The sequence below is a fragment of the Thalassotalea euphylliae genome (assembly GCF_042682785.1).
GTDB classification, from domain to species: Bacteria; Pseudomonadota; Gammaproteobacteria; order Enterobacterales; family Alteromonadaceae; genus Thalassotalea_F; species Thalassotalea_F euphylliae.
Genome location: NZ_JBHUIB010000012.1, coordinates 56,164 through 113,834, shown reverse-complemented (window position 1 = coordinate 113,834; position 57,671 = coordinate 56,164). Strand labels below are relative to the sequence as shown.

Here is a 57,671-nt window from a genome sequence, read left to right as displayed (position 1 = left end):
AGGAAACGTATCAACCGCTTCAGTGTGTTGAATACCGGCATTGTTGACTAGAATGTCGATACTACCTAGGCTGTCTTTGGCACGTTGACAGAAGGTTTTTATCGCCTCGGGGTTTCGCAAATCGGCGTTATCAAACAAAGCAGAAATACCGTATGACTGCTCAAATTTCTGCGCCAGCGCTTGGCCTTCTTCATCACTAAGCAAGCCGTGTAAGACCAAGTTCATGCCACTTTCTGCTAGCACGTGAGCTGTCGCTAAACCAATGCCACTGGTTGACCCAGTAATTAACGCGACCTTATTTTTTAACATAATGATTCCCCAATTTACGTGAATCATCAGTCTAAAAAATAATGGTGTAGTTTTAACTTGTACCTTAGTACCAGTTTATTGTTTCGGGCTAAAACTCGTGGTCATCAGTTGTTGATCATCAAAAACAAGCTGGTCGTAAACAGCAAATACTTGCTGGTCGTAACCGAGTTGCGTCACAAAGGCATTACTCGGCAAAGTTAAAGCAGTTGATTCCGACATATCCTGCAGATTGACTGATGAAATTGTTCTCGCTTGTTGCGTGCGATTAGCAAAATAGAGGCGTTGCCCGTTAACCATGGCTTGATGCGCTAGAATAGGCAATGCACTTCTCGGTAAACCGAATACTGAACTGACTTCTCCGGCTTGTGACTGCTTCATTAAATGGGCCGTAGCCATGTTGCCAAAGTAATGGTTCCCGGCGTCATCTTCTTGATAGAGCACACCAGCATTCAACGCTACGGTGGTCGCGGATTTATCCTCAAGTGATAGGAAATAGATGGCGTAACTGTCTTTCGTTGGCGAGCTGTAATAAATGCCGGACTTATCTTTTTTCCAGCTAAGCAGATGCGCTTTTTCAGGCAATTCAGCCGCTTGTATAATTTCTCTTTTTTCGATATCAAAAATACGAATGGCCGTTTTATTTAACGCAGAGAAGGCAAACGCAAGCAGCGATTCATCAGTTGAAACGATGGGGCGTTCTATCACATTGGCACTAACGTCTGTCAGCTTTTCCACTTTGCCTTGTGTCGCCTTCCAAAGCTCGTAGAAACCTGAACGGTTAGAGGCAAAAACTAGCGCTTTTTGCTGCGGCAGATATACAGCGTTCATATCAATAAGGTCGCTGTTCAGGTGTTTGGGTTCAATTGGCAAGCCCTCAATGCCAATATCAATGTTTCGCTTATTGCTTTGATAGACAAGTCGGTCTGTTGCTACATGATATTCCAGCGCTGAGACAACGTCTCCAGGAGTAGCGGCCACCGCATGCATTAATGACGATGTTGATAAATCTAATAGCCAAATACCCGATTTTCCTTGTCGTCGTGCCGACACCCACAACTGCCCTGTTGCTCCATTCGCAATAGAGAATACTTGGTCAAATTCGACATTCACGGGCTTAATACGTTGCTCAAAGATATCAAAGCGCTTCAACTGGGTATGCCCGTTTTCAGCAATGACTAAATAAAACACGTGATTCGTTTCTGCATCGAATACGGGTTGTCGAACATCTTTTAGGTCAGGCATATCGAGAAAACGCTGCTCTGCAATGTTAAAAATGGCAAAGCTTCGTTGCCTTCTGCCACCTTTATCCAACAACAGGAGCGTTGCATCGCTATTCAGTGCTAGCTTTCGTAAGAACGGGATAGAAAGCCCAAATGCTGTAGAGCTGCCATTTGCCTGCTCAAAACGTTGAATGTCACAGCTATTGGTTTCGCACATGCCATAAATAAAGTCGTTATTGTTTAGTAACACAGGCGAGACGATTCGGTTGTCAGATGTAAGCACAACCTGTTGCTGCTGAGTGGCGAGAGTTTTGATAACAACAACGTATTGGTCATCTTGCTGAGCAGCGAAAATAAGTTGTTCGCCATTAGCGGAAAAGCTCGCTTGCCCAACACGTTGATAATTATGGCTAAGTAGCGTTGTTTCAGCGCTCACATTTTGCTGAGTGTGTTGCCCCTCGAATTCTTTGTTCAACAGCATCCACGCAAATGCAAAAACAACTAACGTTAGGCCAAACAACATCACGTTAGTATTTATTTTGCGTTTTACTTCAGGAGCAGATTGCTGGTCGCTTGGTTCTATTTTTTGGATGTTTTCCGGCAAGGAAACAGGGTGAATAAAGCAATACCCTTTGCGAGTTACTGTACTGATATATTGAGGTGATTTGGCGCTATCGTTGAATATTTTGCGCAGTTCAAAAATAGCTCGGGTGATAACTTCTTGCCCTAGAGTTTGTCCGGGCCAAAGGGCATCCAAAAATTCTTGCTTACTGACCACCTTGTCGGGATGTTCACACAGGTAGCAAAGCACTTCCATGATCTTAGGTTCAATGGAAAATTCTTTATCTTTCAACGTGATTCTGTTGTGTGATGGTTCAACAATATAGTCACCAACCAAGAACTTACTCTTTCCCTGCATGTGTTCTAACCGCTTGTTTTTATTTGTTAAATAATTCCATCAGATTTCCATTATCCTTGCATCATTGCAGATATTCAATGTTCGCTTTAGAAAAGTGCCTAACTTTCATCAAAAGAGTACCAACCATGAAGAAACTGGGACTAGGCCTTTTTACACTGAGTACAATGACAGCAGCATTGGCTGCCGATATCGACATTACGATAGCAGGCAGCGGAACAGTAAACGCCAAAGAAGCTGAGATCACTTGCCAAGAAAACTGCAGCATTGCCAATGAACTTGCGGTTAATACGTTAATACCAACCAGTACCTCAAATAGCGAATTTGAGGGTTGGAGTGGCCAACGATGTGACGCTGGTAATGGTATGTTGTTCAATACTGAGTTTAATACCTTTAGCGGTGTAACAAATGGCGCTAAAACACTAGCCAAAGCTGATATTGATTCTGATGGTCATCATGACTTGGCGTACATCAGCCTGTTTGATGGGCAAATAGGCACACTCACTAATAATGGTAATGGCAGTTTTGACAAAACCATTTTAGACACCAATTTGAACTACCCGGCAGCACTGGCGTTTTATGATTGGAACAATAATGGCCATCAAGATCTGTTGGTGACTGAATATGGTGCCAATGTGATCAAGTTGTACAGCAACAGTGGAAGTGGCCAATTTACTTTTACGAAAGATATTGTTGTATCCGGCACACGCGCTTATGGCTTGGCGGTTGCAGACATTAACCAAGATAATTCGCCTGACTTAGCTATTTCTTCATTCACAGCAAATACAGGTGGCAACTTGGCTGACCTTGTTAGCAGTATTAGAAATGAGAAAACAGGCTGGTTCGTCAACAATGGGCAAGACGAGTTTTCAGCCAGTGTTGAAGTATCTAGCCTTGCTGCCATAACGCTGGATGCATATGTTGATGAGGCGACGAATAGTGTCGAATTGGCCACTGCAGAAATTACTACCGGTGACGTGTCGCTTTATGCACTAAGCAGAGAATCCATGGAGGTAACCAAAACTGCAGTCGCTAGCGGTTCGAACGCTTACGGTGTTGCCCTCAGTGATATAGACGACAATGGTACTATTGATGTGCTCTCTAGCCACTACCGCCCCTCTGTTTTAAAACTTGCAACTCGCACTGAGAGTGGCTTTGGCGAGGCTGAAGTATTTAGCGGCTTCGGTGACGGCGTTACAGCAACGGCTATGTTAGATATGAATAATGATGGATATCAAGACATAGCAACCGGTATTTTTAATACCAATGTGTTCACCTTTGCGACGAGTAAGGGGTACAACGAATGCATCATTACTGGCGATGCTAAAACCTCGGTTACCGCAAATTTCACATCAAGCCAAACAAGCGGTGGAAATACCAGTGGTCAGTCTGCATCTAGCAGTTCGTCAGGAGGCGGTTCTGGTGGTGGCAGCATGCCATTTGCTCTATTGGCTGCCCTATCTCTTGTTATGTTAGTGCGCAAGCTAAAATAGCGGTAGGTTCTTGTTAAGATGGGCTCTGCTAAAAACTATTATCTCCCCGTTTTAGCAGAGCTTCTGATGATTATAAGTGATACTAGGTCAATTTAAATTGGGCTAACTGCTTAGCTAAGTCATCAGCCAATTCAGACAAACTGCTTGCCGCCTGCGCCGCTTGATGCGCTGAATGTAGAATAGTATCCGCACCTTTTGAGATGTTCTCGGTATTTTCATCTATATGGCCAAGCATACTGTTTTGCTGAGTAACTGCTGCTGAGATTTGGTCGGTACCTTCAACAATGTTATTCACAGATTGTGTAATTTCGTGGAACGAGGCTGACACTAGCTCGGTTTGTTTAACACCTTTATCTGCCTGCTCTACGCCCTGCGTCATCGCCTGAACAGATTCTTGTGTACCTTGTTGCAACTTCTCAATAATGGCTTGAATTTCTCCGGTAGCATCTTGTGTTTTACCAGCTAGGTTGCGTACTTCATCTGCAACCACGGCAAAACCTCTGCCCTGCTCACCAGCCCGCGCCGCTTCGATTGCCGCATTCAGTGCAAGAAGGTTCGTTTGATCGGCAATTTCACGTATAACGCTAACAAACTGTGCAATTTCTGTGGTGTTGCCGGCCAGGGTATCAATGACCTGAGCCGTTGAATTTACTTCTTTCGAGATATCTGTAATGACGGCCGCTGTATCCGAGATAATTTGCTGACCGCCGTTAACATGTTCGCTAGCTTCGTGAGTCACTTCACGGGCATTGTCTGTATTTGTGGCAATCAATTGTACTGACTGAGAAAGCTCGGTAATTGCCGCAATAACCCCATGCGTGTTCTCTTGCTGGTCAGCAACCTGATGTTCCATGTTATCGGTCATTTGGCGAATATTAGTGGTGTCGTGATCAAGCTTTTCAATATCTGTTTGTACAAGCTGTAGCAACGCTTTTACTTTACCCTGCATTTGAACAAAGCTATTGGTGATATCACCAAATTCATCCTTGCTATCTGTCGATAATGCTTGAGAAAAATCACCATCGCCCATTGTTGTTGCAGCGCGCTGCAATTCAGCAGCATTTGATTTAATTGACCAATAAATCACAAACAACAGTGCTGCAATCAGCAGAACACCAAAGGTAAGTAATACGCCTAAAATCCAAAGTGAACTGACTTGACTAGACTTAGCTGCTTGCAGTCTTTCCGTTAGCATTTTATTAATGGTCGCTTCTACATCTACAATTGCAGACAATGCAGGCTCGACAGCACGTTTACTATCGTTCACTGACCATTGAATGCTGTCAGGGTTAATAACGTCACTTGTTAACGAACGTTGGAAGCTATCAATATTGGTAATAACACTGTCGAGTTGATTAGCAAGTTTCTGCGCAGTAGCTTTATCTACACGCTCTAATTGCATTTCAGACTTATCAAATTGATTTTGAATTTCATCAATACGGTTGTTTAACGATACAAGTAAGGTATAAGAGGCTGCATTAAAGCCGTCGCTGTTAATGATGTTGGTGGCAAGGTAACCTGTTCGAGCGACGTACTCCTGCAATGCTGGTAAACGCAAACGGCCTAATTCTGATAAATAGAAAATACTCGCATCACCCTCTCGGCTCAATCCTGTAATTGCCGCGATATTTTCACGCAACGACAAGGTTAATTCATAAATATCGGCAACGTTAGTCAATGAAATATCAGTTGAACTGAGCTGGTGCTCGCTTAATAGTTGTTGAAGTTGGCCAACCTTTGCTTTCACCGGCGATAAAAGCGCTTGTTGTTTAATGGCTTTAGCTAACGCAGTTGCGGTACTGCGCGCCTGTCCAATGTTGTCGGCTGAATAAATCGATTGCTCAATAGCAATTAATTGCTCTATTAACTGGTGCCCAACAAGTTCTTGGCTTAGTAATTCAATCTTGCTTCGTTGCCCTTCCACAATCCACAAAAACGCGGCAATCAAGGGGATAAAGAATACAATGGCAAGCAAAGTAAACTTGGTTTTAAACCGAAACTGATTTGTCGCAGCGCTCAGCGCACTAATTAATGAATTCATAGACTTCCCAACAAGTTAGCTAACAACAGTAATGTGACCTTACCCGTTGTAATATACTTTCACGCACATTGGAATGATTTTATATCGAATATAACTTTCGGGTACTTTGGAAAAGGCTTAAAGTGGCGTAAAATATGCCAAGGTAAATGGTGCAGTTTGCTGTCGCACACTCTCTCCCCCTATTAATAAGGACCCTTAATGCCCGTTTTACCTGCTCGCTTTAATACCCCTCAACATCTGTTACTTGCCATGGCGTTTATTATGCCACTGGTCTTCTCAATCTGGATGGTATTGCTCAATAACTTTGTCGTCGAGAAAGCCGCCTTTACCGGTAAAGAGATCGGTATATTACAAAGTTTACGTGAAGTACCCGGCTTTTTAGCCTTTACCGCAGTGTACGTTCTACTGTTCATAAAAGAACAAAAGTTTGCGCTATTATCACTTGCCATTACCGCCATCGGCGTAGCTATTACCGGCTTTTTCCCCAGCGCTTTTGGCTTGTACATTACTACCGTCATTATGAGTATAGGTTTTCATTATTTCGAGACAGTGAATCAATCACTGACACTTCAATGGATTAAAAAAGACGAAACCGCGCACTTTATGGGCAAAATGCTGTCAGCCAAGTCGATCGCATCGCTACTGGCTTTTTCTAGTGTGTGGTTGTTAATGGACCAGTTTGCGTGGTCTTATCAAGCAACATATGCCTTGTTTGGCGGCTTGGCCTTAATACTGGTTGTTTTACTTGCGTTAACCTTTAAGCAATTTCCATCGCCAACCGAACAGCACAAGAAGCTCATACTTAGAAAGAAGTATTGGTTATTTTATTTACTCACGTTTTTCTCAGGCGCGCGCCGACAAATATTTGTTGTGTTTGCAGGCTTCTTGATGGTTGAAAAGTTTGGTTATAGCGTGGCAGAAATTAGCGCGCTATTCCTTATCAACTATGTGTTTAATTGGCTATTTGCCCCAACCATCGGCAAGTTCATAGGCAGAGTTGGTGAGCGTAAAACGTTGATATTTGAATATACCGGCTTGGTGCTATTGTTTATCGCCTACGGACTGGTTGAAACGGGCTACATTGCCGCCATTTTATATGTGGTTGACCACCTACTTTTCGCACTGGCTATTGCCATTAAGACCTACTTCCAGAAAATTGCAGAGCCGGAGGATATTGCCGCGAGTGCAGGAGTTAGTTTCTCGATAAACCATATTGCCGCTGTGGTAATTCCAGCATTGCTTGGTGTTGTTTGGTTAACAAATCCTAGCTGGGTGTTTTTCGTTGGCGCCGCTTTCGCGGCATGTTCATTAGTACTGTCGTTTTTAGTGCCAAGTTCGCCTCAACAGGGTGTTGAATGGCGCTTTAAGTCTCTGGCGAGCGAACCGTCTCATTAAGAATTAGCTTGATCGTCTGCTCCATCCATTGGTGGGCAGGCGAATTCGCCACCCGTTCATGACTGATTAAAAACAGTGCCACTTGTTGTTCTTCCGGCAAACTGAACTGATAAATAGGGACTAGTTTGGCTCGCTGCTCAGACGCAACGGTCAATGCGTCAAAACCAACATATAAAGAATCAGTGTTGGCAACCACACCCAGCAATGAGTTTAGTTGGTAGCTTTGAAAAATAACCTTTTTGCGGCTGTCACCGCTAAATAATCGTTCATTCAACGGGTGCTTAATGTGCATATCAACACTGGCATCAACCTTCAGTTCAACAAAGTTGAATGACAAACAGTCATCCAGTGTCACATGAGACCGCAGTGTCAGTGGGTGACCAATTCGACCATATATTGCTGGTGAAAACTCTCCTAAACTATGTACTGCATACTGGCCTCCCTCAGGCGCTATAATATGCAATGCAAAATCAACGGTGCCATCTTCAAGCCATTTCGTTGGTACAATCGGTAAAGGATGTTCTTCAATGGCAATATTAGGCGCATGCTGTTGCAAATACGTAATTAACGGCACACTTGCTAACTGACTGATAATTGGCGGCATTGATATCGAAAACGTCCTCTCTGCAGTTTCCGGATGAAAATCAGGGGGCTCAATAATGCTAGACAAATTCGCTAACACTTTCGGCAACATTAGCTCTAGTTCAAGCGCTCTGGCGGTAGGTGTTATTCCCCTGCTTGTTCGATGAAACAGCGGATCATCAAATAAGTCGCGTAATCGCTGTAGCGTTCGGCTCATTGCTGATTGCGATAAGTAGAGCATTTCAGCTGCTTTGCTTACGTTACGCTCTCTCAACAACACACTTAAAGACACCAACAAATTCAAATCAATGCGCGACAAGCGCTGCTCGATATCGGCCACTTTTTCTTCCTTACGGTTTTACACATTGCCATGCTCTCAGTATAGGGTGATATGCACACAATGCATAAGTTCAATGCGAAAGAGTCATTGGCCTGCATAAAAAACGGCGACTACTATACGAATACAACGATTTATTAACGTACTTCTTAGGAGTAATGAATATGAAAAAATCTGTATTTGTCGCTTTACCACTAGCGTTGATAGTAAGTGCATGTTCGACTACCTATGCCCCAAAAACAGACTACAGCAACAGTTACAACTTCGCCGAAGTCGACAGTTTTGCCGTGATTGGCGACGAGCATATTAAAAACCCGTTATTAAGTGATATTGACCGCAGCCGTTTGAATAACGCTATTGAAGACTCGCTTGAACAAGCGGGTATTGAAGAAGCCTCTGAAAACGAAGCCGATGTGCTGGTTAGCTACTTTGTCGTGACCAAAGATAAGACCAAGGTCTACAGTACGCATACGGGTGGTTACTATGGTCGTTACGGCTATAGTGCTGCAGACAGTCAGCAAATTCACACCCGAAATTATGTTGAGGGAACACTCATTGTGGATGTTATCGACCGAGAATCTATGCAATCGGTGTGGCGCAGCACGCTGCAAAAACCAATCAAGCATTACGATAATACAGCCGAACGTGAAGCAGCCATTAACCAAGCCATTTCAAGCATGATGTCGACCATGCCTGCAGCATAATTAAAGAGAAATGATGATGAAAAAACTAATAACACTAGGCTTAATGTTGCTGTCTGCTAGTGTGACAGCTAACGCTACCGCCAATATAGAGTTAAACCAGCAACAGCGCTACGACGTAGAGCAATTGTTGGCCGACTCTGGAGCAAAGTCTTTATACTTGACACGAGAATGTGGTGTCGCTATCGATGCAAACAAATTCAAAGAGCTTGCCGATATCAAGGCGATGTCTGAGGGTTACCCTAGTGCGCAAGGGGTGAACTGGAAAAAGATAAAACGCAATGCACATGCAGGCTATAAAGCTATGCAATTAGATGCCCCAAAAGGCGAGCTATGCACCACCCTAACTCGAGGAAATGAAAACAAATACCAATGGGTAAAAGATATTGCCCCTGAAACACATCAAGCCGCTGAATAGCGGCTTGATGCTCATCGATTGATATCAGAGTCGTTCTAGTCAAACAGGTAGGTTATGCCTATCCCTGGGCCAGACACTTCCATGTCATAGATAAAACCATTATCAGCATAATCAATCGTCATGTATCGGTAGAAGTATTTCATTGACCATTGCCTAGACAATTGATGATGCAGAGTAATATTCACCATTTGATTTTCACTAGGCTCGTCGTCAAAGCCACCGACTTCTGCTCTACCCTGCAAGCGTAACCCATTGTTAAAGTTATACTGCATGTGGACGCCGACAAACATATCCACAAAGTCGTCACCGACAGTTGTTTGAGTAATGGTACCGCCTAAATCCGACACAAGCGCTAAGTCTGCCTCTAGATCTAAGTAACGCGCACCTACATAGCCAAACCCGATGACATTTTGCGTTTCAAATAATCGGTAACCAACGCCAGCATCCCAAAGCGAACCTTTGATTTCAAGCTCACCATCAACATCCACATTACCTGTAGGACCTGATGCCACACTTTGATCGTCGGTTACTTTCAGGTAAGTAAACTCTGTAAACAACAACCAGTCGCCATTGTGCGCTGACAAATTAAACATGGTACCGACTTCAAGATGATCCGCTAAATCTTGGAAGGAAATATCAACATCCGTAACAGACTCGAAACGCTCACCGCTGTCAGTTTCAATAAAAGCCCCTGTAGAACCTTTGTTCGCAGCAGCCCATATATAAGGCGTAAGCTCGACGGTCCAAGGGGAGTTTGCATTGGCGGCACAAGCCGAAAACAAACAAACGGCTGCAAGCGTAGTGGTCATAAACTTCATACGTCATTCCTTCGTAAAATCAGTGCAGTAACGTCTATATTACTGAAGTTGATTAAATTTTGACTAATTTCTTGCCTTTACCCAAGGTTTTTTCGTAATTTGGATAATAAGCATACAACAAGCATAGTAAGTTATTGCAATTACGACATAATTTTATAAATACATAATCTTATTTTTCATACAACGAGCATAAATTTTGAGATATGTGTCACACTCATAACTCAGATGCGTATATGTAATTGGATGTAATATAAAGCTGTTATTACACTAGATGTACAAGGTCTGACCAGTGGTTAGGCAATACAAAGTAATGTGAGTCCCAAGTGGGATGTGGAGCGTGAAATGAGTACACATTTAGTCGACAAACCACCACGTAGCATTGCCACCAAAATAGCTAAAGCCATTGGTGTCATTGCAGCCATCGTGATTATTTCAAAAGCGTTTTCATTTTTGGGCGCTATTCACGGAAAAACACTTCCAGAATCTTATTTTTCTAACGGTTACCCAACCATTATCGGATTACTCAACTCAGAAGTGTTTATGGGGTTAATTTTCCTCGTCACCTTATCTATTTTTGCCTACGTGGCCTATCTGTTATGGCAATTGCACGAAGTAGCCGTTCATAAAGCGGAAGGTGCCGGTTCCCCTCATATCCAATTAGTATTTGCACTGTCGCTGTGTGGTCTATTTATTGATAAAACCTGGTGGGTACTGGCGATTATCATTGCGTTCACCAGTTGGGGACATATTGCGCACTCACTCTCTCGGATTGTTCGTGGTGAAGTAAGCGCACCGCAAACAACGGATACCAAAAAAGAAGGGGAGCACTAGTCATGAAAGAGATAATGCTTCCTTATATCTTCATCATGTGGATTCTAGTCAAAATAGGCGTAATCAAATGGACGCTGCGTAATGCCGCATACATCGTCGGGTTTGGTTTTTTCATATCTTTCATGCTGTTTACTGCGCACCGTTTTTGGTCACCCGCTGATTTTACTGATAGTTCAACCATCAAAGCACCGCATGCGATTTTGAGTCCCTTAGTTGGTGAGCAAATTGCGCAAGTTAACGTTACCCACAATCAAAAGTTGAAGAAAGGCGATATTGTTTATTCACTCGTTGATAACGAATCTGAAGCGATTTTAGAAGCCATTGAGGCAGATATTGAGCAGCAAGACGCGCTGATTATTCAATTGCAAAATGACATTCAGCGCAGTGTTGAAGCACCAGGCATTTTCGCTGAGCGCACGGTAGAAAAAATGAAAACTGACCTCGCTGCTGCCCGCTCAAACAAAGAATCACTGCAAGCAGATTTGGACAAAGCAATTTTTGACCAAGCGCGTAAAACAGTACGAGCACCTTTTGACGGGCAAGTGTCGATTACCAACATTGCAAGCGGTTCGCGTATCGGCAACATGCATATATACGACACAAGCAAAAAATTTTTAGAAATGCGAATTCCTGACCAAGCATACCGCTACATTGAAAAAGGCCAATTTGCGGAATTTTACGTGAATGCATACCCAGGCGAGATCTTCCGTGGGCGAGTTCATAGCGTCACCACGGGTACTGGCGAAGCCATGATGTCGGTGAGAGGTGGAGACCAATCAGTCAAACAGCATGTGGGTAAAAATACCGGTGGACACGGCCGAACCGTAGTCATCGAATTTGAAGAACCAGAAGGCTACAACATCCCGATTGGTGCAACAGGTTCCGGCTGGATATCAGCGAAAAAGCCAGCTGCAATCTTAGGGTTCATGGACATTATTGGTGGTGCAACTGTGCGCTTAAAAGCATACAAAGCGTATCTAAACGCACTGTAATTCAAGTTTTATGAGGAATATAGAATGAAAAAGTTATTGTTATCTGCAGTTATCAGTTCATTGGTATTCTCAGTCGCCGCGGAGCCGACTTACAAAGCCAAAGTCCCTCCCGAAGTTGTGACCCCCAATAAAGTGACTTCTACTTATTTGGGTGAGATGAATTACACCGATGGCGCACCATCGAAAGACACTTATGTAAAAGCTCGAGATTTTGTCGACACTGCAACCGCTGTACGAGTGTTCTTGAGTGGTATTCCAGCAGCGTCTATGCAAGGTATGTTCGCTGGACATGAAAGCATCGGTATGAAGCCGAACCAAACGATTGGTATTTCTGAAGGAATGCTAAATGCGCGAGGCGTATGGTTAACACCAAATACAACAACCCCCTATGTGACCAGTGAAGTCGATGTAAAAAATGGCCCTGTAGTGCTAGAAGTCGGTACGCCAGTTTTAGGCTTGCTCGACAATGCGGCGTTTATGTTTACTGATAGAGTCGGTGTTACGCACCCTCAAGACAAAGGGAAAGGTGGCAAGTACTTCATCTACCACAAAAGCTATACCGGCGAAGTACCTGCAGGTTATATCCCGATAAAATCTGATGGCTATCAACATTGGTTGTTATTGCGTATTGCAGGTCAAAAAGCAGATGCTGCGAAAAACATCCAAGCGCTGAAAAACACCATGAAACTCTACCCTTATGGTGAAACACCAAAAACAGAATTCATTAATCTTACTGATGTACAGTACAACACCGTACATGCCATGAACGAAAAGTTCTACGACGAGATCAACGCGCTAATTCAGTATGAACCAAGCAATATTTGGAATGAAGAATGGATAGCGCTAGCAAAAGATCTTGGTATCGAAAAGGGCAAACCATTTAAGCCTGATGCGCGCATGAAGGCTATTTTTATTGAAGCCGCAAAAATCGCTACTGCTGAAGCACGTGCAACCTACTTCTTCCCAGAAGATGAGGTTATGGTATATGACAACCGTCAATGGTTTACACCACTGATAAGTGGCCATGAGTTTAAGGATGACAACGGTATCATCTCTGCGGATGAGCGCACCATGTTCCACTTTATGGCAACAGGCATTACGCCAGACATGGTAACAAAAACCGAAGGCCAAGGTTCTGCCTACTTGCTTGCGACGCGTGACGCTGATGGCAAGATATTTGACGGCAGTAAGCACTACACAGTGACCTTACCTAAAAATGTACCTGTGAAAGCGTTTTGGTCGTTTATGATTTACGATAACCAAACACGCTCGATGCTTGAAACCGATCAACGAGATGCGGGTGTCGACGGCTTGAAAAAAGGCTTAGTGGTCAACAAAGACGGGACAATTACTGTTCACTTCTCACCGACTGCGCCAAAAGGCATGGAAAATAATTGGGTACAAACCATGCCCGGTAAAGGCTTTAATATCATTTTCCGCGCTTACGGCCCGACTAAGGCTTGGTTTGATAAATCATGGCGCCCTTCTGACTTAACCTTACAGAAGTAATAACAGTCTCGTTATATAACTCCCAAAATCACGGTGATAGGTTTAGCGCGTTTCACCGTATGAATAGAAATACCAAAGCAGTAACACATCAACACTTATGAAAGCATTGCTGGCCGAAAATATTCAACGCTTTTCTTGCACGCAAGTACCACTCGAAGACTATGATCGCGCTTTTGCCGAATTTGACTTAGCCAATATTGCTGACAACGGCGGTGCGACGCTAGATGTCAACTGGCTGTATCATCAAGGCATTGCCGTAGTCGAACGCTTTAGCGACTCGATAGTCTCACAACACGGAAAAAGCGTAGAGTCGGCATTCTCTTTTGTGTTGCCTTCACCCAATAGACATTCATTCAATGCCTTTTATCAACATAACGATGACGACTATCAAAGCTTCTTAGTGACGCCGGGCGACTATGCACACTGGCAATTTGCTGGTGGCACACCGTCTCTCACGTTAGCTATTGATGCCGATATGGCGCAACACTTATTGAGCGAAAGCGAACTTATGATACTGCTTGAGCGAGGCCGCAGTATTAGGCGGAATGCCATTGAACAGTCGGCGCTGCAAGAGACTAGTCAGAGATTCACACAACTGATAAATCAGCCTTTTCAGCAACCCGCAAACACGGCACTACTGAGCAATCAAATCACGCAAGCTGCGAGTGAGCTACTCAACATGGTATGTGAGCAAATGACCTCAAACGTAAAAATAGATTCAAGATCAAGGGTATTAGCGAGGGCCGTTGAGTACATCAAAGCCTACTATCATCAACCCTTCATGATTGGTGACGTAGCGAACCACGCGCACACCACAGTGCGCAACTTACAGTACATATTCAAAGCACAATTGAACCTGACGCCATTGCAGTTTCTAAAGCAATATCGCTTATATAAATTCCATTGCTTTTTACCACGCCATAGAACGGTCGAGTCAGCGGCCCATGCCGCCGGGTTTAAACATATGGGGAGAGCTTCTGCAGCATACAAACACTGGTTTGGCTTTTCTCCGTCAAAGCGACAAGCAGATAATACGGATGCTAAATTTTTTAGTTGGTTAAGCCGCAGTGAAAGCCGACTATTTATAACCTAGTGAACGGCTTCACCTGGTGGGAGAACTAACGAGGAAACAATAAGTATAAATTGATATTCAACGACCAATCCTCTGGGTCGCTGTCAGCCGACTTAAGCCAATATTTTACACCACCACCTAGCAGCAGAGCTTGTCCACCCACTTCAAAATACTGAGATGCAGTTAATGTGATAGGAATAGACCATTGGTCGTCATTCCAATTGTAGGCTGATTCGGAGGTTAGCTCGAAGGTCATTGCACCTTCAGTTGTATAATCAAAGAAAGGCTGAATAAAGGTGTTGCTATAGGTGTCACCTAAGCTGCCCTCCGCAGAATAAATGTGGTTTGTTAAAAAGCCATAAGTTTTAGGGCCATCAACAGTTAACCCAACATAACTTAAGCCAATGCCGTTTTCTTCGAATCCAAGATAATCATCTGAGGCAGTATCAAGCTGAAACACAGGTCCCCAGCCATGAATCCAATACCCTCCTGCAGGCTCGACAGGCGAAAGAAAAAAACTTGCAGTGATATCACCAACACCTGATTGATCGCCAGCACCAGGAAAAATATCTTGCTGGTCAATAAAAGGAACTATCGTACGCGTGATCAAGTTCCACTCATCATTTACTTCGAATGGAATAATCGGTTGGACAAATAAATTATGTCGGCTACCTTCATCTTCAGGGCCTATGTTGTCATTGTACTCATACTGTATAGGCACAATGACCATAGTGGTTAGAGGGTTGGCAATTTCTTGCGCAAGTGACTTTGAGTCTTTAGGCTCTGCCAACACCGTTGAAGAAGAGAGTAATACTGTCAACGAAAGTAAAAAAACAGACGTAGAGATGATATGAGTGTGCGTCATCAGAAGCGTATCCCTGTAGCAAAAATTTATTATTTTTGTATAGGTTAAGTGTTGGCGTTCTCTGTGAATTGTCAAATTTCAGACAAAAATAAAGCCTCTTTATCGAGGCTTTATTTTTAGCTACTTTGTTGCTTTGGCTTGGTCAAAAAACTCTCTTAGTTTTCTTGCCCAACCAGAAATGGTGTATTTCGCATCGGCCCTGTTTTGGGTTTTACTGGCGCGGCTGTAATTTGTGCCTTCACCTAAAAAGCGATTTTCAGCTACCCTCGCTAAGATATCGCCACTCACACCATCATATAGCTCTAAATACAAGGTTGCGGAGCCCGAATGTTTGGTGGCCTTTTGGCTCATAAAACTCGACTTTACATCTGGTACGCTAACATCCAAATCAATAAGTGCAGGACGAATTACAATAGTATTTGCTGCAGGTTGAGAGACGATAGGGTAATCATGACGAGTGAATTCTTCTGTAAACGCTTCAGTGAAGACCGTCTTCATATCTTGCTTCATCTGTAACATTTTCTCATCACTAACACGCGCATTCACCGTTGATGCTTTGCGGTTGTAATCACGCTGCCAGTTTTTTTTGAAACGAACGTCCGGTTCCATCAGTAGTATCGAACCATATTGCGAAAAATCAGCATCTGGCGCCATATACACCATTTTTGAGTTATCTTTCGATTTAAGCTCTAAACCATCAAAACTCGTTTTCGATTCGGCATTTGCTGTAAATGCAGTACCGCAAATCAAGAACGTTAATGCGACAGATATCAACGCTATTTTTTTATTCATAACTCGACCTCTTTTGTTGTTTCATTTTTAGCCTAGCACAGCTTTTCTGAATTAATCAGTAATAAAATGTAAAGCTTAAGCGACTAATAAAAAGAGAGTTAATAGGTTTTGAACAGGTAGATATGCTTAATGTTGGGTGTATGCAACAGGTAATAAAAAAGCCTCTAATTGAGGCTTTTTTGTTGTTTTGAATACTAGGAGCTTTGCTTTGTTTCTTTCAAAAACGACGTAAGCGTTTCCGCCCAGCTCTTTAACGTGTACTTTGCATCGGCTCTATTCTGTGTAGCGCTAGCCCGGTTAAAGCTTGCACCTTCACCCAAGAAGCGATTTTCAGCGACGCGAGCGATAGGCTTTTTAGTCATGCCATCAAATATTTCAAGATAGATAGTTGCAGAACCAGCGTACCGAATTTTCTGCTCACTCATAAAACTAGATTTAACGATTGGCACTGCAATATCTAAATCGGCAATTGCAGGACGAATAACAAGCGTCGTCGGTGATAACTGGTTAACTACGTTATATCCTTTATTGGCAAACTCTTCTTTGAACGTCTCTTCGAATAAAGCCGCCATATCTTTTTTCATAATATCCATTTTTTCATCGGTTACCCGAGAGTTAATGGAGCTGGCATTACGGTTAATACTGCGTTGCCAGTTTTTCTTAAAGCTAATTTCAGACGGTAAAAAAACCACTGAGTCGTATTTGGAAAAATTGGTTTCTGGGACGGCATAAATCATCTCAGAGCCACTTTTCTTTTGCTGAACCATACCGCTAGCGTCTTTCGCGAGCGCCGTGGTTGAAGCGATCACCAAGCTACCTAGTAGCATTGGTAACACTAATAATTTTGCAGCATTTTTCATTTCAACGTGTTCCTTTTGTTCATTTCGGGATAACACTACCAAAGATGTGTTGCAGAACTATGAGTAATACGTAACAAGTTATAACAGCGCTTACAATTTCACTGTCAGGTAATAAAAATCGAAATGTATTTTTAAATAGAAGCATTAAAAGCACTTAACAAAGTGCCTTTAATGCATTGATTTGGTTATTGCTTTGCTTTGAGGTACGTTAAAAATTCATCGGCGGGCATTGGTTTAGCGTAGTAAAACCCTTGCACTTCGTCACACTGCTGTGCCTTTAAATGTGATTCTTGCTCCACATCTTCAATGCCTTCAGCAATCACCTTTAAGTTCAACTGCTTACCTAAATTGATAATAGTGTCTGCTAATATTGAACCACCTGGCTTTGCGATGTCATTTATAAATGAACGGTCCACTTTCAAACGGTCGATTGGCAATTTCTGAAGATAACCCAAGGATGAGTACCCCGTACCAAAATCATCTAACGCTATCGAAATACCTTGTTCTTTTAGTTTGGTCAGTGCATCGATAACCATTTGAGGATCATCCATCAAAATGTTTTCGGTGATTTCCAACTCAAGCTTATGCGTCTCAATATTGTGCTCTTTCGCGGCATCAATAACAGTATCGACAAAGTTATCACGTCTAAATTGAGGGATAGATACGTTTACCGACACCCCAACATCGTCAAATCCTTCAGCTTCAAGGTGTTTAAGATGTTTACATGCTTGATGAACAACCCAATTACCAATATCAATAATCAGACCTGAATATTCAGCTAACGGAATAAATACGCCTGGCGAGACAAAGTTGCCATCCGCCGTACGCCAGCGCAATAGCGCTTCAGCACCAATGACTTTACCGTTCGCCAAGTTCAACTGAGGCTGATACCAAAGCTCTAAACGGTCATCAGCAAAGTCTGTACGCAGCTGACGAATCATGCCTAAACGCCACAGCGTTTGGTCTTCCATTTCTTGCTTATAGTATTTGAAATGTTCGTCGCGGTTCTTTTTCGCCAAATTCAACGCTATGTTGATTTGATTAAGTACCTTGACGCCTCCTTGCCCAGCTTCGGACTTGCGACAGAAGCCGGTACATATATTAATTGGAAGACTTTGCTCGCCTGCTTCGAAAGGAAGGCTGAATAAGTCGGCTAATTTTTCATGGCAGACGCTTTCAGCAGGACCGATAAGACCAAACACGTCAGCCCCGACACGAGCAACCGTTAATGACTTATCTAAGGTTGTGAGACGTTTTGCAACGGCAGCTAACAATAGATTACCAACTTCTTGCCCTAAACCATCGTTTATGTCACTGAAATGATTTATGTCAATTAACGCAGCGACTCTGTCGTCACTGCCAGATGTGGAGAAATCGTCTAATAAATTCAGAAATTGCAATCTATTCGGTAAGTCAGTCAACCAATCTTTATATGCCGCATTCCTGAGTTTCTGGAAAAGGTGGACATTTTCATAGCCGATAGACATGTTCGATAAAAACACATCCATCAACTGCTTATCTAATTCACACATTGGCGCATCAAGTTCAATGTGTATAACCGCGCGATAGCCACCGCGATTTAAATACAATGTCAGGCTATTCTCGGTCGCTAAGTGCTCTTTTTGCTGAAAGCATGCTGTCACTTGCTCGTTAACTTGAGCGGATTGCATGTTTTCAAGCTTTCGATTGATGACACTCTCGTTCCAGCCATCCTGCGCTAAGACATAAAGGCTCAAGTCGTCGGCGCCTTCGACGATGCCGTGCCCTCGAGCACAGAAAACACCACGGTCATAACCACTTAACAAGGTATTCACTTGGTCTAAAACACCTTGACCAAACTCTTGCACTGAGTGAATTTCAAGAAGGTTAGATGAGCCTTCAATGATTTTTTCAAGACCTTCGCGGTTTTTAGTAACGGTGGTAATTTGTTGGTAAGAGCGAATTGCAGCATAAACCGTGGTTACGAGCTTTCTGCGAGTTAATTCAGTCTTTGTCTTGTAATCGTTAATGTCATAATCTTTGATGACACTTTCTTCGGGAGCATAGCCTGGTTGGCCTGTGCGGAGAACAATTCGAATATCGTCTCGGGATAAGTCTTCACGAATGTATTTAACCACATTCAGACCTGCATCATCAGTCTCCATCACTACATCGAGCAGTACAAGCACAATATCATTGTCTTGCGCAATAATGGTATTGGCCTCTTCGCCAGAGTAGGCGTGAAGATATTCTAGACGTCGCCCTAATACCACTAAATCTGACAGGGCTAATTGCGTTACAGAGTGTATTTCCGGGTCATCATCAACGATGAGTACCTTCCATGTTTCACCACTCGCATCATCTAAGATTTCATCTTCATCACTGTCATCAATAAACAAAAAATCGTCATTGGTATTTTCTGAAGCCTGCATACTGCCCTCATCTAATCAGCACACCTTTTGCTGATTAGGTTATTGTTTTCGAACACGATTGTTGACAATAACTTGAATCAAATTATTTGTATCCTAGTACATAATAAAAGTGCGACTCGGATTATTCAACAAAACAATTAATAATCTGCTATCTATCAAGGTTTTAGTTACATATTTATAACAACATAGACCAGTTATTTGTCTTTGTTATCGTTATTAACTCTATGAATTAACACCTAATCTTGTATACAGTATAGTAAGTTTTATTCACTACGCTTTCGCTCAAGCTTATGAAAATTGACAAAACTACCCCACCTCAACCAATCGTGGTTTCTCATGTAGAAAATGACAATGAGGTTATGGAAGATTCAAATACAGGTCAGAAGTCACAAGAAGAGAAACACAAAAGCTCTCAGGCGTCTTCGCAAATGCAGCTTCTACAATTGGCCAAACACTTTTGCTTAGACGGAAGTTTGAAACCGATAGACAAACAAATGCCTATCGAAGATCGTATGGAAAGGCGCGAGCGTTTATCACACTTGCGACGTCAACAGAACATGGAAAAGGTGATTGAAAAGGCACTGCACTATTGTTCAAATGAGTCGATTAGCGATCGCGCTGACCCTGACTGGTTTGATAGCTTCGTTGAATTAGCCGAACGTGTCAGTAACCCAACCATGCAGGAGTTATGGGCAAAAATTTTAGCCGGTGAAGTCAATCAACCTGGAAGCTTTTCGCTCAAAGCATTACAAGCATTTAAAAATTTGAGTTTGCACGATGCTAAACTCTTTGGTCGCGCATGTAGCCTTGCCGTTAAAGACAGCTCAAAGAAAAACATTCGTATCATTTCAGGCTGTTATCAGCAACCGGGCCTGCTAAACATGTTGGATAAAGGCCGCGAACAACATGTTCACTTGAGCCAATTTGGCTTTAGCTATGGTGAAGTACTCACACTGGCCGACCATCACCTGTTGTTTTCACAGGAAACAGAGCTTTATCCGATGAATAAAGGCGATGAGTTGGGGTTAAAGTACAACGGTTTGCCGTTAGTATTGTCAGCCAACAAAAGCCGCTGCATTATTCAATTTTATAAGTTTACGCCTGTTGGTGCTGAGCTGGCTAAACTCATCGCAGATAAGCCCGATGAAAAGTTTTTTAATCATCTCAAAAGTAGTTTGTCGTACCACTTTTTCTGCTCTTCATGAGTAAAGTGCTGCGCTATTTTCCTGAGTGCTTGGCGAATATCTCGTTCGATTGCCCATTGAACTATAATCTTAGGCAAGTAAGAAACGGGTACACCTTCAACGTAGTAGTTAATTAACGTTTGCTGTTCAAGTACCGTGAAATCAATTTGCCCAAAGTGATGTTTGAGTGGTTGGCTACCGACAATACGATACTCTATGCCCGATATATCGGCCTTAGTTATTTCCTCGACGAAAGACTGCCCAAGCGTGTCGACTAATCGACGACAACCTTTTCCACCTGGGATTTCTCCTTCAAAACTCGACTTTGCAATCGCAAACTCTGCATTGAAAAAGCGTGACAAATTGACGTGATCGGTTAACAACGCGAGCAATTCTGCTGGTGAAGCATTTACCTGTTGTTCTAAGTCGATTTTAATCACGTGTTTCCTCTTCCTTGAAACTAAAAAGCCAATACATTAAGTGTATTGGCTTTAATCTTAGCGAGTTTTTCTTGGTTTTGTCTAGATACCGCCACCGTCAGTGTGCAAACCACACTCACGCTGCATACCGTTAAAACGGGTATCTGATTCGTCCATATCAGCGGTTAATGGCCTAGTCGAATGGGTGTCACCAACCGACACATAACCTTGATCCCATAGCGGATGATAAGGTAAGCCATGTTTGGTTAAATACTGGTGAACGTCACGATTAGTCCAATCAATAATCGGATGAACCTTGAAGCGCCCACGCAGAATACTGACAACCGATAAGCCAGCTCTATGTTCTGATTGCTGACGACGGATTCCTGAGAACCATGTGCCTGCTTGTAACTCAGTTAAACCACGCTCAAGCGGTTCAACTTTGTTTAATTGGTTATAACGTTTAAGCTCGTCTTCACCTTGGTTCCACTGTTCACCGTAGCGTGCAAGCTGCCAGGAAGCACTTTGCTTGGCGCTATACACTTGAAGATTTAGATTCAGCTTGTCAGTCAATTCATCAATAAACTGATAAGTTTCAGGAAACAAATGGCCAGTATCAGTAACTATCACAGGAATGTTTGGGTCAACCTGCGTCATCATGTGCAACATCACTGCAGACTGAATACCGAAACTTGAAGACAACACGAAGTTGCCCGGCAAGTTTTCCATTGCCCAAGCAACACGCTCTACAGGCGTTTGTTTCTCAAGCAGCTCATTCCACTGATTTAACCAAGGCTCAGGCAGAGATGCTGGAAAGCGACTCTGGATTGGTTGACTTGGTTGCACCTGTTCAAGATTAGTCATGAAAGTCTCTTACGCTAATAATCACTTCATCGACAACACCAGCACGAATCACATAATCACCAAAGGCTTCGTTGTTACCTTCGGCATCTACTGTACGCTCTGCAACCCAACGGCCAATCAAGGTATCTAGTTCCGCGATAATTGATTGTTCGTCAACGTTTTCTTTGTAGAGCTTAGGAATTCGTGTACCACCTAAGTTGCCACCTAAATACATGTTGTATTTACCTGGGCCTTTACCTACCAGACCAACTTCTGCAAGCATTGCTCGACCACAACCATTTGGACAGCCTGTGACACGTAATACAATGCTGTCTTCTGCTGCATTATGCTTGCTTAGTAAACCTTCAACATCGTCTACCAAACCTGGCAAGTAGCGCTCTGCTTCTGCCATCGCCAATGGACAGGTCGGAAAAGCCACACACGCCATTGAGTTCTTACGCTGATTTGACGTACTGTCATTAAGCAAACCATGGTCGCGTGCGATTTTTTCAATCGCCGCTTTATCCGCTTCAGCCACGCCTGCAACAATTAAGTTTTGGTTCGCGGTCATGCGGAAGTCACCTTTATGAACAAGGGCTATTTCACGCACACCCGTTTTCAACGGTTTGTTCGGGTAATCAAGTAAACGACCATTTTCAATAAACAGCGTTAAGTGATGTTTACCATCAATACCAGCCACCCAGCCAAAGCTGTCGCCACGTTCAGTAAACTTGTACGGTTTACTTGCTTCGAACGCTATACCAGCGCGATTTTCAACTTCCGCTTTAAATACATCAACTCCAACACGATCGAGAGTGTATTTGGTTTTCGCATTCTTACGATTTACACGGTTACCCCAATCACGTTGCGTCGTCACAACAGCTGCTGCAACATCGAGTGTTTTCTCAAGCGGGATAAAGCCAAAGTCATCTGCACGACGAGGGTACGTTGCTTTGTCACCCCAAGTCATCGCTAAACCACCGCCCACTAACACGTTAAAGCCAATAAGCTCACCGTTTTGTGCAATAGCAACAAAGTTCAAGTCATTTGCGTGAACGTCAACATCATTCTGCGGAGGAATAACAACCGTTGTTTTGAACTTACGAGGTAAGTAAGTACTTCCTAAAATAGGTTCTTCGGTTGTTTCAATTTTCTCGCCATCTAGCCAAATTTCAGCATATGCTTTGGTTTTTGGCAGCAAGTGTTCACTGATTTTTTTCGCCCATTCGTAAGCGTCTTGGTGTAGCTTTGACTCAACCGGATTAGAAGTACAAAGCACGTTACGGTTTACATCACCTGCCGTAGCAATTGAGTCAATGCCAATGCTATTCAAGGTTTGATGCATCAACTTGATGTTTGGCTTTAATACACCGTGGAATTGGAACGTTTGGCGCGTCGTTAAACGAATGCTGCCGTATTCCGTACTTTCTTCAGCAAATTTATCAATCGCTAACCACTGGTCAGGCTTAATGATACCGCCAGGCATACGAGCACGAAGCATTACATTGTGCATTGGTTCAAGTTTTTGCTTCTGACGCTCAGCACGAATATCACGATCGTCTTGCTGATACATACCGTGAAAGCGGATCAGCTGGAAGTTATCCGCGCTAAAGCCGCCGGTGATTCTGTCTTGTAGATCGTTGGCAATAGTGCCACGCAAAAAATTACTTTCGCGCTTTAGGCGTTCGTTATCAGCTAGGTTACCTTCAACCACAATTGGGCCTTCACCTTGCACAGGACCTTGTGCTGGCAATGGGCCTGTTACCGTGTCTAAAGGCATAGGTGTTTTTACATCAGTCATTAATAAACATCCTTCTGATAACGCTTCGCGCTACGTAATGATTTCAAGTAGTCTTCTGCTTGCTCTTCTGATTTATTGCCTTGTTCAGCAATGATGTCGACAAGCGCTTGGTGAACGTCTTTCGCCATGCGATTAGCATCACCACAAATATATAGATGGGCACCACGTTCTAGCCACGCGTATACTTCTTCAGCTTGTTCTTTTAGGCGATGTTGAACATAAACTTTTTGTTCTTGATCGCGCGAGAATGCTACGTCCATGCGCGTTAACAAACCTGATTTCAGGTAGTTTTGCCACTCTACTTGGTAAAGGAAGTCTTGCGTGAAGGTTTGGTCACCAAAGAACATCCAGTTATCACCTGACGCATCAGTCGCTTCACGTTCTTGCATGAACGCTCTAAATGGCGCAACACCGGTGCCTGGGCCAATCATAATCACTGGCGTTTCCGGGTTTGTAGGTAAACGGAAGTTGTCATTGTGTTCAACGAAAACGCGCACGTTTTCACCTTCTTCTAAACGACGACCCAAGAAACCTGAAGCACCACCTAAACGCTCGTTTTCATCGAATTGGTAACTCACTACACCTACGGTTAAGTGTACTTCTTCTTCCACTTCAGCTTGGCTAGACGCAATTGAATACAATCGCGGCGTGATTTTACGTAGGTTGTCGACAAGCGCTTGCGCATCAAGTGCTTGAGGCGCACTTTTCACAACATCGACCACTTGATGGTTTGCTGCGTATTCGCGTAACGTTGCTTTGTCTGCCACGACAGACTGTAACGCTTCTGAACCAGAAAATTCTGCCCAATACTCAACGAAGGCTAGTGACGTTTGTGTAATTTCTAGCTCTTCCACTAAGGCTTGCTTAATCGAAAGTTCTAACGTGCTATCGCCCTTCTTCAGTGTTACTGACTCTTCACCAGATAACGACAATGCTGTTAATAGCTCTTCCACTAACGCTTTGTCGTTATCGAAATACACGCCCAGTGCATCACCTACTTGGTAAGTTAAGCCAGACTCACCTAAATCAATTTCAATATGACGAACATCTTTTGCCGAATCACGACCTGTAATTTTCTGACTGGATAACAGCTCAGCCACATATGGGTTTTGCTTGGTATAAACGCTCGCCGCAGCGGTAGTACCTGGCAACTGAACCACAGGTGCCAACGCAGTGTTGTCAGCAGTCAATTCATCTTTCAGCGTTTCTACGATAGATAGCTGCCACGCTTTGGCTTCTTCATCGTAATCTACATCACAATCTACACGGTCAGTAACGCGAGTCGCGCCTAATTCTGCTAAGCGAGTATCAAAATCTTTACCTGTTTGGCAGAAGAACTCATAACTTGAATCACCTAACGATAGAACACTGAATTTCAGGCCATCTAATTTTGGTGCTTTCTTGCTGTATAAGAACTCGTGAAACTCAATCGCATCATCAGGCGGCTCACCCTCACCATTCGTACTTGCAACTATAAGCACATGTGTTTCTGACTTAAGTGATTTCGCTTTAAAGTCAGCAACATTTTTAAGGTTTACGGTAATACCTGCAGCTTTCGCTTGATCAGCAAGTTGAGTAGCCACGCCTTTCGCGTTACCCGTTTGTGATGCAAATAAAATCGTTAATGTGCTTGCCGGTGCAGCTTGTGTTGCTGCAGCTACAGCATTAGCCACTGGCGACATTTCACTTTTTGCCGCTAAATAACCACTTGCCCACGCAAGTTGTAACGGCGAGTAGCTTTGAGTTGCTTGCTGCAATTGTGCAAGCTGATTCGCGTCTAACGCACTGCCACCCGCTGACTGATTCGATTGTTGTTCTGACAACATGAGATACTTCGCCCATTTCAAATAATGGAGCAAGGATAGACAAGGTAAGACCAAAAGAAAAAGAATAGAAAACGCTTTTTTATTCCAAAAGTGAATAGTGAAAGTTTGAAATTTTTAACTTCTTGTAATCTAGAAGAAACTATCTTGCGCTTGTTGCATTGCACTCACAGAAACTTTCTACGGAAAAAACCTACCAAATAAAAACAACTGTCATGACTGCTCTGAAAAGCTCATACCATCAAAAAGTGCAAAAACTTGGCTACCTTATAGTTTTTTAGTGTTTCAAATGTTGGCGAAAGGCTTTGAAAAGATTAGAATTTGAACGCTTTATTAAAAAGTCACTCACCCACTCATGTTTCACCCCATGGAGCAACAATGAAATTTTTGAAGAATGCCACACTAAGTGCATTGTTATGTGTATTCAGTATGCCACTATTGGCGCAAGAGTCGCCTATCACAGCCCAACAAAAAGAAACGGCTCAACAGTTAATGGACACTGCGCTTAAAAGTGACCTTGCTTGGGGCATTGTCGAATCGTTAACCACTGAAATTGGTCCTCGCCTAGGTGGTTCAGAAGCAGAAAAGCGCGCACGCGATTGGGGCGTAAAATTAGGTAACGAGTTAGGCTTTGATAAAACATGGATTGAAGAATTCACTATGCCATTTTGGGATAGAGGCCACTTACACATTGCGCTAACATCGCCTTATGAGCAAGAGCTATATGGTTCAGCACTAGGTGGCGCTGCGCCAAGTAAAAAAGAAATTAATGCACCTATCGTTTATTTCAGAGATATTCATGCACTCACTGCAATTAAAGACGGCTCATTAAAAGGTAAAGTAGCCTTTGTTGATGGCGAGCCTATGGTGAAAAGCCAAACCGGTGCGGGTTACGGCCCATCAAACCAAAAACGTAGAATTGGCTGGCAGCATGCCGAACGTGGTGGTGCTAGTGCCTTGGTTATCCGCTCTGTAGGTTCTGATTCCCACCGTTTTCCACATACAGGGATGATGAGTAAAAAAGACGACCAATGGACCAAAATCCCAGTGATTGCGATCTCTAACCCAGATGCAGATCACCTACGTCGCCTGCATAACTTAAACAAACCGCTATCTATTTCGCTGCACTCTGGTTCAGATTGGAAAGGCGATGTCACCAGTGGTAACGTGATATTAGATATCATCGGTAGCGAAAAGCCTGAAGAAATCGTACTTATTGGCGGTCACTTAGACAGTTGGGATTTAGGTACAGGGGCTGTTGATGATGGTGCAGGCATTGCTATTACCACTGCCGCAGCTAAGTTAATCGCTAACTTACCTAAGCGTCCAAAACGCACTATTCGTGTAGTAATGTTTGGTGCTGAAGAAGTTGGACTATTGGGTGCATTTGCTTATGCCAAAAAACACGCTGGCAACCTAGACAACCACGTACTAGCGACAGAGTCTGATTTTGGCGCGAGAAATATTTGGCAACTTGTCTCTAACCTAAACCCTGAAGCCACAGTGCTGACCGATGAAATTACAAAAATTATTGCACCATTAGGTATTGTCCGCGGTGGTTCGGATGTTCAAGGCGGCGGCCCAGACATTATCCCAATGGCAATTAATGGAGTGCCAACAATTCGCCTAAATCAGGAAGGTACAGATTACTTTGACCTGCACCACACGCCTGATGATACGCTGGATAAAATTAACCCGCAGGAACTGGCGCAAAATGTAGCTGCCTATGCCGCAACCATTTATTTATTTGCCGACGCTGATGTGGATTTAAAGACAAGACGTCAGAAAGAATCTAAATAAATCACTCATCGAATAAAAGGAGGCCTATTAGCCTCCTTTTATTTTTATAGTTAATTTCGCGATCACATGTGCCGTCATAACGCACTTCAAAACACGCTTTGACGAACGGTACCCAAATACAAAATTCATTTTTCTCTTTGTTGCACTTGCCTATTCATCACAATTCGCCTTTGATATACATTATCAACATCTGAGGCTTATTCACCACCTTATCAATAATCAATAACCAAGGATTACACGTGATTGATTTTCGTTCCGATACCGTCACCCAGCCCAGTGAAAAAATGCGCCACGCTATGGCATCAGCCCCTGTTGGTGATGATGTGTATGGTGATGACCCAACCGTTAACGAATTGGAAGCATGGTCTGCTGAGCGACACGGTTTTGAAGCAGCCTTGTTTTGCTCCTCAGGTACGCAAGCCAACCTACTTGCGATAATGTCGCACTGCCAACGTGGCGATGAATATTTGTGTGGTCAGCAGGCTCATAATTACCTATACGAAGGTGGCGGAGCTGCAGTACTTGGTTCTGTTCAGCCACAGCCAATTGAGAATGAAAAAGACGGCACACTCTGCTTCGACAAGCTTGCCAAAGCCATCAAGCCCGATGATTTTCATTTTGCCCGAACCGCCTTGCTGAGTATCGAAAACACGATCAATGGCAAAGTGATATCGCTTGAATACATGGCAAAAGCCAAAGACTTTGCTCATCAGCACGGCCTCAAACTTCACCTTGATGGTGCGCGCGTATACAACGCAGCCACGGCACTTAATGTGGATATTAAAGAAGTACTGCAATATGTAGACAGTGTGTCGATTTGCCTATCAAAAGGACTTGGCGCACCAATCGGGTCATTACTTTTAGGCAATAAAGCCTTTATCGCTCAAGCAAGACGTATTCGAAAAATGCTGGGCGGAGGCATGCGACAAGTAGGACTTCTCGCTGCGGCTGCACACATTGCGCTAACAGAAAATACATTACGTCTTGGGGTTGACCATGAAAACGCTCGCTATTTGGGTGAGCAGATCAATCAAATAAATGGTTTTTCTGTCACGATAGAAAACATTGAAACGAATATGGTTTTCGTAAAAGTTGATCAGAGTATCGATATCCAGGCAGTCGCCGCAAAATTAAGTGACTGTGGTATCAATATTACGCCTAGTCAAAATATGCGTTTAGTCACGCATTTAGACATCAGCAAGGCAGATATAGATACCTTTATTACCCGTCTGAAAGGCATTCTTGATTAACCACAGCGAATCTGCTTTTCTCCGAGAAAATAGACATTATTGACCGCAACATAGGTACCAGAAATAACAGCAGATAGCGGCAGCGTTAAGGGAGAAATCATTTCTCCCTGCCAATCGTAAAAACTGGCATCGCCATCCATTAAATTGACGACTTTTAGCGTTTTAAGCTCGGTAGATAAACCGCAAGCGTTCTTTGGTTGCGCTGCCCTTTCCGGCACAAATACGCAGGCTTGCAGCAATAAGCTGGCAACAAGGACCATCAAAAATTTGTGCATTGGGCAACTCCGTTTTAACCCTTTTCACAGTTATCTTGGCATTTCATATTAATTAGTTCAAAAGCTTCGAGTACACTAGCCCTACTTTTTCCTATTTGAAGTAATACCCAACGCATGCTTTTTCTGGTGACCATTTTCCTTAGCGCATTTTTGCTGTTTCAAGTACAACCATTTATCGCCAACGTTATTCTGCCCTATTACGGCGGCAGCGCATCGGTATGGACAACCTGCATGCTTTTCTTCCAAGGTGTTTTGCTTCTCGGTTATGGCTATGCACATGTGCTTAATCGCTTACCCATCTCGAAACAACAATCCATTCACTTAGTACTGGTGGTAATTGCCTGCGCGGTTTTACCGTTTTCACCGCCCATTCCTGAATTAGCTGAAATTAGTCAGAATCCATCGGCGAGTATACTGCTTACTCTGGCCACCGCGATTGGTTTGCCCTACGCTCTATTGGCAAGTACAGGTCCCCTTGTTCAGAGTTGGTATGCCCATACTCATCAAGACAAAGTGCCCTATAAGCTGTACGCACTTTCAAATGCCGGCAGCTTACTCGCACTGTTAAGTTATCCTTTTGTTGTGGAACCCGCCCTAGCGTTATCAACACAAACCGTATTGTGGTCGAGCTTGTTTATTGTGTTTGCCTTGGCTATTGCACTGCTTAGTCAATTAGCCAAACGTTATTGGCATACTATAGAAAGTGATTTAGTCACCGCCACATTAGAAAAAGTGCCTTCGACACACAAATCGCTGTGGCTCGCTTTATCAGCACTAGGTGTTATGTTGTTGGTGTCGACCACAAATGCGATGACGCAAAATATTACGCCTGTTCCTTTCTTATGGGTGTTGCCACTTATTCTCTACTTAGTGACCTTTATTATTGCGTTTAACAACCCTAATTTTTACAAACGTTGGTATTGGTTAGCGTTTTACACTCTGGCTGCCTTTATGGGCATAATGTTGACCTTTGTCGGCTCGCAATTTGACTTGGTTTCGCAAGTAGTCATGTACAGCTTTATTTTGTTTGCTGGCTGTATGATTTGCCATGGCGAATTAATAAAGCTTGCACCTGCGAAGCAACACTTAACCTTGTTCTATTTGATGATTTCCCTTGGTGGCTTCCTTGGTAGCTTGATGGTTTCTATTTTGGCCCCCATGGTGTTCGTTCAATTTACAGAATACCCACTGAGCATTATCGCCATTTTAATCGCCGCAATGATTTGTTTTCAGCTGGATACTCAAGTCAAGCAAATGGCAAAGTGGGCGCTACCGTTGATTGGCGTTATCACCCTTGGTTTAGCCGCATTGCAATTGACGCTAGACAGCCAATATCGTGCTCAGCATGTGGCTAATGAGCGCAATTTTTACGGCCTCCTGTCAGTTGTTGATACATCCGTAGCTGATGAGCCAGAGCGCAGACTTATAGACGGTACGACATCTCACGGTACGCAATCATTAGCACCTTTAAAGGCCCACATCGCAAAAAGTTATTACCGTGAAAACACGGGTGGTGCATTAGCATTAAGTAAGTTTATTCGAGAGCAGTTTTCAACAGCGCCGCTCAAAGCAGGCTTTGTTGGCTTGGGTGCAGGAGCAATGGCTGCTTACGGACAAGTTAATCAAGAGTATACGTTTTATGAATTAAACCCTGCTGTTGTCGATTTTGCTGATCGGTACTTTAGCTATTTGCGTGACAGCAAAGCAGACATCAATGTGCAAACAGGTGATGGCAGGCTGTTATTACAACAAGCGTTAAATCAACAAGGCAGCATGGAATTTGACGTGTTAGTTATCGATGCATTTTCGGGTGATGCTATCCCTCGCCACCTTCTCACCGTTGAAGCATTCGAACTCTACAATGCTCATTTAGCCAGCGATGGTATATTGGCGCTTCATATTTCCAACACGCATCTAGACTTAAGTGCATTGACACATAACTTGGCGAAAACGATAAACAAGCCCGCGTATTACTTTAATACCAAGCCAACCGAACAAGAACCTAACGAAGCACAATGGGTACTAGTGACAGCAAACCAAAAGTTTATTGAAAGCTACAGTGTCAGGCGTTTTATCAGCGAATGGCCTGCCAGCAAACATTTAGACGTTATGTGGCATGACAACTACAGCAACTTGCTGTCAGTTTTAAAATAGATGTGAAGGCAGTATCATTATTGGGTTGAAACCGCTGGGAGGCAAAAGTCCTATAAAACACTCGCGAACGCTATGAGTAGCCCCCATTGCTACAAAGCATTTGCAATGCATAGGTAGATTTTACCCCGACCAGCGCGCGCAGTGTAATCAGCGTTTATGACAAGACAATGATGATCTTTACTTGGGCTGACTAGAAGGTGATTTTCACAGTGTCAGATTGTGCTACCGCCTGACACGCCAAAATCAGCCCTTTTTCTTGCTCTTCGTCGGTCAGGAATAAGTTTTCTTTCATACTGACTTTGCCTTCTTCAAGTGTGCATTGGCAGCTGCCACAAACACCAGATTCACAGCTGTAAGGGGCATCAATATTGTGACGAAGCATCGCGTCTAGTAGCGTTTCATCAGCGCCTACATCGATGCCACCAGCGCTCATTGGCAATACAAGCGAAGCCGCTTGACCGTTCACCACTTCAGCTTTTTTCTCAGCACCAAAGCTCTCTAAAAATATAGCGTCGTTAGCTACACCTAGCTCTGTCAACGTTGCTTTAGCCTCAGACATAAAGGCAGTAGGCCCACACATAAAGTGATAATGTGCTGGAGCATTTAATGGTTGCTGTTCAAAGAACGACTTTATCGCCCCTTGATTGACACGACTTTTTCGCCACGCTTTCGCTTTACTAAACCAGCCCGGTTTAGTCCAACAATGCGCAATCGTGACACGACCGTTGAACTGACTAGCTAATGCTGCAATAGCGTCAAGGAATATAGCGGTTTTGCCGTTGGTATTGCCATAAAGTAAGGATACTTTGGCCTGACTGTCTTTCGATAACACGTCTGACATCATGCTATACAATGGTGTAATTCCACTACCAGCTGCATAAAAGTAATAATGTGCGCCAGCTTTAGGCTCGTCAGGCAATACGAAGTCCCCTTGTGGGCGGCTCACGTCTAGCATTTGACCTGCTTTTACACGCGAAGCAATAAAGTTTGACGCTTTACCAAAAGGCAGCGCTTTAACGGTAATTCGCAACCCTTCTGTCGCTACGTCATTAGAAATAGAGTAGCTACGCACTATCGACTTTTCGCCAAATGGCAGCTTTACCTGAATATGCTGACCCGGTTGCCATGCAAAGGTCGGTTGCAGGTTTTCCGGCACAGATAAGTAAACAGACACCGCATGCTTGGTTTCTTTCACAACTTTGGCGACTTTTAATTTGAAAAATTCGATACTCACGAGATACTACAACCCTTTGTTTTGCGCTGATGCGTTACTGCGCGGAAATACTACATAAACCATGCTGCGATACGTTGCCAAATGCTTGGTGGTTCAACGGGGTAAATAATAACACTTGTTAGCACTTTTCGTTGTGGTTTGTCGCCAATAGTCGTCAACGTATCGGATATTTCCTGCAAAATAGACGGACTTAGCGGTAATGGGTGTTCTTGAGGTTGAAACTGGCTTCCCATCGGATAATCAACGCCCGGTGTCGCCGACATTTCTATATGAGTGCCCATAACCGCAGATACGGTTTTGTCGCGAGTAAAGTCAACTAAGCGCTGAATGCTCTTCGAAAACTGCTGCCAGTCACGCACATAAAGTCGCCCAGGATAAACGGTATCTCCCGTTAATAACCACTGTGTCTTGGGATCATAAATAGCGATGCTTTCGTCTTGATGCCCAGGAATATGCACGATCGATAGCATACGCTTTCCGAGATCTAACGCGCTGTTTCCTTGTTCGTCAAACGCAAAGAAATTTGCAACGGCTTCCGCATTGGGTGCCACCACCTCAACATGCGGTTTACCTTCGAATTGCTCATCGGCGGCACGATGATCACTATGCGAATGAGAATGCACAACAACCAAGCCATATGTCGTTTTGTTGCGTTGCTTGGCATAGTCATCAACTAAAGCTCGCACAGTCTCATACAACGGAAATTCAGAGGCATCATCAACAGCCCCGGTATCAAGTAATAGCGCTTTGTATTTCCCCATGAGCAAATACATAAATGGCGCTTCAAAATGCTGGCATTTGTTTTGTCTTAGAATGTAGGTGCTCTCGTTGACCTTTAGGATTTCAATGGGCTCGATAACGGGCTTGCCACACTTTTTTGCCCCCGAATACCATTGGTGCTGAGTCACTTTTTCTAACCAAGCTTGAGGTTCGGCATTCGCTGAAAGCGAGGCTAAAGTGATAAAAATCATTAAGCCAACGCGGGTAAATACATTCATTAGGTTTTCTCGTTTAAGACAGCGCAGCGAACTACGTAATGTCATTAGTATGTTCAAACTGCACCACTTTGCCTTCTGGCGTTAAAATAGTGGCTTCTACATTGCTGTAATCGTCACTGAGTTGCAGTACGCCAATGCCACATCCATTGTATATGGTGCGATGTTTTTGCTCGCTTGGACGCCTCACTTTAATTTTCATACGGCGCCGTTTAGTAAACCAATTCAACGGTGAATACGTGCCGTACAAGTAGTAATTACAACGCTCAAGAATATGAATCAAACGCTCTGGAAATTTGTTTTTGATGCCACTACAGGTAATTTGCACTATGCGAGAACTTGAGCGAATAAAACGATGCGATACGTCGTAGACAAACGAGTAATGAACATCACCGGATAAGATAATAAACTGCGGTGGCGTTTTGCGATTACGAAATATATTGAGCATCACATTCGCCGTGCCTTTGTGGGCCATCCAGTTTTCGGCATCTACTGCTAATGGGTTACCAAAGAAGGTAAACACCCGTTGTACCGCTTCAATCAGCTTCACACCATATATCGGCGCTGCAGAAACCATAATAACGCAAGGTTCATTGATGAGTTCTTGTTGCAGCTCAGTCAGTGCTTCCCAATCCATTAAACCAGAGGGTTTACCTGCATTACTTTCACTACGCCAGCGCTGTGTACGGGTATCGAGTACCACTATTTTTGGAGAGGTATTTAAGTGATAGTGCCATTCATCCCAGTCCAATAGTTCCTGAACAAATTCGTCATGGTTGGCAATACCATTATTCGTAAATATCTCTGCATGACGTTTAACTATAGCGTCGAATTTTTCGGGCGCATTACCCCATCCTTGACACAAGTAGTAGCCGACTAATGCATTACCAATAATACGGGTGGCAAACGTATCGTTATAAGCTGCCTCTTCCCAGCCTCGGGTTAAGTTCCAATCATCGGTAATGTCATGATCGTCAAAAATCATATATACCGGCAAGTGGGCAAGTGCCCGTTGAACATAAGGTAAACCATTTGCGAACTTTTCTAGCTCATTAAGCTCATGCTGATAGCTATTTTGCAGAGCTGGCTCTGGCAAGCCGTAGTCACGCATTTTCGGTAGTACAAGTTGCCACAGTTGTGGTGCCCATACTAAAAAGTACATTGCCAACACCTCTGATGCTGTTACTAAATGGTTTTTAGCATGCACAGAAGTGAAAATAGGCTGCCGGCCTGCAATAAACAACTTTTGCATAATACCGCGCTTTGCTGTTGCATGCGGCAACACCGCTTCACGGCCATACATGAGTGTATTAGCAAACAGCGCTTGGCTATCGCTTGGTTGTTCAAGTTCGGAAGTTTGCCATGTTTCGTCAAACAAGCCTAAAAGGCGAATAGTTTCGTGAATGCCGACAAGCATTGGCCCAGCCACATCATCCACATACACTTGGTCGCCCGACATTATCACCATGGCAGGCCGATCGGATATATTAGATTGTGTCTGTTGTAACGTGCTGTCGATTTCTATTAATGCGTCATCACCATGAAAATGTGGCTTGCGACACGAGCCGTGTAACACATGTTTTGCTGAAGACTTTATCGCTAACTGAGGGCAAGCCTGCTCATCGTAAACAAGTGAGGGAATTGCCGACGCTAAACTATCAACGACAGAAGCGTTGTTTAGGCGAAGCGACAAATCATAAAAAATCGCCGTATCCACCGGAAAAGCTTCGTCTGCATTAAGCTGAATAAGCGTGACAAAAGCATGAGTGCCTACTTGTGCACTTTCAACGTTAACATCGCTAAAAGCCAAGCTTTGTTGTTTTTTACTGTCGAGCCAAAGACCTGCTTGAATATCAAACGCATCTGTCGTCACCAACCACAGCGTTATTTGCTTAATGTCACAATGTCTAACAATAGGTCCCGCAACAATAGGCGGTAAAGTGGAGCTCAATGGCAACTCATTGGATTTTCGCATAATTATTGGTTATCAATGTACTTTTCTTCGAAGCCTACTGTCTAGCGATTTCATCGCTAATTTGTGACATTTCTTAACGTCCTGTTTGACAGCAAAGGGGTCTATGTTTCATGCTAGCAATTAACCATGCATAAACCCAGATGACTGCTTATGAAAGTCTTTGTAATGGGATTATTGCTGCTTTGCGGCATGGCACATGGAAAGAGCACCAACATCACGATATACAGTGACAGTTACAACAATAACATGATCAGTCCACAAGATTTAGCTGGCGTGTTGTTTGAAGACGTTGTTAAAAACGTTCAAGACGAATTCAACGTTACCTTCCAAAACTCTAGCATGAAACGCGAATGGGTTGCCTTGTCTCAATCTGACAATGTGTGCCTGTATAACAAACGTCGAACAGCCGAACGAGAGCAGATGGGTAGTTTTGGTAAATACCCTTTACTCGCCTTCCCACCTAATCGACTCATCACACATGCTGATGCGCAAATTCCAGAATCTGTATCGTTAGTAGCAACTGTTGATAAATGGAATCTCACAATTGGTATCGCCAGCGGTCGCAGTTATGGCAAACGTTTAGATCAAGCCATAAATAAACTACCCGAACATAACGTTGTCATGGTCGAGGGCTCGTCAGCAAGTATCAGACTGAGAGAAATGATGAAAACTAAACGTATCGACGCATTCATCGAGTTCTGGCCAACTATTGTCTCTGTTTACCCAGAAGAAGAGGCTCGTCAGCTGTATAACTTACATGAGCTCATTGAAGCGACGGACTTTATTTTTGGTCATGTTGTATGCTCAGATTCACCACTTGGCGACAGATTCATCACACGTATAAATGAAGAGATGGGTAAACCAAGCTTTTTCGAAAAAGTCCTACGCGGACATCGCAATGAAATGCCGCGAGAAGAGTACGCTAGAATTCGTGAAGCGCTACGAACAGCGTATTTGCAATAAAAAAGCCCGGCTGATACCGGGCTTTTATTACTCACAATCCAGCCTAAGCGCTACTTTTCAAAGTAGAATTTTTCACGCTTATTGTTGTAATTACCCACTTCATTCATGGTTTCGGCGTTGTATAAACGGCCGTTCACCATGGTGTAGTCTATCTTGTCACTGATTAAGATGTTTTCAGTCACATCACCGTCAATCACAATAATATCAGCAAGCTTACCTTTCTTAAGCGAGCCAATTTGGTGATCTAAACCATAGGTGATAGCTGGTGCTATGGTTGCTGTACGCAACGCTTCCAGTGGCGACATACCACCTTGCGACATCATCCAAATTTCCCAGTGCATCGCTAAACCTTCGCGCTGACCATGACCACCAGAGTTAACTAGTACACCTAGGTCTTGCATCTCTTTCGACACTTTTGCCACATTAATATGGTTATAGTGGTGATGAGGCGCTTTTGTTCGACGCATTGAACGCGGGTCTAATACATCGCTCGGTACGTATTTGCTTAGGCGCGGATGCTCCCAAACATTGGTTGTGTCATACCAGAAGTGCTCACCCGAGATACCACCGTAAGCAACACCCATGGTTGGCGTATAAGCCATTTCAGATGCTGACCAAAGCTGACGGATATCGTCGTAGATCTTTGCTGTTGAGATGGAATGCTCAAGGGTCGTATGGCCATCAACCACCATTGACAGGTTGTGTTGCAGCAATGAGCCACCTTCCGGCACTACCATCATGCCAGCTTCACGAGACGCCTGGATGAACTGCTGACGTTGGTTACGGCGAGGCTGGTTATAGCTTTTAACCGAGAAAGCACCCGCTTTTTGTAAACGTTCAACATGGAATTTAGCATCATCTAAGCTATCAACATGTGATGTGTAACCCGGTAAAGTCGCACCGTATAGAATACGACCCGTTGAGAACAAACGAGCTGCAGTGATCTTACCGGCTTTTTGCATTTCACTTGCCGCAAAGAACTCATGCGTGTCATTCGACGGATCGTGAATGGTTGTCACACCTAATGCTAAGCCTGCGTAGTTTTTCCAGTTTTGTTGAGGAATCAGCTGGCTTTCACCTTGCGCGCCATGCGCGTGCGCATCAATTAAACCCGGTACAATTGACTTGCCTGTGGTATCAATAACTTCAGCGCCACTTGGAATTTCTACTTCACCTTGCTTACCAACAGCGATGATTTTGTTACCTTCAACAACCACCACGCCGTTTTCAATCACTTCATTGTGATTCTCGCCTTCCATCGTGATAACTTTACCACCAGAGAAAGCAACAACGCCTGATGGCTTATCCGCTTTGTATTTAAAGCCGATTGGTGTCACCTTCACCTTGCTATCTTCAGCTTTTTCCTCGTCAGGCGCATCTGATTTAATATCAAATAACCCCGCAACTGAAGCTTGGTATAGGTCTGAACCTAAGCTCCAGTTAAGACCATTTGATTTCGCATTCCAACTAATATACTCACCTGCACGCACTTCTGATAACTGCTTAACCGGTAAGTTTTTCGCTGTAGGACCAATATCAATTGCATCACCACGCTCAGTTAACGGCGTAACGAATACTTTGAAGCGCTCTGTAAAGGCTAAGTATTCACCATCTGGCGAGACTTTGTATTCCGTTGCGAATTTGTTTTTGTAGAGCACTTTTTCGTTCTGACCATCAATATCAACACGTGCTAATGCAGGCTTTAAGCCGCTGCGCGTGACATAGATACGGTCATTTTGGCTACCAAAGTGTGGAAGCGTACCCGTTTCAGTTGCAAGCGTTGGCTCGCCACCTTTACTTGAAACGGTGTAAATACCTGGGTTTAAGCCCCACTTTGGATCAGTTATCCAGCCGCCTGATACCTTGCGGTAAACGACTGTTTTACCGTCTGGAGAGAAGCTAGGCTCAATGTACTTACCTGGCTCTTTAGTAATCTTCTTGCCTTTACCGCCGCGGCTTGAAACCACTCGTAAGTCACCAAGTTTTTCATCATCCCACGTTGCATAAACAATCTTCTTACCGTCGCGTGAGAAGCTTGGGTAGAACTCGAAATGATCTTTTTGTTTAGTTAAACGCTTCGGCTTTCCATCAGGTAATGAACGGGTGTAAATGTTACCCATGGCTTCAAATATCACACGCTTACCGTCTGGTGAAACCTGAACATTACGGAGCATTTTTACGTCAAATTCAGCTTGGTCGATATCTTGTTTAAAACGTAATGCCGTTTGAATTTTCTTCGTAGTGTTAACCTTGAATTCGATGTTTTTCGCTTTACCTGAGTCAACATCTAAGTGTTTAATTTTGCCGTCATCCCAGAAAATTAAACCTTCACCATCCGGTGTCCACGCCATTGTGGTGTATACACCGTGAATCGCCCATGTCTCTTGCATGTCACGTTCAAGGTCTTTGTAGATAAGCTTCTGCTCACCTGACGTTAAGTCGTAAAGGTATAAGTTTGACGCAAAGTCATCACGCGCAATGTACGCTAGTGTTTTGCCATCCGGTGAGGGCGTTGGGCGAATTGCACCACCACGACCACTAATCACGACTTCAATGTCACCGGTTTCTAGCTCAAGGCGCTTAATTTTATAAATGCCTTTTTCAGAGTCTTTACTGTAGTGAAAGGTTTTACCTGGTGTGGCATCTTGTGAGAAGTACACGTATTTGCCGTCAGGTGAAAATGCTGGCTCACCTAAATCTTTCTGTTCATTTGGACGCTTTGTTAGCATCACACCACTACCACCGGTTTTGTGGTAAAGCCATACTTCACCTGCACCTAATGAGCGCGAGCCGGTAAAGTGTTTACGGCCAACTAAATAGTTACCATCTGGCGACCATGCAGGGCTGTTTAATAAGCGGAAAGTTTCATTGGTAACCGCTTTAGCATCTGTGCCATCAGCATTCATGATCCAAAGATTGTCACCACCACCTTGGTCAGAGGTAAACGCTATGTATTTTCCGTCAGGGCTGAATCGAGGCTGCATTTGCCAAGCGATATCGGTCATCAACGGCTTAGCTTCACCGCCCGAAACTGGCATGGTGTAAATATCACCCAGTAAGTCGAAAACGACTGTCTTGCCATCTGGAGAAATATCAACGTTCATCCAAGTACCTTGGTCAACGTTAATGTTTACGTCTTTAAATTCGCCCTGTGGTTCATTAACGGACCACGCTTTTTTCTCTTCTTTTGCTGCTTCCGCCATAACCGGAGCAGACAAAGCGATACCAAGCGCTAATGCAACGCTTGAAAGTTTTGAAAGTCTCTTCGACATGTTGAATAAACCTATTTCTAGTGAACGTGCCAGCTCGTCTATGCGAGCTTAGTAATAATTGATCTCACCAATAAACCATATCGCGGTGAGAAAGGTAAAGGTATTTACGATAAACGGGGAAGTTTTGTCGACAACATCGACATCCCACTTCGGGAACAATGTGTCTAAAGCTATTGCTTCACATGAAAAGTCGAGCGCCTAGGCGCCCGCTTTTATTTCTGGTAACCCCAACGCGGCATCAATGACTGGTCGATACCTAAGTGGTCGAGAATACGACCGACCATAAAGTTGACTAAATCGCCTATCGATTTCGGTTCATGATAAAAACCAGGAGCGGCTGGCATAATAGTCGCACCTAATTCAGACAGCGCCAGCATATTGCGTAAATGAATAGTCGAAAAAGGCGTTTCTCTTGGTACTAAAATCAACTGACCTTTTTCTTTGATCACTACATCAGCAGCGCGCTCGATTAAGTTATCGCTCATGCCCTGGCTAATCGCTGCTAATGTCCCTGTTGAACAAGGACACACCACCATTTTTTTAGGTGCCGCAGAACCTGAAGCGACAGGCGAAAACCATTGCTCTTTGCCGAATGCAATAATTTGCTCTGGTTTTGCATCAAAGTAATCGATAAAAAACTGACTGGCCGCTTCTGGCGAGCCCGGCACCTTAATGCCTACTTCGGTATCAAAGACAACGCGTGCCGCGCTAGACATCAACACATACACTTGATGATTTGCCTGAACCAAGGCGCGAATTAACGTTAATGCATACGGCGCACCAGAGGCGCCAGTAATCGCGACAGTAATGGGCGATTGAAAGCCGTGAACGGTTGCTTGTTCAATTGTTTGAGTCATTGACTACCCTATAGATGACGTGCTGTTAATGATGCTAGCAGCTTATCGTGGAAACCACCAAAGCCGCCGTTGCTCATTACTACGATATGATCACCCGGTTTAGCTTCATCAGCGACCAGTTCTACTAACTTTTCTACATCATCATTGGCAATAAACGGCTGCGAGCATTGCGCTGCCATGTCAGCCACCGACCATTGCACTTTGTCGCCTTGCAGCACAAATACCTGATCTGATTTTGCTAAAGACGCCGCCAACGTATTTTTATGAACACCACTTTTCATGGTATTCGAGCGAGGTTCCAGCACCGCAATAACGCGTGAATCACCAACATGATCGCGCATCGCGGTTAGCGTTTTTTCTATCGCAGTTGGGTGATGGGCAAAGTCGTCATACACTTTGATATTGGCAACATCGCCGCGCAGCTCTAATCTACGCTTAGTGTTGATGTACTCACCCAAAGCGTCAATGGCAACACCCGCTGGCACACCTGCATGGCGAGCAGCACCAATCGCCATCAAGGCATTATCAATATTAAAGTCACCAATTAACGACCAGTTCACGGTACCTTGTTTAACACCGTCAATGTAGACGTCGAAAACGCTGCCGTCTTCTTTTACTTTGTCAGCATACCAACCTTTGTCTGTTTGCTGTGTGCCTGATGCTTTTTCTTGAGGTGTCCAACAACCTTGTTCTAAGGTTTGCTCAACATAGGTTTCATCGCTCGGCGACAAAATCAAACCATTGCTCGGCACCATGCGCACCAAGTGATGGAACTGACGCTGAATATCACTGATGTCATTGAAGATATCAGCATGGTCAAATTCCATGTTGTTGATCACCAATGTACGTGGACGATAGTGCACAAACTTAGAACGTTTATCGAAAAAAGCAGTGTCGTATTCGTCTGCTTCAATCACAAAGAACGGTGCGTTACCCAAACGAGCAGATACATCAAAGTTTTGTGGCACACCGCCTATAAGGTAACCCGGCGCTAACTTCGCGTATTCCAAAATCCAGGTCAGCATACTGCTTGTGGTGGTTTTGCCATGCGTGCCCGATACCGCCAATACCCAGCGATCTTTTAGCACATGCTCCAATAACCACTGCGGGCCAGACGTATAAGGGATATTGCGGTCGAGTACGTATTCCACCATAGGATTACCGCGCGCCATAGCATTACCCACAATGACCATGTCGGGTTCATCGTCTAAGTGCTCAGTTAGATAACCTTGTTTAAGCTCAATGCCTAACGCTTCCAGTTGGGTACTCATTGGCGGGTAAACATTAGCATCGCAGCCTGAAACGCGATGACCAAGTTGTTTAGCAATTGCAGCAATACCGCCCATAAAGGTGCCGCAAATGCCGAGAATATGAACGTGCATAAATCCCAAAACATCAATCGATTCAATTGCTCGACAATATACCTGACTCAATACGCCCTGCCTACACGCACCCTAATTTTTATGGCACTTTGATGACAAATTTCATAGTTTTGTCATTGCATTATCGCGATAGATTGCCCAAGATTTAGAGAGACTTTTCTCTTCATTATTCGATCTTCGTCAACAAGTTGTTGTTACGAAAAACAAGGAGTTATCTGTGGCATTTGTCCAGCTAGAGCAAATCAGTGTTTACCCTATTAAGTCATCCGCCGGCATCGATTTATCGTCAAGCTGGGTCGACAATATTGGTTTGCCGTTCGATCGACGATTTGTGGTGTGTGATAGCAAAGGACAGTTCATCACTGCACGTACACTACCAAAAATGTGCTTGATACAAGCGAACCTGACCCACGACGGCTTAGTATTAACCGCGCCTGACATGCCATTACTGCATGTGCAATATCAGCAATGTTTAGACGAGTATCAGCACGTTACGGTATGGAATGACACTATCTTGGGGCAGCGTTGCCACGAGGCTGTCGACCATTGGTTTAGTCAATATATTGGTCAGCCTGTACGGTTATTATATTTTGGCGAGCAATCGACAAGACACGTAAAGAATTCTAGCAACCCAGTCGCCTTTGCTGATGGCTACCCTTTGCTATTAATTTCACAAGGCTCGCTTGATGAACTTAACCGCCGCCTGAAACACAACGTCACGATGAAGCACTTCAGGCCAAATCTTGTTGTTAGCGGTTGCGAGCCTTTTGCTGAAGATGGTTGGAAGCACATCCGTATCGGCGAAGTAGAATTTGAACTAACCAAACCATGCTCGCGTTGTATTTTTACTACGGTTGAACCAACCACCGCCGAGAAACATCCACAAATGGAACCACTTTCAACACTGAAATCATTCAGGCAAGTTGAATCGGGCGATGTCATGTTTGGCCAGAACATTATTCCGCTCAACAAAGGCCAAGTGAAACAAGGTGACCAAGTCAGTGTGCTCAGCACGCAAGCGCCACCTGCTTTTGTGTTATCTAAAAAGAAAACATCGTCTACCAATAATGAACAGTTCTCTATGGTGTGCAGTCATATCTATGACGAAACGCATGATGTGAAAACCTTTGTGTTCAAACCGAAAAAAGGTGATATGCCAAGTTTTATCGCAGGCCAACACTTGCCTTTTAAGCTCAATATCAATGGCAAGAAAACAAACGCGGTTTATACCATTAGCTCATGCCCTTCGCGGCCAGAAACCTTATCGATTACGGTAAAAAGAGTACCAGACGGCAAAGTATCAAACTTCTTGCATGACCACTTTGCTGTTGGTGATGAAATTACCGCGAAAAGCCCTGCAGGTAAGTTTACCGTTGAGACCATATCGCAAGACAAAATTCTACTGCTTAGCGCCGGCAGCGGTATCACGCCAATGCTGTCTATGCTTAAGTCTTTAGTGGATAAAAACGACCACCGAGATGTTGTGTTCTTCCACTCTGCACGCAGCGAGAAAGACCTTATCGCGCTTGATGAAGTCGCAGCACTTGCAAAACAACACGGTAACTGCCGCGTCAGTTACACGCTTACGCAAAATGCGAAACCTGATTGGCAAGATTACCAAGGCCATTTATCGACACAAATGCTCGGTAATATTCCAGCACTTACCGAACGAGATGTTATGGTGTGCGGCCCTGAAGGCTTTAGGGAAAGTGCTAAAGCAATGTTGCTGGAATTGGGCCTGCCAGAAAAACAATTCCATTTTGAAAGCTTTGGAAAACGCTTCAACAAAACGCCAGAAGCCAAACCGGCCCCTGCTAACGTGAATATTTTATTCGATAGCTGGAACAAATCAGTGGCAGGCAACAGCAAAATGCCAATTCTCGACCAAGGTGAAGACGCAGGGCTTATTCTGCCTTACTCATGCCGTGGTGGCATGTGTGGCCGCTGCAAAGTTAAGCTGGAAAGCGGCGAAGTGCGCCAACTCGCCACTGACGGCTTAATGCCTGGCGAACAAGAACAGGGCTATATTCTGGCGTGTAGCTCTATTCCGCAATCTGACATTGTAGTGAGCAAAGGCTAATGAATACGTGCTCGCTGCCATCCGGTGCCGAGCACGGCATTATTGTACTGTACGACGGCGCATGCCCAACGTGCGTAGAAGACAGGCAAAAATACGAACGGTTCAAACGTATTGAACACAGCAACATTATCTGGCTAGACTTAAACACTGCGCCTGATGTCCTCAACACTTTCAATATTGAAGAACAGGACGCCATTTCAGAGCTGCACCTTATCGTCAACGGCAAACAAGTCGTTAAAGAGCTAGATGCCTATATTCTGCTATTTGCACAAATTCCGCGTTTCAAATGGCTGGCGGTATTGATTGGCCTTCCCTTGATTAAACCGCTACTCAGCCGCTACTATCGCTACCGTGTTCAGAAACGACTACAACGGACGAATCGCCTGTGACGCCGGCAGTAAATATCGCTAAAAAGCTAAAACTAGACTTCAACTTGCACCAATATCAGCATGATCCCAATGCGGAATCTTATGGGCAAGAAGCCGCCGAAAAACTTGGTATTAATAGTGAGCAAGTTTTTAAAACGCTCGTCGCAGAAAAAGACACTGGCGAATTGATTGTTGCTATTGTCCCTGTCGATAAACAACTCAGCTTTAAGCTGCTTGCCAAGGCTGCCAAATGCAAAAAAGTACAGATGGCAAAACCAGAGCATGTGCAAAAATCAACGGGTTATGTATTAGGCGGCGTTAGCCCGCTTGGGCAAAAGAAAAGGCTACCCACCTTTATTGATGAATCAGCGAATAGTTTTGATACTGTGTTTGTCAGTGGTGGTAAACGAGGGCTAGAAATAGAACTTAGCCCGCAAGAATTGTGTCAATCGCTGAATGGAACGTTTGCGCCGCTGGCGAGTTGAGGTTGGCGCTCGCCACCTTCCAGACTGAAAGTCTGTTTTGTGCCAAAAGCGGACAGTGGTAACGCCCCAAGTAAGGCTAAATCGCGCTTACAGAATGAAAAATCCAACCGCACGTTTTAAGACGCTCTGGTTTTGCTAATTAGAGCAGTTCTGCCATATATATTGGGTAACCCAATAAGTCATTTACCCGATGCTCAACTCCTAAATGAGTATAACATTGCTCATTAGTGAGGTATCGCATTCGGTACAAGGTTTCAATTTTCCTTTCCCCTATTTCAATCGCTCCGTGATCAACCAGCTTCTCTACAGGGTGCCTGAATGACCCTCTCCCCAAAGGTTCCCCTGAAGCACCTCGCCAAAGAGGTTCGCTCACTTCACCTTTAATCCCATTCAAAAGCATCTGCAATGCTGAGCAGCCAGACATTACTGTTCGATAAACTCCATCATCGAAATGGATTTGTGGCAACAACAAAAAAGTGCCATGCCAAGTCCATTCCTCATCAGTGAGTTGGTTTGAATCTGGGTCAGCAATCCATACCGCAAGCTCTTTAATACTTGGAATTCGGGATAGGTGCTCTTGAGTAAATATGAGTTTTGTTGCTTTTATTTGCTCAAATACGAATGGGATTTCGGTTTCGGAAGAAAGGAGAGACTCCATTACAAAAGGTCTAGATTGACTTACGAGGCCTCTTTTCACCAAAGCTTGATGCAAATTATCTACAAGCTTAGTAGAAGATAATATTTGACTGCTGAACTCCTTTTTTCGTTCGTATTTTGGATTTAGTGAGACACTAACACGGGACTCCTTTTTCGATGGCTTTGACTCATGGGTTGAAAGGTTAAGCTGCTGAGAATAATCCTGCACCAATCTATCATTTATGTAGAAATAGTCTTTCACACTGCGGTCCTTTTATGCGACAGTTTTTAGCTCTAACACACTGTTAAGTAGCTGGTAAAGTTTGGCTAATATGTGTATCGAAGCGAAGCCGAGCCAAACGGTAGCAGTCTCGTGCTTAAACAGCTTGCTATATGCTAACTACAAATTTGTTCCCAATTTCCATTTATGCAACGTCCAATTGTACAACCAAGCTTTGGTAGTGGCTTTAAACCGCAAGACATAGAAGGAGAAGAGTTACAAACTTGCTCCCATGAACCGTTAATACACCGACCTATTTTACACCCTTGTTTAGGTAAAGGTTTTAGACCGCAGGACATTGAAGGAGTTGAATTACAGACTTGCTCCCACTTTCCATTAATACAACGTCCGATTGTACAACCAAGGTTAGGTAAAGGTTTCAAACCACAGCTAAACGAATTTCCTATTACCTGACTTGGCCATAAGTAAACACTAAATAGAAAAACGAAAAAAAATTTATGCATTGACCTCTCCTTAGCATTTAACAATTTAATAGTCTGTATATCGCGCATTTCTCTACCAAGCAACTGCTCACTTTTCTGATTTTGACGTCTTTATCAAATTACCTAACCTTAATGATAGCTAAGAAAAAACTTGAACATTAGCAAAGAAGTCTAAAGAAAAAAGTGCGCAATTTATCAGAGTTGCCGTTCAGATTCGCGCTATCACCCCGCAAAGAGTTAACTACTCACCGGCCTTTTTGAAAGCTTTCTTTGTAAGGTACGGCGATGCATATTTAACTGTCTTGCAGTGGCTGAGATATTGCCTTTGTTGTCATTCAACACCCGCTGAATATATTCCCATTCCATACGCTCTGGTGACGATAAGGTATCGCTAGTCGCCTCAATCTCGCTAGATGAGCTGTCTCCGCTGTTTAGAATATTGAGTAGTGCTTGAATATCGATAGGTTTGGGAAGGTAGTCATCTGCGCCAGCTTTTATCGCGGCTACCGTGGTGGCAATACTGGCATATCCGGTAACCAGAATGATTTTACTGGCAGGCAGCAGTGCGCGTAGTTCACCGATCATCGGGATAGACGAATCGCCGTCGATATTCATATCAAGCAAAACAACATCTGGAGTCAACGTTTTCGCGGTTGGCAGTAATTGTTGCACTTGCTCGATATGCGTTACGTCATATTGTTGTTTAGCAAGCTGTCTAGACAGTACACGTGCAAAGGCGTTGTCGTCTTCTAGCAGGAGTAAAGGCGTCATCAATAACTCATCATAATTAAGCAAGCGGCAATGAAACTTGGCTGCGAGAGCCTTGTGTTAAGTTAAACAATCGCAACTCGCCGTTAAAACGCTCTATGGTGGCGTTTGCCAGCGCCAGCCCCATGCCCATGCCTTTTGTTTTTGAGCTCACCGCGCGGTGACCGAGTTGGTCGAGTAATTCAGGTGCAATGCCCTGCCCTTTATCGTCAATATTGATAACAAGCTGTGGGCTGGTGTCTATATTTGCGATATCCACAGAAATATCGATGTCACTGTGATTATTAGCAAGACTGGCAAATGCAGCATTTTCTAGCAAATTAGTGAGCGACATTTGCAAATTAAAGTCAGTCATCAAGGTTTTGTTTTCCAGTGCTTTGGAAATCGACAGCTGGTATTGCACATCGTTTCTACTTACCCACCAGTATTGCAGTGTTTGTTCAATAAATTCTTTCGCGGGTTGGGTTTTAAGCTCGGTGGTCTGATGTTCTCGCGACTGCTTGGCAATGGTGTGCACTGTGGCATGGCAAGTATCAATTTGCGCAGAGAGGTCATCAACAATGGTTTGGTCAAATTGCTTGTCTTGATTAAGCTCATCAACCAATAATTTCGCTGTCGACAGCGGCGTGGCTAAACGATGCGTTGTATTAGCACTAACGGTTGCTAAGGTAAGTATTTGTTCGTCTCGCAGCTGGCGTTCTCTTAATTGATGAATTTGCTGCTCTTGAGTCACAATGGCTTGGCGCTGCTGCGTAACAAACCAGGTAATCAACACGGTTGACACACTAAAAGTCAGCCACATACCAGATAAATGACTAGCGAATGACGCGGAGAGATGTTCAAAATGCGCCGCATGTCCTTGCATCATCAAACCACTGTATATGGCGATTGCCAAGCCGGTGACTAACCAAGCCACTCGACGTCTTACCTGCATAGCAGCAACAATAACGGGCAAATACAAAACGGAGACACCGCCATTGCTGGCACCGTCATGAAACAAGAGAATAACGCCGTAGAAGCACAGGTCGATAATAAAGGGCGTTGCACTTAACGCAATTTGGCCTGCAGAGTCCGCAGAGTTCAGGTACAACTTTTCGCGATTAATCAGCAGTAACGATAACGCATAACCGGCACATACCGCCCACACCCACGGTTGTTCTTTTTCACCAGCAAAAAAAATGGCTACAAGGGTGAGGACCCAAAGTAGCCAGGGTAGAAAAAACCAAGCGGTTTTCTGCGGAAATTGTGTCACGCGAATGTTCCCTGAGCCTTTATTCGTCATTCAGGCTAAAAACCTTCGCCGTTAAAATCAAGTGCCGTCGTCACACTAAAATGCGTATTGCCAACCAGCAACTAAGGTGCTGTCTGTCTCCATTTGAATACCATCAACGTCTTGGTCGATTGGCGTAATATATTCAAGCGCTATTCGGTGCCCTTTCAAGGCGCCTTGTGTAAACACATAATTAACGCCAATTGCCCCGTCGAGTTGGTTGTATCCGGTCATCATAGGGTCGGCTGTTGGCATCATCATAGGGTTAAGTCGTGGGTCAGCACCGTCTGTTTCTTCTTGGTTGGTAAGAGCAAGTCGTGCTGAAACACTGACATTGTGCGTAACGCTGTACGCTAGCCAGTTTTGCCAAAGTATTTTGTCGCCCTTGCGGTAATCTTCGTCGTTATACTCTAGCGCGGTTTCATAGTTAAACTGGGTGCCGAACTGCCAGTCATGTTTGTCATAAACAAAGGTAAACGCGCCGAATAAATGGTAGCTGCCAGACCCTAATTGCATGCGATAGCCAAGCACGGCATTTGGGTTCATTGGCGTTGAATCTTTTTGGTCGATATCACCAGTAGGGATGGATACGCCGACTGTGAAATGTGAACGATAGTGTTCTTCATTGAAGGCGTTAATCAATGCCGATACGCGTGTATCGCCTAGCCCTGAAGAGGACGTGCTAAAAGCGGTGTCCATGGTCATCATATGGTTCATGCTTTCGTCCATATGATCGTGCATGTCGCCATGCATATCGCTCATACCATCAGACATGCCGTCTCCTGCACCATGTTCTATTCCACCGTCCATAGCTGGCATATGCATACGCATGACACTATCCATCTCGTTATCAAGATAGTTAACCATCAACATCAAGGTGACATCGTCAGTTGGCGCATACATCATGCCTAGCATGTGCATTTTCATATCCATTTTCTTCGGTGCCATCATGTAATCGTTAAGCACGTCATCAAGCGGGATACTGTCATCACCACTTAATAAGCCTTCCATTTTCATATCCATGTAGCGATATGAAACCATCCACTCACCTGCTTTATGAAGATGATCGCCCATGACCGAAATGGGTGCATGCGAAATAGCAGGCGACGGTATGCCCGATTGGTGATTTTGATCGGCAAATACTTGAAGAGAAAGAAGCGACAACGCAGAAAATACAACAGATTTGTTCATTACATTATTATTGTGTGCAGCGAATTAACGAGTGAAAGTCTAACGACCTCGGACACAAATTCACATGCGACAAATTGTCGCACCCTGTAAATTTCACTGTAATTACGCTACCTTATCGCTACACAAAAGTTCTGCTGGCGGCGACTGTATTTTCGATGAAGTTAAATTGTGATTTAGGTGAAAGTTTTGGTGCGTGGCAAATGGGTAATGATGCCGACATTATGCCGCTGATTGATCAAGCAAACATTGCATGTGGCATGCATGCGGGTGATCCGTTAATTATGCATCACACAGTGAAACTTGCCGCGCAGTACGACACAGAAATTGGTGCGCACCCAAGCTATCCGGATTTACAAGGGTTTGGACGCCGCAGCATGGTGATGAGTGACGAAGAGCTGACCGCCTATTTGCATTACCAAATTGGGGCCTTGAATGCGATAGCGAGTACTTACAATCAGAAAGTAACCTACGTAAAGCCCCATGGTGCGCTTTATAACGACATGATGGCTAAGCAATCGTTATTCGCCACGGTTTGCCGCGCTATTGCCGCAGTTGATGATAAGCTTGCCTTGGTTATTCAAGCTATTCCTAATACGACACCGTTTACACAAATTGCCGCACAATTTGGCATTACATTGCGCTTTGAAGCGTTCGCTGATCGCAATTACCTCGATTCGGGTTTGCTAGTGCCGAGAAGCCACCCAAGTGCTGTTATTCATGATACGGATACAGTGGTTAATCGCATCAAAGCGCTTATCAACACAGGACAAATGACGTCAATAAGCGGTGTGCCGCTTTCATTGAAGGTCGATACCTTGTGTGTTCATGGTGATACGCCTTCCGCATTGGCGCTAGTAAAAGCGATTCGACAAGAAATCGGCTAATGCGTGCAAACACTTTCAGTCTTCCCAGTATTCATATCTGCGCAGAAGATGCCGTAACTATTGGCTGGCCAGCGACGCTAGACCAAGTGATGCACCAGCACATTTTGCAGTATCAACATACGCTGCGAGCACATTTAGCGTCGGTGTATATTGATAGCGTAGTCGGTTTTCATACCTTAACGGTGTACTTTGATTTTACCCAAATTACCAACCAACAACTTATCACCAAGCTTGAACAGCTGCTGAATGATGTTCATGAGGATATAGCCGACACGGCAAGCAGCAAGCTAATTGAGATACCCACATACTATGGCGCGGAAGCAGGCATTGATATTGATGATATTTCACAGGCAACGGGGCTTAGTGCAGAAGAGATAGTCACATTACATAGCCAGCGCTCTTATCACGCCTATGCATTAGGTTTTACCCCCGGTTTTTGTTATCTCGCTGATATTGATAGCAAGCTAAAGCTACCAAGACGCGCTAGTCCTAGAGTGCGCATGCCTGCTGGCTGTGTGGCTATTGCTGAAGAGCAAACCGCGGTTTACCCAACCGATTCGCCCGGCGGTTGGCATATTATCGGTCGTACGCCATTAAACATGTTTAGCTACACCGAACAGAGCATTGAGACGACAATATCTGTCGGTGATGAAGTGAGATTTGTGCCTATTTCAAAAGCGGAATACCTGTCGCTTGGAGGGTGCCTTGACTAACACACCGATTAACACACTGGCTAACGTACTTTCGGTAACCAAAGGTGCGGAACGTGTCTCGCTTCAAGATATTGGTAGACCCGCAAGTCAAAGCTTGGGGGTACCTGCTTCTGGTGCTGCCGATGAATATGGCTTCTTACTCGCCAACAACCTGCTAGGAAACAACGCAAATTCACCCGCGTTAGAAGTGGTTTTTGGGCAAATAAGTTTCACCGTTTCAAGCAGTACGCGTATCGCCATAACAGGCGCTAACTGCACCGTTAAACGTAATGGCGAACCTGAAAAGCAAGGCACATGTATTCATCTTCACGCCAATGACACAATCGAGCTTGGCGCGTTTGAGAAGGGAAATTATGCTTACATAGCGATTAAAGACGGGTTTAATGCGACACCTTGGCTAGAAAGCGCTGTTTCGAAGCATGAATCCAGTACCAATACCTTAGTTGCTGAGTGTGAATTTGGGTACGAAGGTAATATCACCGAACTGCCTAAGCCTTTATGTAAACCCTGGCCTTTTTATGTTGACAGTGAAACGGCGGTACTGCGCTTTATTCCTTCGCCTGCGTGGTTAAATTTACCTAAGGTTTTAAAAGAAAAAGTAGTAGCTACGTCTTTTACGATAGACGCAAACAGCAACAAAATGGGGTTTCGACTCAACGCTGATGGATTAGACGCTGTGGCTGAGCGTATTAAAGACGAAACCAGCCCTTTTTCATCGCCTGTCAGTTTTGGTCAGATACAATTACCCGCTGCAGCGCAATGGATAGTACTGATGAAAGACAGGCAAACCATGGGCGGTTATCCAAGTATTGGCACCGTGATGAAAACCGACTTATTCCGCCTATCACAGCTACGTGCAGGCACAACTGTGCGGTTTATCCCAATTGCATTTGAACAGGCACAATTGCAGTTGTCGGCTTTCTATCAACGATTGAATCTTATCCCTTAAAACTCGTAGCCCAGACTGACGACAAAACGGTAATCGTCTTTATCAGGTACGCGGCCATCCTCTTCTGGACGTGGTTTGTCGACACGGTCAACATACAAGGTTAGGTCTAGATCAAAGTCATTAATCAACTCAATTTCAACACCTGTTTGTAAATGATGAATAAGCTCACCCGCTTCTTCACTAACGATTTGTACCTGATACTTCGTTTCAAAATCGATGTCTTTAGTTAACTCCCACTCAAAATAGGTACCTAGCATGAGTACAGAGGAGTTTTCCGTATCGTCTTCTCCCGGCTCTACTTCAATATAACGGGTTTGTTGATAGCTAGGTCCTGCCGTGACATCCCACTGAATATCGTCCGTTTCTACCACGTGATAACCCAAACCAACCCCCAACGTAGCACGGTAATCAATATTACCTAGTTCATCTGCGAAATATTCAAAGTCTGCAGCCCTGAAAAAGATTCGTTGTGAGAAGAACCAGTCGTAAAACGCGGTCAAACGCCTACTGTTAGCGGTTTCAGTCGTCTCACCCGTGTCTTTATCTTCACTCTCAGAGAAATTGGCAACAAAATCTGCTTTCAGTCTACTGGTAGAGGTACGGCGCTGTGCTTCTGCGCTGAAGGTATAGTCGAGCGTTTCAGTGTTACCTTTACGAAAATTCGCACCAAAGTTTACTTCGCCGTCCCATAAGTCGAGCTCATTATCTTCAGCTGACGCGATAGACAGTAATTCCTTGAGTGGTAACTCGTAGGTTCTATCGGTATCAATTACTTTCAGTTTCCCGTCCAGAATAACCACTTGCCCTTCAACGATGGTGCCGTCGTCCATACGAATGCTTTGCACACCTTTACTGCGAAGTTCAGCAATGTCTTCAATATCGATGGTTTGAATACCAAACTCATCGCTATCAAACTCCAATTCTTCGTCGTACATGGCAATGATATCGCCCTTTAACCACTCGCCCGATGTGGTTTGGATCCAATCAAAATCTTGTGAAATTTTAGGACGTGGTGGTTTCCACTTTTCATTCGTTTCGGCAAATACAGCCCCCGAATAAAAAGGTAGTGTTGCGCAACCCAAAGATAAAACCAAAAGTGAACTTGTCAGCCTTGGCATATGAAATCCTTACCATTTTTTGTTTTTATATCTCTAACACTAGCAGGTTACGGTGATTTGTCAGCTTGGTTACCGAATGCTTTCCATAGCATTTCATCAATACTGGATATAGAATAGCGCGGTTTTAGCTTACTCTCGGTGATTTTGTGCTGTTAATGATCGACAATTACGACTCGTTTACCTTCAACTTAGTGCATTACTTTGAAGCACTGGGCGAAACGGTAAAAGTGGTTCGTAACGACGAAGTCAGCATTGACGATATCGAGCAACTTGCGCCCAACTACTTGGTTATATCTCCTGGTCCGTGCGATCCAGATAGCGCCGGTATTTCGCTTGCCGCTATTGAAGCATTTGCTGGAAAAATTCCATTGCTTGGCGTGTGTTTAGGCCACCAGAGTATTGCACAACATTATGGTGCGACTGTTGAGCGTGCCAGAGAAGTGATGCACGGCAAAACAAGTTTAATTAGCCATGTTCAAGGTGGATTATTCGAGGAGTTACCAAACCCTTTAGAGGTCACTCGCTATCATTCACTGATTGTCAATAAAGAGAGTTTGCCTGAAGAATTAGCGATTACTGCGTGGACAACACGAGAAGACGGCTCATTTGATGAAATAATGGCGTTGCAGCATAAAACACTGCCTATCGCGAGTGTTCAGTTCCACCCTGAGTCGATTATGACAGAAAGTGGCCACGCTCTACTCAAAAACTTTTTATCGGCATATAATAACTGGTCGGTGTGACAAACTAATGATTTATAAGCATTAGCCGATATATAATCATCTCTAACTAAAAATATAATAATTACTATAATTCATGCGATTTTTTGAACAACACGACATAACGTTCGAGCTTTACCAACGCTACGTCAGTCTTACCATCAATAAAGACTTTGCTCACCAACTGTCGGGCTCTGTGTTTATTGCTGGGGAGCAAGACAGCGAGCAGTCGTTCCGTCGCCGTGAATTATTAGCTGTAGAAGAACAAGCCAAGCAAAACCAAATCATCAAAGAACATGGCGAGCAGCACTTTCGCAACCAAGTAAAAACCAAATTTTTTACGCGTGTAGGCTCAGAGTTCAACAGTGAAATTGAAGACAAGGCACATTTTTTTCAACAGTTTTTAAAAATTGAAGGCGCTGTTGCAGACATTCTAGAAATTCTGTCATTACGTGCTGCGTCGATTAATCGTATATCGCCGCTTGTGCGCAGTCTTGATTGGTTATCCAATGACGTAGTGAACTTGGTCAACAAGCCGCAATACCGTAAAAACTCCGATGTGACAGTATCAGATTCTAACTTAGCTATCAGTTACATTGGTTTAGAAAACCTTAAGCTAGTCATGCCAACGTTTATTCTGAAACATTGGCTTCCAACCAGCACTGCACCGCACCCATTAATGAAAAGAAAGCTATGGAACGATAGCTTATCGGTGGCGTTAGGATCGCGCGTACTAGCCGAGTCACATGGTATTGATTGGTACCACGCGTTTGCTGCGGGCATGATGTCAAATTTAGGTGTATTAGCGACTACTCGCTGCTTTATGGCGAAGTTCAACGAAATATACAATCAAGAGGTCAAAGAAGCCTACGATAATCGCGACAAGCGTTTGCATGATGCGTTAGTTAGCTTGGAAGGTTCGCCAGAGCTATTACTCGAGCATATTCTTAATCGAGGCTACACCGTTGGCGCTGATTTAGTTGAACAAATGCGATTTGATCGCCTACCTATTACTGAGCCTTTGTTTGATTTGGGCTTTGGCACAAACTGTAAGCAAATGTCAGATATCGCTAAAATCGTGGTGAAAGCCAAAGCGTACGTGATGTTCAGAAGCTTAGCAAAAGACGACCTAATCGATAATGATGAAGCCAAATTGTTGTTGTCGTCAGCCAACCTTACTGCTGCTGATGTTTCATTGCTGAAGAAAAGCGATATTGATCACATCAAGTTAAACTTCAAGTAACCCCAAAATAGCTTTCTTTTTCATCTTTGGTGAAAAAATCGCCCAGAAGCGCAATTATTTGCCATAATTTTTTTTGATTAGTTATGAAAAGTAATCATAACGTCAAAGTCTGTTGCATCCCCTACAGTCCGTTAGACCGCATAATATCGTTCACTACAAGACTAAAATATAGTTATGCACACGAAGTGAATAAAACGGTACAGGCCTTGAATATACTGGCTTTCAGAGTCCATTTAAGGAGACATTGACTAAAAATTCTGCCATACTGGCTGTCTATTTTTTGTAGGTATTTTGTCCCTAAAAATTACCACAAGCACAACAAGAGGATTTACAAATGTCGAACCATTTTCCAGTGAACCGCGAGTTATTTGATGATGTTATGGTGCCAAACTACGCACCTTCGAAAGTCATTCCAGTACGTGGTGAAGGTTCTCGCGTTTGGGATCAGAACGACAAAGAGTTCATCGATTTCGCAGGCGGCATCGCAGTAAACTGTTTAGGTCACTGTCACCCAGCATTAGTTGCTGCATTAAAAGAGCAAGGCGAAAAAATCTGGCACTTATCAAACGTTATGACTAACGAGCCAGCATTGCGTTTAGCAAAGAAATTAGTAGACAACACGTTTGCAGACAAAGTGTACTTCGCAAACTCAGGTGCAGAATCAAACGAAGCAGCATTAAAACTTGCGCGTCGTTGGGCGCTTGATAACTACGGTGAAGAGAAATCACAAATTATCTCTTTCAAGCAAGGCTTCCACGGTCGTACATTCTTCACAGTAACAGTAGGCGGTCAAGCGGCATACTCTGACGGTTTTGGTCCTAAGCCAGGTGACGTTGTACATGCTGAATATAACAACCTAGAATCATTAAAAGAGCTTATCTCTGACAAAACATGTGCAGTGATGATGGAACCACTTCAAGGTGAAGGCGGTATCGTATCTCCTACACAAGAGTTTGCGGAAGGTGTTCGTGAACTTTGTGACCAACACAATGCACTTCTTATTTTCGATGAAGTACAAACAGGTGTTGGCCGTACTGGTGAACTATACGCATACATGGGCTTAAACGTCACTCCAGACATCTTAACAACTGCGAAAGCACTAGGTGGTGGTTTCCCAATTGGCGCGATGATCACAACAACTGAAATCGCTAAGCACTTAAAAATCGGTACACACGGTTCTACATACGGTGGTAACCCATTAGCGTGTGCTGTAGCAGAAGCTGCATTCGATACAGTTAATGACAGAGCCCTTTTAGACGGTGTGAAAGCAAAAGAGAAGCTATACTTCGATGGCTTAAAAGCGATTAACGAAAAGTACAACGTATTCTCTGAAGTACGTGGTAAAGGTCTATTAGTTGGTGCTGTGCTTAACGAACAATACCAAGGTCGCGCAAAAGACTTCTTAATGGCTGCGATGGAAGAAGGTGTAATGACGCTAGTTGCTGGCGCAAACATCGTTCGTTTCGCTCCATCTCTTGTAATCCCTGACGCAGACATTGCTGAAGGTCTAGCACGCTTTGAAAAAGCGGTAGCTAAATTAGCTCAATAAGCATTCGCTAAGCTTATAAAGCCCGCAGTATTAGTACTGCGGGCATCTTATAAACCCACAGAGTAAGTAATATGGTTATTATACGCCCTATTCAAGCAAGTGATTACGATGCATTGCACCGTATCGCTATCGAATCAGGACACGGTTTTACATCACTTCCTGTTAATGAAGAGTTGCTTAAAAAGCGCATCACGCATTCAGAGGAATCGTTTGCTAAGCAAGTGACACAACCGGGCCAAGAAGGCTACCTGTTTGTAATGGAAGATTTAGAAACAGGCGAAGTTGTTGGTACCAGTGGCATAGAAGCAGCCGTTGGTTTAGAAGATGCTTTCTACCACTACCATTTAGGTAAGGTAGTGCACAATTCACGTGAATTAGGTATTTACAATACTGTAGAAACCCTATCTCTTTGTAATGATTACACGGGTGCAAGCGAGATTTGTACTTTGTTCTTAAGTGAAGGCCACCGTAAAAACAATAATGGACGCTTTTTATCACGCTTCCGTTTCTTGTTTATGGCTGAACATACAGAGAGATTTGCTGATACGGTTATTGCCGAAATGCGCGGCGTTTCTGACGAGAATGGTGAGTCACCATTCTGGCAATGGCTCGAAGAACACTTTTTCTCAATGGACTTCCCTACAGCTGATTACCTAACAGGTATTGGCAAGAAAGTGTTCATTGCAGAGCTTATGCCGAAGTACCCAATTTACGTGAATTTACTGAGTGAAAAAGCACAACAAGTGATCAACAAAGTTCACGACAAAACGGTACCGGCACTTCGTTTATTAGAAGCTGAAGGTTTTGCACGTCGTGGCTATGTAGACATTTTTGATGCTGGCCCCACGGTTGAAGCTCAGAAAGATTCTATCCGCACCGTTTCACAAAGCCAGAAATGTCAGGTCATTATTGGTGATGTGAATAACGACGAAAACTACATGATCTGTAACACCAAAGTGAACGGTTTCCGCGCGACGCAGGCACAGGTTGCGCTTCGCGAAACAGCAAACCAAGTAGTTATTAGCCCAGCAACGGCTGAAGCACTTATGGTGACAGAGGGTGATTGGGTTCGCCTAATTACCAACTAATTATTGGCAAAGAGGATTATTCATGTCTCAAGCTATTCAATTTATTAATGGTCAATGGCAAGCAGGCCTTGGTCATGAAGTGACATCTTTAAACCCAG

49 protein-coding genes (2 of these 49 only partly in view) are annotated in these 57,671 nt (G+C 43.9%); 24 read left to right on the top strand and 25 right to left on the bottom strand.

Annotated features, from left to right (window positions below; genetic code table 11):
- Together ACFSJY_RS15030 and ACFSJY_RS15025 are read right to left on the bottom strand one after the other, a co-directional pair.
- Nucleotides 1-309: the 5' end (the start) of a 3-hydroxybutyrate dehydrogenase gene (locus tag ACFSJY_RS15030; RefSeq protein WP_386035949.1), read on the bottom strand. Its footprint begins 474 nt before the window's first position; only the first 309 of its 783 coding nucleotides appear in the window; the start codon lies at nucleotides 307-309; its stop codon lies beyond the left edge, outside the window.
- Nucleotides 310-384: 75 nt separating this feature from the next.
- The gene (locus tag ACFSJY_RS15025) at nucleotides 385-2,448 is read right to left on the bottom strand and encodes a winged helix-turn-helix domain-containing protein (protein WP_386035946.1); all 2,064 of its coding nucleotides are present in this window, start codon (nucleotides 2,446-2,448) and stop codon (nucleotides 385-387) included.
- 125 nt (nucleotides 2,449-2,573) lie between these two features.
- Between ACFSJY_RS15025 and ACFSJY_RS15020 the strand changes: the two genes are divergently transcribed.
- Entirely contained in the window at nucleotides 2,574-3,938 is a 1,365-nt protein-coding gene (locus tag ACFSJY_RS15020; RefSeq protein ID WP_386035943.1) for an FG-GAP repeat domain-containing protein, read from the top strand.
- Between the two features lie 82 nt (nucleotides 3,939-4,020).
- Here ACFSJY_RS15020 and ACFSJY_RS15015 read toward each other — a convergent pair whose 3' ends face one another.
- Nucleotides 4,021-5,979 carry a methyl-accepting chemotaxis protein gene (locus ACFSJY_RS15015; RefSeq protein WP_386035940.1) on the bottom strand — a complete coding sequence of 653 codons (1,959 nt, stop codon included), beginning with the start codon at nucleotides 5,977-5,979 and terminating at the stop codon, nucleotides 4,021-4,023.
- Between the two features lie 198 nt (nucleotides 5,980-6,177).
- On the opposite strand from ACFSJY_RS15015, the gene ACFSJY_RS15010 reads away from it, so the two are divergent.
- Nucleotides 6,178-7,374 (top strand): MFS transporter, encoded by a 1,197-nt coding sequence (locus ACFSJY_RS15010; RefSeq protein ID WP_386035937.1) that lies wholly within the window; start codon nucleotides 6,178-6,180, stop codon nucleotides 7,372-7,374.
- Here ACFSJY_RS15010 and ACFSJY_RS15005 read toward each other — a convergent pair.
- Nucleotides 7,343-8,296: a LysR family transcriptional regulator gene (locus tag ACFSJY_RS15005; RefSeq protein WP_386035934.1), complete on the bottom strand. Its 954-nt coding sequence runs from the start codon at nucleotides 8,294-8,296 to the stop codon at nucleotides 7,343-7,345. The genes ACFSJY_RS15010 and ACFSJY_RS15005 overlap by 32 nt on opposite strands.
- A gap of 161 nt (nucleotides 8,297-8,457) precedes the next feature.
- On the opposite strand from ACFSJY_RS15005, the gene ACFSJY_RS15000 reads away from it, so the two are divergent.
- Nucleotides 8,458-8,997 carry a DUF4136 domain-containing protein gene (locus ACFSJY_RS15000; protein WP_386035931.1) on the top strand — a complete coding sequence of 180 codons (540 nt, stop codon included), beginning with the start codon at nucleotides 8,458-8,460 and terminating at the stop codon, nucleotides 8,995-8,997.
- A 13-nt stretch (nucleotides 8,998-9,010) separates the two neighbouring features.
- The gene (locus ACFSJY_RS14995) at nucleotides 9,011-9,412 is read left to right on the top strand and encodes a hypothetical protein (protein WP_386035928.1); all 402 of its coding nucleotides are present in this window, start codon (nucleotides 9,011-9,013) and stop codon (nucleotides 9,410-9,412) included.
- A 35-nt stretch (nucleotides 9,413-9,447) separates the two neighbouring features.
- Here ACFSJY_RS14995 and ACFSJY_RS14990 read toward each other — a convergent pair whose 3' ends face one another.
- The gene (locus ACFSJY_RS14990) at nucleotides 9,448-10,230 is read right to left on the bottom strand and encodes a hypothetical protein (protein ID WP_386035925.1); all 783 of its coding nucleotides are present in this window, start codon (nucleotides 10,228-10,230) and stop codon (nucleotides 9,448-9,450) included.
- Nucleotides 10,231-10,572: 342 nt separating this feature from the next.
- Between ACFSJY_RS14990 and ACFSJY_RS14985 the strand changes: the two genes are divergently transcribed.
- From ACFSJY_RS14985 to ACFSJY_RS14970, 4 genes are all read left to right on the top strand, one after another.
- Entirely contained in the window at nucleotides 10,573-11,061 is a 489-nt protein-coding gene (locus ACFSJY_RS14985) for a hypothetical protein (protein WP_386035922.1), read from the top strand.
- Between the two features lie 2 nt (nucleotides 11,062-11,063).
- The gene (locus ACFSJY_RS14980; protein ID WP_386035919.1) at nucleotides 11,064-12,053 is read left to right on the top strand and encodes an efflux RND transporter periplasmic adaptor subunit; all 990 of its coding nucleotides are present in this window, start codon (nucleotides 11,064-11,066) and stop codon (nucleotides 12,051-12,053) included.
- A 24-nt stretch (nucleotides 12,054-12,077) separates the two neighbouring features.
- Nucleotides 12,078-13,562 carry a DUF1254 domain-containing protein gene (locus ACFSJY_RS14975; RefSeq protein WP_386035916.1) on the top strand — a complete coding sequence of 495 codons (1,485 nt, stop codon included), beginning with the start codon at nucleotides 12,078-12,080 and terminating at the stop codon, nucleotides 13,560-13,562.
- A 97-nt stretch (nucleotides 13,563-13,659) separates the two neighbouring features.
- Nucleotides 13,660-14,655 (top strand): AraC family transcriptional regulator, encoded by a 996-nt coding sequence (locus tag ACFSJY_RS14970; RefSeq protein WP_386035913.1) that lies wholly within the window; start codon nucleotides 13,660-13,662, stop codon nucleotides 14,653-14,655.
- A gap of 25 nt (nucleotides 14,656-14,680) precedes the next feature.
- On the opposite strand, the gene ACFSJY_RS14965 is transcribed toward ACFSJY_RS14970, so the two are convergent.
- The 4 genes from ACFSJY_RS14965 to ACFSJY_RS14950 form a co-directional block, all read right to left on the bottom strand.
- Nucleotides 14,681-15,499, bottom strand: coding sequence for a transporter (locus ACFSJY_RS14965; protein WP_386035910.1), 819 nt, complete (start codon nucleotides 15,497-15,499; stop codon nucleotides 14,681-14,683).
- 120 nt (nucleotides 15,500-15,619) lie between these two features.
- A complete protein-coding gene (locus ACFSJY_RS14960) occupies nucleotides 15,620-16,291 on the bottom strand; it encodes a DUF3313 family protein (RefSeq protein ID WP_386035907.1) in 672 nt (223 codons plus the stop codon).
- A gap of 194 nt (nucleotides 16,292-16,485) precedes the next feature.
- Nucleotides 16,486-17,151, bottom strand: coding sequence for a DUF3313 family protein (locus tag ACFSJY_RS14955; protein WP_386035904.1), 666 nt, complete (start codon nucleotides 17,149-17,151; stop codon nucleotides 16,486-16,488).
- 185 nt (nucleotides 17,152-17,336) lie between these two features.
- A complete protein-coding gene (locus ACFSJY_RS14950) occupies nucleotides 17,337-19,562 on the bottom strand; it encodes a bifunctional diguanylate cyclase/phosphodiesterase (RefSeq protein WP_386035901.1) in 2,226 nt (741 codons plus the stop codon).
- Between the two features lie 290 nt (nucleotides 19,563-19,852).
- Between ACFSJY_RS14950 and ACFSJY_RS14945 the strand changes: the two genes are divergently transcribed.
- Entirely contained in the window at nucleotides 19,853-20,767 is a 915-nt protein-coding gene (locus ACFSJY_RS14945) for a TIGR03899 family protein (protein ID WP_386035898.1), read from the top strand.
- On the opposite strand, the gene ACFSJY_RS14940 is transcribed toward ACFSJY_RS14945, so the two are convergent.
- From ACFSJY_RS14940 to ACFSJY_RS14925, 4 genes are all read right to left on the bottom strand, one after another.
- Nucleotides 20,722-21,186, bottom strand: coding sequence for an SRPBCC family protein (locus ACFSJY_RS14940; RefSeq protein ID WP_386035895.1), 465 nt, complete (start codon nucleotides 21,184-21,186; stop codon nucleotides 20,722-20,724). The two genes, ACFSJY_RS14945 and ACFSJY_RS14940, sit on opposite strands and share 46 nt — an antisense overlap.
- A gap of 81 nt (nucleotides 21,187-21,267) precedes the next feature.
- The gene (locus ACFSJY_RS14935) at nucleotides 21,268-22,029 is read right to left on the bottom strand and encodes a phosphoadenylyl-sulfate reductase (protein ID WP_386035892.1); all 762 of its coding nucleotides are present in this window, start codon (nucleotides 22,027-22,029) and stop codon (nucleotides 21,268-21,270) included.
- Nucleotides 22,022-23,788 carry an assimilatory sulfite reductase (NADPH) hemoprotein subunit gene (cysI, locus tag ACFSJY_RS14930; RefSeq protein ID WP_386038412.1) on the bottom strand — a complete coding sequence of 589 codons (1,767 nt, stop codon included), beginning with the start codon at nucleotides 23,786-23,788 and terminating at the stop codon, nucleotides 22,022-22,024. The genes ACFSJY_RS14935 and cysI overlap by 8 nt, the downstream gene beginning before the upstream one ends.
- 20 nt (nucleotides 23,789-23,808) lie before the next feature.
- Complete coding sequence (locus ACFSJY_RS14925; RefSeq protein ID WP_386035890.1) at nucleotides 23,809-25,635, bottom strand: assimilatory sulfite reductase (NADPH) flavoprotein subunit; 1,827 nt, start codon at nucleotides 25,633-25,635, stop codon at nucleotides 23,809-23,811.
- 426 nt (nucleotides 25,636-26,061) lie between these two features.
- Between ACFSJY_RS14925 and ACFSJY_RS14920 the strand changes: the two genes are divergently transcribed.
- Nucleotides 26,062-27,432 carry a M20/M25/M40 family metallo-hydrolase gene (locus ACFSJY_RS14920; protein WP_386038409.1) on the top strand — a complete coding sequence of 457 codons (1,371 nt, stop codon included), beginning with the start codon at nucleotides 26,062-26,064 and terminating at the stop codon, nucleotides 27,430-27,432.
- A 239-nt stretch (nucleotides 27,433-27,671) separates the two neighbouring features.
- Nucleotides 27,672-28,682 carry a low-specificity L-threonine aldolase gene (ltaE, locus tag ACFSJY_RS14915; RefSeq protein WP_386035887.1) on the top strand — a complete coding sequence of 337 codons (1,011 nt, stop codon included), beginning with the start codon at nucleotides 27,672-27,674 and terminating at the stop codon, nucleotides 28,680-28,682.
- Here ltaE and ACFSJY_RS14910 read toward each other — a convergent pair.
- Nucleotides 28,679-28,957 carry a hypothetical protein gene (locus tag ACFSJY_RS14910; protein WP_386035884.1) on the bottom strand — a complete coding sequence of 93 codons (279 nt, stop codon included), beginning with the start codon at nucleotides 28,955-28,957 and terminating at the stop codon, nucleotides 28,679-28,681. The genes ltaE and ACFSJY_RS14910 overlap by 4 nt on opposite strands.
- Nucleotides 28,958-29,071: 114 nt before the next feature.
- On the opposite strand from ACFSJY_RS14910, the gene ACFSJY_RS14905 reads away from it, so the two are divergent.
- Nucleotides 29,072-31,111 carry a spermidine synthase gene (locus tag ACFSJY_RS14905; RefSeq protein WP_386035881.1) on the top strand — a complete coding sequence of 680 codons (2,040 nt, stop codon included), beginning with the start codon at nucleotides 29,072-29,074 and terminating at the stop codon, nucleotides 31,109-31,111.
- Between the two features lie 190 nt (nucleotides 31,112-31,301).
- Here ACFSJY_RS14905 and ACFSJY_RS14900 read toward each other — a convergent pair whose 3' ends face one another.
- Genes ACFSJY_RS14900 through ACFSJY_RS14890 form a run of 3 tightly spaced genes read right to left on the bottom strand, consistent with a single transcriptional unit; the run spans nucleotide 31,302 to nucleotide 35,315 of the window.
- Nucleotides 31,302-32,345 carry a 2Fe-2S iron-sulfur cluster-binding protein gene (locus ACFSJY_RS14900; protein WP_386035878.1) on the bottom strand — a complete coding sequence of 348 codons (1,044 nt, stop codon included), beginning with the start codon at nucleotides 32,343-32,345 and terminating at the stop codon, nucleotides 31,302-31,304.
- Between the two features lie 50 nt (nucleotides 32,346-32,395).
- Nucleotides 32,396-33,343: an MBL fold metallo-hydrolase gene (locus ACFSJY_RS14895; protein WP_386035875.1), complete on the bottom strand. Its 948-nt coding sequence runs from the start codon at nucleotides 33,341-33,343 to the stop codon at nucleotides 32,396-32,398.
- A 31-nt stretch (nucleotides 33,344-33,374) separates the two neighbouring features.
- Nucleotides 33,375-35,315: a metallophosphoesterase family protein gene (locus ACFSJY_RS14890; RefSeq protein WP_386035872.1), complete on the bottom strand. Its 1,941-nt coding sequence runs from the start codon at nucleotides 35,313-35,315 to the stop codon at nucleotides 33,375-33,377.
- 150 nt (nucleotides 35,316-35,465) lie between these two features.
- On the opposite strand from ACFSJY_RS14890, the gene ACFSJY_RS14885 reads away from it, so the two are divergent.
- Nucleotides 35,466-36,278, top strand: coding sequence for a hypothetical protein (locus tag ACFSJY_RS14885; protein ID WP_386035869.1), 813 nt, complete (start codon nucleotides 35,466-35,468; stop codon nucleotides 36,276-36,278).
- 50 nt (nucleotides 36,279-36,328) lie between these two features.
- Here ACFSJY_RS14885 and ACFSJY_RS14880 read toward each other — a convergent pair whose 3' ends face one another.
- The 3 genes from ACFSJY_RS14880 to mpl form a co-directional block, all read right to left on the bottom strand.
- A complete protein-coding gene (locus ACFSJY_RS14880; protein ID WP_386035866.1) occupies nucleotides 36,329-39,550 on the bottom strand; it encodes an amidohydrolase family protein in 3,222 nt (1,073 codons plus the stop codon).
- A 212-nt stretch (nucleotides 39,551-39,762) separates the two neighbouring features.
- Complete coding sequence (locus tag ACFSJY_RS14875; RefSeq protein ID WP_386035863.1) at nucleotides 39,763-40,407, bottom strand: flavin prenyltransferase UbiX; 645 nt, start codon at nucleotides 40,405-40,407, stop codon at nucleotides 39,763-39,765.
- Nucleotides 40,408-40,415: 8 nt separating this feature from the next.
- Nucleotides 40,416-41,789: a UDP-N-acetylmuramate:L-alanyl-gamma-D-glutamyl-meso-diaminopimelate ligase gene (mpl, locus tag ACFSJY_RS14870; protein ID WP_386038406.1), complete on the bottom strand. Its 1,374-nt coding sequence runs from the start codon at nucleotides 41,787-41,789 to the stop codon at nucleotides 40,416-40,418.
- Between the two features lie 217 nt (nucleotides 41,790-42,006).
- Here mpl and ACFSJY_RS14865 point away from each other — a divergent pair, with 217 nt between their 5' ends.
- From ACFSJY_RS14865 to ybaK, 3 genes are read left to right on the top strand one after another with little or no spacing between them, the layout of a single operon-like run.
- Nucleotides 42,007-43,869, top strand: a complete 1,863-nt coding sequence (locus ACFSJY_RS14865; protein ID WP_386035860.1) for an MOSC N-terminal beta barrel domain-containing protein — start codon at nucleotides 42,007-42,009, stop codon at nucleotides 43,867-43,869.
- A complete protein-coding gene (locus ACFSJY_RS14860) occupies nucleotides 43,869-44,258 on the top strand; it encodes a thiol-disulfide oxidoreductase DCC family protein (RefSeq protein WP_386035857.1) in 390 nt (129 codons plus the stop codon). The genes ACFSJY_RS14865 and ACFSJY_RS14860 overlap by 1 nt, the downstream gene beginning before the upstream one ends.
- Nucleotides 44,255-44,722: a Cys-tRNA(Pro) deacylase gene (ybaK, locus tag ACFSJY_RS14855; RefSeq protein ID WP_386035854.1), complete on the top strand. Its 468-nt coding sequence runs from the start codon at nucleotides 44,255-44,257 to the stop codon at nucleotides 44,720-44,722. Before ACFSJY_RS14860 ends, ybaK begins: the two co-directional genes overlap by 4 nt.
- A gap of 139 nt (nucleotides 44,723-44,861) precedes the next feature.
- Here ybaK and ACFSJY_RS14850 read toward each other — a convergent pair whose 3' ends face one another.
- The 4 genes from ACFSJY_RS14850 to ACFSJY_RS14835 form a co-directional block, all read right to left on the bottom strand.
- Entirely contained in the window at nucleotides 44,862-45,620 is a 759-nt protein-coding gene (locus tag ACFSJY_RS14850) for a hypothetical protein (protein ID WP_386035852.1), read from the bottom strand.
- Between the two features lie 698 nt (nucleotides 45,621-46,318).
- Nucleotides 46,319-46,852, bottom strand: a complete 534-nt coding sequence (locus ACFSJY_RS14845; RefSeq protein WP_386035849.1) for a response regulator transcription factor — start codon at nucleotides 46,850-46,852, stop codon at nucleotides 46,319-46,321.
- 16 nt (nucleotides 46,853-46,868) lie between these two features.
- A complete protein-coding gene (locus ACFSJY_RS14840; RefSeq protein ID WP_386035846.1) occupies nucleotides 46,869-48,131 on the bottom strand; it encodes a sensor histidine kinase in 1,263 nt (420 codons plus the stop codon).
- 45 nt (nucleotides 48,132-48,176) lie between these two features.
- Complete coding sequence (locus tag ACFSJY_RS14835; RefSeq protein ID WP_386035843.1) at nucleotides 48,177-49,310, bottom strand: transporter; 1,134 nt, start codon at nucleotides 49,308-49,310, stop codon at nucleotides 48,177-48,179.
- Nucleotides 49,311-49,465: 155 nt separating this feature from the next.
- On the opposite strand from ACFSJY_RS14835, the gene ACFSJY_RS14830 reads away from it, so the two are divergent.
- From ACFSJY_RS14830 to ACFSJY_RS14820, 3 genes are read left to right on the top strand one after another with little or no spacing between them, the layout of a single operon-like run.
- A complete protein-coding gene (locus ACFSJY_RS14830; protein ID WP_386035840.1) occupies nucleotides 49,466-50,194 on the top strand; it encodes a 5-oxoprolinase subunit PxpA in 729 nt (242 codons plus the stop codon).
- A complete protein-coding gene (pxpB, locus tag ACFSJY_RS14825; protein ID WP_386035837.1) occupies nucleotides 50,194-50,907 on the top strand; it encodes a 5-oxoprolinase subunit PxpB in 714 nt (237 codons plus the stop codon). The genes ACFSJY_RS14830 and pxpB overlap by 1 nt, the downstream gene beginning before the upstream one ends.
- Nucleotides 50,900-51,856 carry a 5-oxoprolinase subunit C family protein gene (locus ACFSJY_RS14820; RefSeq protein WP_386035834.1) on the top strand — a complete coding sequence of 319 codons (957 nt, stop codon included), beginning with the start codon at nucleotides 50,900-50,902 and terminating at the stop codon, nucleotides 51,854-51,856. Before pxpB ends, ACFSJY_RS14820 begins: the two co-directional genes overlap by 8 nt.
- Here the strand turns inward: ACFSJY_RS14820 and ACFSJY_RS14815 are convergent.
- Nucleotides 51,853-52,974, bottom strand: a complete 1,122-nt coding sequence (locus ACFSJY_RS14815; RefSeq protein WP_386035831.1) for a DUF481 domain-containing protein — start codon at nucleotides 52,972-52,974, stop codon at nucleotides 51,853-51,855. The genes ACFSJY_RS14820 and ACFSJY_RS14815 overlap by 4 nt on opposite strands.
- A 146-nt stretch (nucleotides 52,975-53,120) precedes the next feature.
- On the opposite strand from ACFSJY_RS14815, the gene ACFSJY_RS14810 reads away from it, so the two are divergent.
- From ACFSJY_RS14810 to astD, 5 genes are all read left to right on the top strand, one after another.
- A complete protein-coding gene (locus tag ACFSJY_RS14810; RefSeq protein WP_386035828.1) occupies nucleotides 53,121-53,717 on the top strand; it encodes an anthranilate synthase component II in 597 nt (198 codons plus the stop codon).
- Between the two features lie 73 nt (nucleotides 53,718-53,790).
- Entirely contained in the window at nucleotides 53,791-54,936 is a 1,146-nt protein-coding gene (locus ACFSJY_RS14805) for an HDOD domain-containing protein (protein ID WP_386035825.1), read from the top strand.
- A gap of 334 nt (nucleotides 54,937-55,270) precedes the next feature.
- Entirely contained in the window at nucleotides 55,271-56,485 is a 1,215-nt protein-coding gene (locus ACFSJY_RS14800; RefSeq protein ID WP_386035822.1) for an aspartate aminotransferase family protein, read from the top strand.
- Nucleotides 56,486-56,556: 71 nt separating this feature from the next.
- Nucleotides 56,557-57,573 carry an arginine N-succinyltransferase gene (gene astA / locus ACFSJY_RS14795; RefSeq protein ID WP_386035819.1) on the top strand — a complete coding sequence of 339 codons (1,017 nt, stop codon included), beginning with the start codon at nucleotides 56,557-56,559 and terminating at the stop codon, nucleotides 57,571-57,573.
- A 22-nt stretch (nucleotides 57,574-57,595) separates the two neighbouring features.
- A protein-coding gene (gene astD, locus ACFSJY_RS14790; protein WP_386035816.1) for a succinylglutamate-semialdehyde dehydrogenase crosses the window boundary here: on the top strand, nucleotides 57,596-57,671 show its 5' portion. Its footprint extends 1,394 nt past the window's final position; only the first 76 of its 1,470 coding nucleotides appear in the window; its start codon is at nucleotides 57,596-57,598; its stop codon lies beyond the right edge, outside the window.

Bases quoted from the DNA above. Each gene is read 5' to 3' on its own strand.
- ACFSJY_RS15025 (WP_386035946.1), bottom strand. From the start codon at position 2,448: ATGCAGGGAAAGAGTAAGTTCTTGGTTGGTGACTATATTGTTGAACCA.
- ACFSJY_RS15020 (WP_386035943.1), top strand. From the start codon at position 2,574: ATGAAGAAACTGGGACTAGGCCTTTTTACACTGAGTACAATGACAGCA.
- ACFSJY_RS15015 (WP_386035940.1), bottom strand. From the start codon at position 5,979: ATGAATTCATTAATTAGTGCGCTGAGCGCTGCGACAAATCAGTTTCGG.
- ACFSJY_RS15010 (WP_386035937.1), top strand. From the start codon at position 6,178: ATGCCCGTTTTACCTGCTCGCTTTAATACCCCTCAACATCTGTTACTT.
- ACFSJY_RS15000 (WP_386035931.1), top strand. From the start codon at position 8,458: ATGAAAAAATCTGTATTTGTCGCTTTACCACTAGCGTTGATAGTAAGT.
- ACFSJY_RS14995 (WP_386035928.1), top strand. From the start codon at position 9,011: ATGATGAAAAAACTAATAACACTAGGCTTAATGTTGCTGTCTGCTAGT.
- ACFSJY_RS14990 (WP_386035925.1), bottom strand. From the start codon at position 10,230: ATGAAGTTTATGACCACTACGCTTGCAGCCGTTTGTTTGTTTTCGGCT.
- ACFSJY_RS14985 (WP_386035922.1), top strand. From the start codon at position 10,573: ATGAGTACACATTTAGTCGACAAACCACCACGTAGCATTGCCACCAAA.
- ACFSJY_RS14980 (WP_386035919.1), top strand. From the start codon at position 11,064: ATGAAAGAGATAATGCTTCCTTATATCTTCATCATGTGGATTCTAGTC.
- ACFSJY_RS14975 (WP_386035916.1), top strand. From the start codon at position 12,078: ATGAAAAAGTTATTGTTATCTGCAGTTATCAGTTCATTGGTATTCTCA.
- ACFSJY_RS14970 (WP_386035913.1), top strand. From the start codon at position 13,660: ATGAAAGCATTGCTGGCCGAAAATATTCAACGCTTTTCTTGCACGCAA.
- ACFSJY_RS14965 (WP_386035910.1), bottom strand. From the start codon at position 15,499: ATGACGCACACTCATATCATCTCTACGTCTGTTTTTTTACTTTCGTTG.
- ACFSJY_RS14960 (WP_386035907.1), bottom strand. From the start codon at position 16,291: ATGAATAAAAAAATAGCGTTGATATCTGTCGCATTAACGTTCTTGATT.
- ACFSJY_RS14955 (WP_386035904.1), bottom strand. From the start codon at position 17,151: ATGAAAAATGCTGCAAAATTATTAGTGTTACCAATGCTACTAGGTAGC.
- ACFSJY_RS14950 (WP_386035901.1), bottom strand. From the start codon at position 19,562: ATGCAGGCTTCAGAAAATACCAATGACGATTTTTTGTTTATTGATGAC.
- ACFSJY_RS14945 (WP_386035898.1), top strand. From the start codon at position 19,853: ATGAAAATTGACAAAACTACCCCACCTCAACCAATCGTGGTTTCTCAT.
- ACFSJY_RS14935 (WP_386035892.1), bottom strand. From the start codon at position 22,029: ATGACTAATCTTGAACAGGTGCAACCAAGTCAACCAATCCAGAGTCGC.
- cysI (WP_386038412.1), bottom strand. From the start codon at position 23,788: ATGCCTTTAGACACGGTAACAGGCCCATTGCCAGCACAAGGTCCTGTG.
- ACFSJY_RS14925 (WP_386035890.1), bottom strand. From the start codon at position 25,635: ATGTTGTCAGAACAACAATCGAATCAGTCAGCGGGTGGCAGTGCGTTA.
- ACFSJY_RS14920 (WP_386038409.1), top strand. From the start codon at position 26,062: ATGCCACTATTGGCGCAAGAGTCGCCTATCACAGCCCAACAAAAAGAA.
- ACFSJY_RS14910 (WP_386035884.1), bottom strand. From the start codon at position 28,957: ATGCACAAATTTTTGATGGTCCTTGTTGCCAGCTTATTGCTGCAAGCC.
- ACFSJY_RS14905 (WP_386035881.1), top strand. From the start codon at position 29,072: ATGCTTTTTCTGGTGACCATTTTCCTTAGCGCATTTTTGCTGTTTCAA.
- ACFSJY_RS14895 (WP_386035875.1), bottom strand. From the start codon at position 33,343: ATGAATGTATTTACCCGCGTTGGCTTAATGATTTTTATCACTTTAGCC.
- ACFSJY_RS14890 (WP_386035872.1), bottom strand. From the start codon at position 35,315: ATGCGAAAATCCAATGAGTTGCCATTGAGCTCCACTTTACCGCCTATT.
- ACFSJY_RS14885 (WP_386035869.1), top strand. From the start codon at position 35,466: ATGAAAGTCTTTGTAATGGGATTATTGCTGCTTTGCGGCATGGCACAT.
- ACFSJY_RS14880 (WP_386035866.1), bottom strand. From the start codon at position 39,550: ATGTCGAAGAGACTTTCAAAACTTTCAAGCGTTGCATTAGCGCTTGGT.
- ACFSJY_RS14875 (WP_386035863.1), bottom strand. From the start codon at position 40,407: ATGACTCAAACAATTGAACAAGCAACCGTTCACGGCTTTCAATCGCCC.
- mpl (WP_386038406.1), bottom strand. From the start codon at position 41,789: ATGCACGTTCATATTCTCGGCATTTGCGGCACCTTTATGGGCGGTATT.
- ACFSJY_RS14860 (WP_386035857.1), top strand. From the start codon at position 43,869: ATGAATACGTGCTCGCTGCCATCCGGTGCCGAGCACGGCATTATTGTA.
- ACFSJY_RS14845 (WP_386035849.1), bottom strand. From the start codon at position 46,852: ATGACGCCTTTACTCCTGCTAGAAGACGACAACGCCTTTGCACGTGTA.
- ACFSJY_RS14840 (WP_386035846.1), bottom strand. From the start codon at position 48,131: ATGACGAATAAAGGCTCAGGGAACATTCGCGTGACACAATTTCCGCAG.
- ACFSJY_RS14835 (WP_386035843.1), bottom strand. From the start codon at position 49,310: ATGAACAAATCTGTTGTATTTTCTGCGTTGTCGCTTCTTTCTCTTCAA.
- ACFSJY_RS14830 (WP_386035840.1), top strand. From the start codon at position 49,466: ATGAAGTTAAATTGTGATTTAGGTGAAAGTTTTGGTGCGTGGCAAATG.
- pxpB (WP_386035837.1), top strand. From the start codon at position 50,194: ATGCGTGCAAACACTTTCAGTCTTCCCAGTATTCATATCTGCGCAGAA.
- ACFSJY_RS14815 (WP_386035831.1), bottom strand. From the start codon at position 52,974: ATGCCAAGGCTGACAAGTTCACTTTTGGTTTTATCTTTGGGTTGCGCA.
- ACFSJY_RS14805 (WP_386035825.1), top strand. From the start codon at position 53,791: ATGCGATTTTTTGAACAACACGACATAACGTTCGAGCTTTACCAACGC.
- ACFSJY_RS14800 (WP_386035822.1), top strand. From the start codon at position 55,271: ATGTCGAACCATTTTCCAGTGAACCGCGAGTTATTTGATGATGTTATG.
- astA (WP_386035819.1), top strand. From the start codon at position 56,557: ATGGTTATTATACGCCCTATTCAAGCAAGTGATTACGATGCATTGCAC.